We start from the raw sequence: 57671 nt of genomic DNA, 5'->3' as shown, positions 1-57671 counted from the left end.
CAGAATCTCACCCAATCGCGTCACCACCCGCGCAGCGGTGTCTGCGGGAATGGCAACAGGATCGTGGTAGAGCACAAGATCGAGGCCCAGGCTCGGCGGTGCCATCAGCGTCATCGGGTAGTGCGTGACACCACGGTTCGTGAAGCTACTGACGCGCAGCTCGTGCGAGCTGGGCTGGCCGGCTCCGGAATTCGGGAAATTCTCGAAAACGAGAAGTGTGTCGAACAGTTGCCCGATTCCCGCGACTCGCTCGATCTCCGCGAGGCTGGCGTGCTCGACGTCCTGCATATCGAATTGTGCGTTCTGCAAACCGGCAAACTGTTCGAGTAGAGGCACGTCGGCAGCGATGTCGAACCGCACTGGAATCGTGTTGCTGAACAATCCGACCATAGCTTCCACACCGGAAAGATCGGCGGGACGACCGGAGACTGTCGCTCCGAAAACAACGTCCCACTGCCCGGTCAGCTCGGCAAGGACTGCAGCCCAGGCCCCTTGGACCAGTGTGTTGACAGTCAAACCGCGGGCGCGTCCGAGTTCGATCAGCGCCGAGGCGTCCGTGTCCGACAGCGGTACCGGAACCTGCACCGGCACGCCTCGTTCCGACTGTCCGTCAGCAACGAGCGTCGGAGTGGTCAGCCCACGCAGACGCTTGCTCCACGCTGCCCGTTGCGCATCCTCGTCGCGGTCGGCGATCCACGCCAGGTAGTCACCGTACGGAGTCGGCGCCGGCAGACCGGCGTCACCGTCGTGGTAAACGTTCATCAATTCACGCAGGACGATGGGCGTGGACCAGCCGTCGGTGAGCAGGTGATGCGCATTGAGGATCAGCCGATGGACATCACCGGGGAGACGAATCAGTAGGGCGCGCAACAACGGCGGCATTCCGACGTCGAAGATGTGCTCGGCAGCCTCGTCCTCCAGGCGCTGCGCCGAACGCAGTGCTGCCGCCTTCGGTACCGCCGTCAGATCGACCGAGCGCCAAGCGACCTTGGCCGAACGCGGAATCGCCTGTACCGGTCGATCGAACTGTTCGTAGTGGAACGCTGCGCGCAGGTTCGGATGCCGGTCGATGACCGTCTCGAATGCGTCGGCCAGTCGTGCGTCGTCCAGCGGTCCGGTGAGATCAAAACGAGCAGTGAGAGTGTAGACGTCCGCAACGCCATCTCGAACGGCGTGGAACAGCAACCCTTCCTGCAACGGGGACAACGGAAGAAGACCGGCGAGCGGGCCGTGAACCGACTCCAGTTCATTGATGCCGTCCTGATCGACCCAATGAGCCGAGCAGTCGGAGGGGGTCAACCCGCCGGCACACAGCGCTGCATGCGCGGTGAGCGCCGCTAGAGCTTGGTCCCAATGTCCTTGCAGTTCATCGACGATCGCGGCGTCCAGCACCCGGCCCGCTGCCGTCCACTCGACAGCCAATTGGGGGTCACAATCTTCGCGAACAAACGCATTGAGCGCCAACACTTCCGACATCGCCTTGGATGCCGGTTCAATCACGGAGAACGCGTCATGCTCGGGTAGCCTCCACCCGGTTCCCGGCAACGACGGGAAGCGTCCCAGATAGTTGAGCAGAAGTTCAGGCTCAACGACGTCGGAGAATTCCGGCGCCGCAACAGGATCGAGGTAGCGAAGTACCCCGTAGCCGACGCCCCCGCCCGGCACAGCGCGCTTCGCCTCCTTGACGCTACGCAGCAGAGCTCCGGCCGCCGCGCCACCGCTCAGTGCGTCGGTCAGTGCGTCGCGGCTCGAAATCGCGCCGGTGGGCACCGATACCGGGAACTCGCTGGTGAACCAGCCGACCGTTCCGGCGAAGTCGGTGTCTTCGGTCAGCGGATCACGACCGTGTCCTTCGACGGTCACCGTCTGCGTGTGACCCAATTCGTGCCCACGACTGTTCTGCCACGAACGCAACGCCAACATCAACGCTGCCAGCAATACCTCGTCTACCCGCGCTCGGTACGCCGCAGGAAGCGTGGCCAGAACCGCTTCGGTCACTGCTGCCGACGCTACGGTTGTGGTGCGGGCCGCGGTACTCACGGTGTCCGTCGTTGGGTCGAGTCGACGAGCGCCGATCGGAGCAGCGCTCCCACTGCCGATTGCCGTGATGCCGGCGGCGGTCTTCCAGTAGTCGAGTTCGGATCGCAGTGTGCCCGAAGCCCCGAACTCCGCGAGCACGCCCGCGTGCCGACGCCACGAACTACCTGAGACACCCAGCGTGGCGGATCGACGTTCGCGCGCAGCATCGGTTGCCTCGTGCAGATCGGGAAGCAGAATCCGCCAGGAAACGCCGTCGACGATCAAGTGGTGCGCAATGACGATCAACTGATCCGGGTGACCGGTTGGGGTTCGCAGCAACACGACGCGCAGGAGATTGCCTGCACGCGGATCGAGTTGCGCCGCAGCTTCTTCGGCGGTGCGCTGGATCAGTTCAGTGTCAGCACTTCCCGCGATCTCACTCACGAGCCCCTCTGCGCGCACGGCACCCGAGTCACGAACGATCAATTCGGTGGCGGCGCCGCCAGTTCCCCGTCGCAGTAGAAGTCGCAGTGCATCGTGGCGATCGAGGATCGTCTGGACCCCTGATCGGATGTCGTCGAACGCGACCATCTCGTCGATACGCACAGCGGTCCACTGTGCGTAACCGGCAATGGACTCGTCGGTGGGGTTCTTGTCGGTCAATGCGCGCACGATCGGTGGTGCGATCACTGAGCCGGTCGCTACGTCGACTACAGCAGCGGCGCGGTTGTCATCGTCGGCGACCTCGCGGGCCGCCGCTGCGATGGTCCCCAAATCGCGCTGCGCCAAAAGCTCTTTCGGAGCAATGAGCACTCCGCGCACACGTAGCCGACTACTGACGCTGATGGCAGTGATGCTGTCACCACCGAGACCGAAGAAGTCCTCGTCGACACCAACTCGGTCCCGTCCCAGAACCTCCGCCACCACAGCACAGAGGATCTGCTCGCGGGGTGTGGATGCGGCACGACCTTCTGATTCCAGAACCGGAGCGGGTAGCGCCGCGCGATCAAGTTTTCCGTTGACAGTCACGGGAAGTTCAGTCAAGACAACAACAACCGAAGGCACCAGGTGATCCGGCACTCGCGTCGCAAGATCACGGCGCAGTTCGTCCTGCGGCGGCAAAGTGGCACCGGCCACAGCCACGACGTAACCCACCAAACTGGGGCGTCCACCGTCGGTGCGAATGACGGCTGCGGCCGCGCCGACGCCGGGCACGGCACCCAGAATCGCTTCGACCTCATTGAGTTCGATGCGATGACCACGGATCTTGACCTGCTTGTCACCGCGGCCGATGAATTCGTATCCGCGGCCCGGCACCCAACGGGCCAGGTCGCCGGCCCGGTACATGCGGTCGCCGGGAGCACCGAAGGGGTCGGCAACAAATCGTTCAGCCGTCGCGGCTTCCCGCCCGAGGTATCCCCTGGCCAACTGAGGACCGGCCAGATAGAGCTCTCCGCGCTCGCCGTCGGCAACCGGCTTCAACGCGCTGTCGAGGAGATACGCGCGAGTTCCCGCGAGCGGGTAGCCAATTCGGGGTTCGGCGCCGTGGACGGCAGTAGCAATCGCGTCGACGGTTGCTTCCGTGGGTCCGTACAGGTTCTGGGCCGGCACGTTCGCAGCGATGATCGCATCCCAGAGCGCAGGCGGCGCGGCCTCACCGCCGACAACCAACAATGCCAGTGGGTGTGCGCCCGTCAACAATCCACTGTCGACCAGTGCCGTAGCCATCGAGGGGGTGGTGTCGACGACATCGATCCGATCGCGCGCGAACGCGGAAACCAGTGCGTCGGCGTCCTTCTGAAGCTCTTCGTCGTACACATGCACTCGATGTCCACACAGCAGCCACAGCAGCTGGTCGAGGGATGCGTCGAAGGCAAACGAGGCCGTATGAGCGGTGTGCAGTTGCCGCCCGCCCACTCGGTTCGCAGCGTCACGGTAGATCGTCGCACTGTGGTGGTGTAGCAAATGCGCGAGTCCGCCGCTTCGCACCAGAACGCCTTTGGGTGTCCCCGTCGATCCGGATGTGTAGATGACATAGGCGAGGTGGTCCGCGTGACGCGGAGCAGCCAGTTCACTCGCAGAGATAGGTAGATCGGAGTAACCCGTGAGTTCCTCGCGCAGCGTTTCGGACTCCACGACTACTGGATCCGGCCGGGAATCCCCCGAAAGTTGCTCCGCCAGTGTACCTGTGGTGAGCACAACCTTGGGCTTCGCGTCGTCTACCAGAGCCCGCAGGCGCTCTACCGGATGCTCCGGATCCAATGCCACGTACGCGGCCCCGGCTTGGAGCGTCGCGAGCAGTGCAACAACCATGTCGGCTGTGCGCGGTAATGCGATCCCGACTATGTCGTCAGGTCCGACGCTCCGGGCTCGCAACGCGCGCGCCAGTCGGTAGACGCGAGCGCCCAGCTCGCCGCCGGTCAGAGAATCGTCGCCGCACACCAGGACAATGGCCTCTAACTGTTGGGCGACAACACGATCGAACACATCTGCAACCTGCTCGATCCGGCCGGCGCTCGGCGCGCTCTCACGGTCGACCAGAATCCGGTCGGCCTCGGCGACGGAGAGTACGTCCACCTGCCCGACAGCCGGATCGTCCTCCCCGACCATCGCGTCGATGATGCTGACAAATCCCGCGAGGCGTCGTTCCACGGATTCACGAGTGTTGGTGCGGGCGTCCACCTCGAACCCGAGGAGCACCTCACCGTCGGCAATGGGTGTAACAGTCAAGCCGAGGTCTTCCGGCGGACCGCCTGCAACGTTGCGCAGCACGCCCACAGCACCTGCGAAGTCCAATGCGAAGTCGAATGCCTTGAGATTGATACCGATTCCGTGAAGCAACGCACCGCTGCCGGCCACCGCGAGATCGCGGGCCAGGTTCTCGCCGCGGTAACGCTGATGAGCACGCATGCTCTTCATCGACGCCGCGACCTGCTTGCTGAGGTCGCCGAGTCGATCACCGCTGCGGACCGTCAGACGCAGTGGCAGCACATTGACAGCCATCGCGGGAGTCCGGAGCGCCGTGCGACCGACCCGAGCCATCAGCGGCATCGCGATGACAACGTCCGACTCACCCAGCAGGCGATGCAAGAATGCTCCGTAGCAGGCAATAAGACCTTCGGCCCAGGTCGTACCCGTTGTGGCCGCCACTGCCTTGAGCTTGGCCAGGGTGTCGGCCGACATCACACTGCGGACCGCAACGGTTCGCTCGGCGGGCCCGGCAACCTGCTTGCCTCGACCGTCCAACGGCGGCAACGGGGTAAGAGCGTCACGCCAGTAGTCGCGGTCTTCGGCAAACTGCTCACCGCCGCGGTACTCCTCGTCCTCGGCAATCAGCTGCTCGATCGAGCCGAATCGTGTTGGTGCTACCTCACTTCCGCGCGCGAGCGCGGTGTAATGGTCGGCCACGCGGCGCGAGATCATTGCCGCGCTGTATCCGTCGACGATCAGGTGGTGATAGAGCTGGATGCACCAGACTTCGCGATCGGTGAGCCTGATCAGCGAGTACGTGTACAGCGGGCGTTCCACCATCGCCCGGCAGTACTCCGACGCCCGGCCTCGTTCGGCGTCGACGAGGGCGTGCGCAACCGCAACCGGGTCACGCTCCGCCCGCAGGTCGACTATCGGGATGTCACCGACGGGAGCGTCGGAAATGATCTGTCGAGGTCCGTCAGGCGTCTCGATCATGTGCAGCCGCATGGTCTCGGCCTCGCCGATCGTCGCCCGGATGGCATCTGCCAGAAGTGCGGTATCGATCGCGTCGTCGCCGACAATCTCGAGCACCTCGCCGACGAGATAACTCCGCGATTCCGGATCAAGTCTCTGCGCGTTCCAGATTCCGAGCTGAGCTCCTGTCAGTGCAAGCAAATTCTCGCTTGCCTCGATGGAGTTCGAACCTGGAAAAACGCTCACACTGATCCTTTCGCCGCGGACGTGCCACGCAAGGGTGGCCTAACCTCATTTTGGGCAGCCTAAACTAAATATGCGGCAAAGTGGAAGACTCACTCAGGGCAATTTTCGCAACCGCCGCCAAGTCGACGCTTTCCGACAATTACCGCAGGTGAAATACCGAATCTTATTGAAAGAACAACTACTTCATTTCCGACAACACCGCTGCTGTATCAAAATGTGGGATCGAACCCGAAACGGAATGCGTCAGCCCATCACGGTGGCAGCGACGGTTCCGCCCAATTCGTAGCACTGCTCACGAACGTTTTTGTCCACGGGCACAATCACTTCGAGCGGCTCGGCCACCGGAACCAAACCGAGACCGGCTGCAAGTGCCCGCACCGACGACACAGCACCGGCAGTGTCATTGTTTCCGTGCACCCATAACCCATATGGACGCTCGGACACCGCACCCAAGCATTGGTAATAGGTAGTGTCGAAAAAGTACTTCAATGCCCCGGACATATAGCCGAAGTTCGCGGTGGTTCCGAATATATATCCGTCAGCACCGAGTACGTCGGGCACGGTCGCTGCCAATGCCGGGACAGCAATAATTTCGACGCCCTCGATCTCCGGATCATGCGCGCCTGCCAGCACGGCATCAAGCAATTCATGCGTAGCGGGCGAGGGCGAATGGTGAACCACCAACAAAGTCTTCACGTCCACGAGAATACGACGCGCTTACCGCAGACAAGGCCGCTTACCGCGAGCAGAGAACCTCAACCCATGCATTGACGGTCTGCTCTTCCGCCAACTCGGCAAAATCTGCATCCGCTCCGTCGGCGCGCCACTGTTCGACCAGCATCATGAGCCGCACCGAGTCCAGGCCCTCATCGGTCAGATCCGTGTCGTCGCCGAGTTGTTCTGCCCTCATCGACAGAACTTCGGCAACGTCACGCACAATCCGGGCCCGGTCCACAGTGCTGCTCATCGATCTCCTCGTATAGTACGAATACGGAATGACTTTAGGCCAGCCTAACCATATTGGTACGTTGGTACCCAACTTGAAACTGGACACACAAATCTCGCACAACTAAGGCTAGCCTCAACATAGCAATAGTTCCGGACAATCTGGAAGGGCGTCCATGTTTGCACTGGCCGAAGTCGCCGAATACCCGTTGCACACCAACCGATCCGACAACGGAGCGGATTCAGTTTTCCTGCTCTCCCGCAGGCAGACCTCGGTTCAGACCTCCGGAGTGGTGGAAGAATTCGACTCGGCGTTCGACGCTGTAGAGGGACTCAAGACAGGGCGGATCGACTCGGTTGTGGGCGCCCTCCCCTTCGCTCCCTCAACACCGTGCGCGCTCACCGCGCCGCTGAGTTTCACCCGAACGAGGGGTGATCTACATCACTCCGGTGCGGTGAATCTTCCCTCCGCGAAAGTTGCCGGATGCAAACCAAGCCCCGTCGAGCACACCCGGCGAGTTCGCGGTGCGATCACGCGACTGCAGGCAGGCGAACTGGACAAGGTTGTTCTCGCACGCACGCTCGCGATCGCAACCGAATCGCCGATCTCGCCCACAGCACTCACGAGAAAATTGATCTCGCTCGATCACTCGCACAACGGGTTCTGCGTCGACCTCTCCCCCGCCGGCGGAAAATACCGCGGGCGAGCTTTGGTCGGTTCGACGCCGGAAGTCCTGATCGAACGCCGCGGAGACATCGTCACCTGCCACCCGCTCGCAGGTTCGATTGCACGACACCCTGATTCGAAGCAAGACGAAGCACACGCCCAGGAACTCCTGGCGTCCACCAAGGATTTGTCCGAGCACAAATTTGTCGTCGATTCGATCAGCGCGGTTCTCGGACCGCTGTGCCGATCATTCTCAGCGCCAAGCACTCCCGAACTGCTCCGCACGCCTCAACTCTGGCACCTCGGAACCAAGATCGAAGGGGTACTGGCCGACCCGAACACAACGGCACTGGAGCTCGCGCTTGCACTGCACCCCACTCCGGCGATCTGCGGAACACCGACCGATGCCGCTCGCGATCACATCACCGGGACCGAGGACGATCGTGGCTTTTACGCAGGTGCCATCGGATGGTGCGATCGGACCGGCGACGGCGAATGGATGGTTGCCATCCGATGCGCCGAGATCGCGGCCGACGGCCTCTCGGCGAAGGCCTATGCCGGTGGCGGAATTGTCGCGTCGTCGGATCCCGATACGGAATTGCGTGAAACCAGTACCAAGTTCCGAACGATTCTCAGCGCATTCGATCTAGCCGAAGATCTTGCCGAATAGTGGCTCACTACCGGTCGATGCACTCATTTTGACACCAACAGGTCGGGCGTTCAGTACCGTTTTGGGCGATACATCCTAATTCGTCTCTGGCTTCTCGCCTGGAGGGTTCCCTGTGAATCGAATGCGCGCCTCAACCCGCCACGCTGCGATGGTCGTCGGCGCAGTGACGATCCTCGTCACCGGGATTCAGTTCGGAACCGCATCTGCGCAGCAGGTATCTCCAACCTTCGAGGTGTTGTGCACCCCGACTGACACCGGCCTCACCGAACTGTCCGGGTTGGCGGATACGTCCACCGGAATGTACGCCATCGGCGACAGCGGGGCGGACAACAGGATTGCCGAACTCGACGCAGGCTGCCACGTCACTCGCTGGATACCGGTGGGGACTGAGACCTACGATGTCGAGGATCTCGACTCCACTACCGACGGCACTCTGTGGCTTGCCGACATCGGGGACAACAACAAGATCCGTACGTCCGTGGCGCTGATCGGATTCGATCCGTCGGGCGCAGAAGCTGCCACACCACGTGTGCTGACCTATCCCGACGGCGCACATGACGCCGAGACCTTGCTCATCTCGCATGACGGACTCCCCGTCATCGTGACGAAGGACTACCTCGGGTCGAGCGATATCTACGCACCGGCGGGTAATCAGAATGTGCATGACCTGAGCACCACTGTCCCGACACAACTGAACAAGGTCGGACACCTGCAATTCTCGCCGACCACAACTCCCGGCGGTCCGGTCGACGGAGCGGGAACAATGGCCGTCACCGGCGGCGCAGTCAGCACCGACGGCACGGTGGTCGCTCTGCGCACGTACACCGATATCTACCTGTATTCCGCCCCCGACGGTGACGTAGTCAAAGCCCTGTCCACCAGAGCGATTCGGGTTCCGCTCCCGAACGAACCACAGGGCGAGGCAATTACATTCAACAACGACGGAGATCTGATCAGCGGATCCGAGGCCTACCAGGGGCCACTGCCACCACTGCTCATCCTTCGCGGAGCAACCGCCCTTGCCGTGGCGGGAGGCTCGGCGGGACCCCTGGGCTCAACGGGTTCGTAGACTCGGGGTCAATCCGCGGGACCGCTATCATCGCGGGGTGAATACACGAATTCGGATGAGCGGCGCTGCCATTGCACTGGTATGCACCGTTGCCCTCGGGGCAGCGGGCTGCACCCACGCGGTCACTGGCACGCCGCTCCCCGATGCGTTTGTTCCGAGCGCCGACAACCCTGATCCGTCGGAAGCGATCGACGGGGTTGTGTATGTCGAATACCCAACGGCACTTCACGTCCAGCCCAATGAGCGTGTGGCATACACACATTCACCACCGTTCGGCGGGCGGCACGACGGGGTGTGGGCTAAATGCACCGGAATTGTGTATCCACAGGCGATCCGAACCGAAAATGCCGTTCATTCACTCGAACACGGCGCGGTCTGGATCACGTACAACCCTGACCTTGTTTCAGCCGGCGACGTCGAGCTCCTCGCTGAAAGGGTCAGCGGAAACAGCCATATGCTGATGTCACCGTATCCAACGCTCGACGCTCCGATCTCGTTGCAGTCGTGGGGACATCAACTCGAGCTCGACCAAGCATCCGACATCCGAATCGATCAGTTCATCTCGGCGCTTCGACTCAATCCCGCGACGTATCCCGAAGTGGGAGCGACGTGTTCGATTCCGCCGTTGAGCTTCGACCCGGACAACCCGCCGCCGTTCGACCCCACCACTCCGGATCCGGCGTCCCCCACCACCGTTCCGGAGTAGACGGGTCTACTTGCCGCGCTCGCGTCGTTCCAATTCCACTGCCCGGCGCATGGTTTCGCGGGCACGGCTTCGGTCACCCGCGTAGTCGTAGGCGCGGGCAAGACGGAAGTTCTGCTTCCAGTTGTCGGGATCAGCTTCCCAATCAACTTTGACCGTCGCGAACAACTCGTCGGCTGCAGCGCGCTCGATCCGGCCCGACGGCAATTTCGGGAGCGTCGACGCATCGACGGCCAAGCCTTCGTCGTGGATCTGCTGAGCCAGGCGCTGATGGGTGAATCCCGCTCGCAATGTTGCGATCACCAGCCACAGTCCCAAGAACGGCAGGATGAGCACACCGATTCCCAGGCCGATGGCCACGCCGCCGCCGTCTTGGATGAGCTGAATTCCGCGTTGGCCGAGCAGCACGAAGTACACCGCCAAGGCAATGCAGATCGCCGTGATCAAGATGAGCGTGCGGGTGGTTTTGTTGTTCATGTTCTTGGTACTCACGGCTCTGTAGTGCTCACAAATCCAGGAACGAATCGATGCCGACGGTAAGGCCGGGGCGAGACGCGATCTGGCGAACGCCGAGCAGGACACCCGGAGCAAAGGAGTTTCGGTCGATGGAATCGTGACGGATGGTGAGCGTCTCGCCCTGCGTGCCCAGAATGACCTCCTGGTGCGCGACCATCCCGGCCATGCGCACCGAATGCACGCGCACACCGTCTACATCGGCGCCGCGGGCACCGTCGAGTTCAGTGGTCGTGGCGTCAGGACTGGGACCGACACCAGCTTCGGCGCGCGCCGCAGCGATCATCGCCGCAGTGCGGTACGCAGTGCCGGAAGGCGCGTCAGCCTTGTAAGGATGGTGCAGTTCGATAACTTCGACGGAATCGAAGAACCGAGCTGCGGCAGCCGCGAAGCGCATAGACAGCACAGCACCGATCGCGAAGTTGGGCGCGATCAGGACCCCTGTGGTGGGCTGGGCGTCGACCCACGACTGCACCGTCGCAAGCCGACTCTCGTCGAACCCTGTGGTGCCGACCACGGCGTGAATGCGATTGGCCACGAGAAACTCCAGGTTTCCCATCACGACATCGGGATGTGTGAAGTCGACCACGACCTGAGTGCGGGTGTCGACAAACGTCTCGATCGGATCGCCGGTATCTACCTGCGCAACCAGTTCCAGATCAGCGGCAGCCTCGACTGCTGCGCAGATTGCCTGGCCGACCTTGCCCTTGGCTCCCAGAACCCCAACCCTGATGGGTGCTGCACTCACGTCTTCCACGCTCCGTCCGATGCATTGTTGTGGGGTAAAGCCTACGCAACCGGGCAGATGGGCTCACCATCAGTGCAACAGGAGTTTCGTCACGACTGGCACACTGGAGTTGGTGAGCAACCGCCCAGAAATTCAGCCAACCGGCAACTTGCGTCCACTCGAGGTGGCGACCGGTGCCGTGATGGCCGGATTCACGGTCGCTCTTTCCGTCATCGCGACAGTTATTCCTCTGGCGAGTGCTCTCCACCTTGTTGCGGCTGTTCCGATGGGGATCGTTGCTCAGCGGTTCAGAATCCGCGCTGTGGTCGCCTCCGGGGTTGCAGCCACCGCAGTTGCGTTTGTTGCCGCCGGCTCCGGTTCTGCCTCAGCCGTTGCGCTGTGCGCCCTACTGGGCGGAATTATCGGCAACGTAAAAAGGCGGGGGCGCGGATTCTTTTCCGCGCTACTGGCGTCGTTCGTTGTCGGGCCGATTCTGGCCCTGTTCTCGATAGTTCTGCTGCTCATTCTCTCGCCGCTACGAAATCTGTTGTTGGATTCACTCGACAACACGGCTCGCGGCGTCGCGGAAATTCTCAGAAGATTTCCGTACTTCATCGGGATCGCGGATGCGATCGAAAGCAGTATCGGAGCCATCATCGATTACTGGTGGCTCTGGATCGCCGCGTCCGCGACGCTGGGCATCATCATCAGCACCGTCGTCTCCTACTTCGTTCTCGGCGCAGTTCTCGATCGGTTGGCCGCACTTCCCACGGTGGATCCGCTGGCCACGACGCCCGACGACCGGTCGATCAACCCGTTGCCGTTGACGCTCGAACACGTCGGCTTCACCTACCCGGGTTCTTCGTCGCCGGCGTTGACGGACATCAACTTCTCGATCGACCGCGGCGAATTTGTCACCGTCGTCGGGCACAACGGTTCCGGAAAATCGACCTTGACGCGCCTTCTCGCCGGCCGGGCACCGTCCACCGGACTCCTGGTTCGACCTGGCGCTGCGGGACTCGGCCATCACGACGGTACGGCGGTGGTTTTGCAGCGACCCGAAAGCCAGATCCTCGGAACGCGCGTCGCCGACGACGTGGTGTGGGGCCTGCAACCCGATCATGTTCCGGACATCGAGGCGCTCTTGACCGAAGTCGGGCTGGGTGGAATGGCGATGCGTGAAACGTCGTCACTCTCGGGTGGCGAGATGCAACGCCTCGCTGTCGCCGCTGCCCTCGCGCGTCGACCCGCGTTGCTCATCGCCGACGAAGCCACCGCGATGGTCGATCGCACCGGTCGAGAAGAACTGGTGGAACTGCTCGCAGCTCTCCCCCGTCGGCACAATATGGCCGTTGTTCTTGTCACCCATCATCAGGCCGACACCCGCCAAGCAGACCGGGTTATCCAGCTCGAGAACGGCCGGCAGATCGAACATGAGCCGGGCTGGATGGTCGGCACCGGAGCGCCGACGGTTCCCACCTACTGGCCGCGCAGCACCAAAGCCCTGCTCGAAATCAAGAACCTCTCGCACACCTACAACAATCGGACTCCGTGGTCGCGCACCGCGCTGTCCGACGTCAATCTCACCATCGGCTCAGGTGACGGCGTACTGGTCCTGGGCGGCAACGGCTCCGGAAAATCCACACTGGCCTGGATCATGGCCGGATTAACGGTACCCACGTCGGGCACGGCATTGTTCGACGGCAAACCGATTGCCCGGCAGGTGGGTTCGGTGGGCTTGACCTTCCAACACTCGCGGCTGCAACTGCAACGTCGAACCGTATCCGAAGACATCGAGGCCGCCGGTGGGCCCGAAATCGGGTCGACGCAGGTTTCCTGGGCACTCGACGCTGTCGGACTTGATCGCCGCATTGCCAGCCGCAGCATCGATCAACTCAGTGGCGGGCAGATGCGCAGAGTGGTGCTCGCCGGACTGCTCGTCCGACAGCCCCAGATGCTCATCCTCGACGAACCCCTCGCAGGCCTCGACCCACCCGGGCGAGCGGCCATCATGAATGTCCTGACCTGGATCAGGCGCAACGGCACCGCGCTGGTCGTGATTTCCCATGACGTCGACGGCATGGATGGCGTGTGCAGCAGGACAATTCATCTCGCTGACGGTGTCCTGACCGAAAATCCCGTCACACTGGAAGAGACCCGGCGATGACCACACTCCTGCGCGAAGTTCCCACCACCTCACCGATCCACCGACTATGGGCCGGCACGAAGATCATTGCCGTGGTTCTCATCAGCCTTGTCATGGTGATCGCGCCGTCGTGGCCGTCCATTGCCGTGATCACCGGACTGCTCGTCATTACTGCCGCGATCGGCCACATTCCACCGGCGGCAATCCCGCGCCCACCATGGTGGATATGGCTGCTACTGCTGGGCGGCGCCCTGGTCAATCTCCCGATCGGTCTCGACGCCGTGTACCTCTACCTTCGGGCAGTCACCTTCGGAATCATATTGCTGTGCGCGTCACTGATGTTGGCCTGGACCACCTCGATGAGCGACGTCGCACCCGCACTGGCGACACTCGGACGTCCGCTGCGGTTCCTACGAATCCCGGTGGACGAGTGGGCAACAGCGGCAGCGCTCTGCATTCGCTCACTCCCCCTCCTGATCGAGGAGATGCTCACGCTGGCCGCGGCTCGCCGACTCCGGCCGAAAGGCGTGGTGCACAGCGCGTCCGACAACACGATTATCGATCTGATCACTACCACGATGTCGGTGGCGATCCGGAGATCCGCCGAGATGGGTGAAGCCATCTCCGCACGCGGCGGAACGGGATTGATCGCCGCCTATCCGAAGCGTCCGCGTCGAGCTGATCTGCTGGCGATCATCGTTGTCGTTCTTTCCTGCGCCGGAGCGATCGTACTGACCGTGATCTAGGACTGTGGTTGTGCAGTGATCCCAGCGCCCATCCAACGGCGCAGGTATTGCCGTAGTTCGTCGTCGCTCCGAGGTGGATTACCGGGGGATATGAAAAACGACTGCATCGTGCGCAGGACGTATTCGACGAGTTCCCGAAGAGCAGCGTCGTCGTAGCCGTACTTCTTCCAATCGACGTCGAAGCGGTTGATCATCGCAATTCCGAAGGCCTGAGCCTCATCCGATGTGAGACCGTCGGGGTGAAGGTTCGAGTACGTTCCCGTCAGCAAGATGCCAAGATGTGGGATTCTGCGGACTTCGGTCAGTGTGTAGACAACGCCTTCGGTCATCGCGTCGACGGGATCTTCGATGCCGCTCACATGGGCAGTGAGCCGATCTAGAAATCCGGCGACCGATGCGATTGCCGCTGCGCGCATCAGGGCGTCGGAGTTGGGAAAGTACCGATACACCGTCTGACGGATCACGCCCAGCGACTCCGCGATATCGGCGATGCTGATTGCCGAGCCCGTTCGCCCGATCAAATCGACTGCCGCGGTGACGATTCGACGAGTTGCGTCGTCATCGTCGACTGGCGGATTTCCGCCCCACCCACGTCTTCGCGCCACTGCCTGTATTCCTCACTCGAATCGAGAAACCCAGGCTAACACTGCCAGTCGACACCAATTCTGTGCGCATCACGGAATTGTGACCATACACAAACGCCAATCTGTGTATGGTCACATTCAGAGCGTGGCTATCGGGGCATCCGGGCAGCCACCTACCCGACCGTCCGGAAAGACGAGGTTTCGAGAAGTGACTGATCTACACGTGCGAAAGATGAATTTTGCTTTCGAGGACTACGACGTCCCCTTCCTGTGGAACGAGGAGAATCCGGCCTTCTCGAGCATGGCCAATGCCGTCTCTTTCCTGGCCATCGGTTTCGAGAAGATGATCGTCAAGCTCATCATGCAAACCAAACCGCTGTTGACGGATCGCGCAGTTGCCGAGGAAGCCGACGCGTTCATGCGCCAAGAGGGACAGCATTCCTCGGCGCATCGTCAACACGTCAAAGGCTTGATCAGGCGATATCCCGGCCTGCAGGAAACTCTCGACGACGTGGTCGGCGAGTTCGACAAGCTCACTGCAGAAACGTCGGTGAACTACCGACTGGCATACACCGCCGACCTCGAAGCAACCTTCACCTCGGTGTTCAAGCTGATGCTCGACAACGAATCTGCACTTTTCCGCCCCGGCGACGACAGGGTTGCGTCGCTGTTCATCTGGCACTTCGTCGAGGAAGTCGAACACCGAAGTTCCGCCCTCATCATCTTCGACTCCGTCGTCGGCAGCGACCTCTACCGGATGCGCATGGCACCGTCAATTTTCCGGCACGTCATGAAAGTGATCAGGCTGGCCTCCCTGGGCTTCAACAAGCATGTGCCGCGCGAAGATCGGCAGGTCGACGCGATGGCCATGTTCGCGTCGTATCGCAACATGCAGTTTCTTCGAAAGCGTTTACCCGGGCTCGAGGCGCAGGACAACGGTCCGATGTCTCGCGCGTTCGACGTATTGCCGCTCGGCGAGCAACTCACCGCGCTGCGGGGAGTTATCCGCAGCCAACTGCCCAAGCACAACCCCGCCACCGAGAACTTGCCCGCCCTGGCCGACGTGTGGTTCGAACGTTTCGAAGCCGGATACGACGTAACCCGCTGGTATACAGCTGAATCGAACAGCACAGGGCGGTCGAACAATGGCTGATCTTTGTTCCCCCACCTTCGATCAACTCGCCACGGAACTCGGCTTCTCCTGCGCAGAAGCGGGCGGTCTGGTCGAAATCCGCAATCCCTTCGGGCTGGAGAACTGGACTCTGCCGGTTCTCGAGTGGACCATCATCATCGGCTCGGTGCTCGCTCTGGTTCTCGCGATTGTGCGCTTGCGGCGAAACGGCGATCCCACCAATCTCGTACTCTGGTTCGGCGCCACCGCCTATCTGTTCATCATCGAACCGCCGCTGTACTTTCCCGCGGCCTTCGGCATCGAAAAGCACGTGGATACGATGTTCGCACACAACGTGTTCACCGTCGATTTCCTGTGGGGCAGACTCCCCCTCTACATCATCGCGATCTATCCGCTGATGGCAACGCTGGCCTTCGAAATCGTCAAGATGCTGGGCGTTTTCCGTCGGTACGGTGTGCTCGCCGGCGCAGTCTGCGTGGGCTTCGTTCACCACGCGTTCTACGAGATCTTCGACCATCTCGGACCGCAGCTTCGGTGGTGGGAATGGTCGACAGCCAACCCGATCAACCAACCGATGTTCGACGCCGTCCCACTGCCGAGCGTTGTTGTGTTCGCAGCCTTGTGGCCGATGTCGCTGGCATTCTGCGTCCAGTTCTTCGTTGGCCGCCACGTCGACGACGGCCAACACTTCACCGGGCTCCAATTGGTTTGGCGCACAATCGTCATCGGCGTCCTGGCCTCAGTGGGCACGTTCATCCTGCCGTTGCCCGCGACAGTCTTCGGCGCGGGCAGCGACACGGTCCGAGGAGTGCTCTACGCAGCGGAGCTGGTGATCCTCTCGGTTGTCGCGATAACACTGCTGATCCGCCAGTGGACCCGGTTGCGTACGCAGCCGTCTGACGCGCCCCCGTACACCAACAGGTTTGTCCAGTACTACAGCGTGGTGTACCTGTGCATCATGGCCGTTCTCTGGGCCAGCGCCCTACCCGATTTCTTCGGTGCCGTCGACGGTTCGACCAGCAACGGAGACCCGATCGGGAATCTCTGGTACACGCTGGCGTGCTTCGTCGTCGCAATACTCTGTGTCGCTGCAACATTCACCGTGATGCGTCGCAGTGCAGCAGCAGCCGACTCTCCGTCCACCGAAGAGCAACCCGCTCCTCACACCGCATAACTTGGTTGAAAACAGCTCGAGGTGGACGCACCCTACGGCACGCGGTGCGTCCACTTCTCGGTGCTGAACTTGGTCTCCACCAGCTCACGCGCCTGCGCCAACTCTGCCTCGGTGTAGGCACTGGTGCGGGTGTCGTGCTGCGATCGGAAGTAATTCTCGAACGCTGTCAGGATCGCGGCGCGTGTCATTCCGGTCTGAGAGCGGAGCGGGTCCACTCGTTTGGCCGCGCTCTTGGTTCCCTTGTCGGACATCTTCTCTCGGCCGATTCGCAGAACCTGCGTCATCTTCTCCGCGTCGATGTCGTAGGCCATCGTCACGTGATGAACGACTGTGCCGTCGGCGAACCGCTTCTGGGCTGCGCCGGCGATCTTGCCCTTGTCCGAGGCGATGTCGTTGAGCGGTACGTAGCGCGCGGTGATTCCGACTTCGGCAAGCGCGCCCATCACCCACTGGTCCAGGAAGGCGTACGACCGTTCGAAACTCAGCCCCTCCACCAACGACGCGGGTACCACCAACGAGTACGTGATGCAGTTACCCGGTTCCATGAACATCGCACCGCCGCCTGAGATCCGGCGCACAACACCGATACCGTGGCGCGCAGCAGCCTCCGAGTCGACTTCATTGCGTACGGATTGGAACGAGCCGATCACGACCAGCGGCGAATCCCAGTCCCAGAAACGCAAAGTGGCCGGACGCTCACCGGACGCCACCTCGCGCGCGATGACCTCGTCCAGCGCAACGTGCATCGCGGGATCGAGGACCGCCGGCGAAATGACGTCGAATGTGTGGTCCGCCCAGCTGGTGGCATGACCGAGCGCGCGGCGAATCGCGATGCCGACCGACTCCGCAGTGAACCCGATCATCGACACAGACTCGTCGAGCGTCGCGATGATGGCGTCCGCCAGCTGTTCCACGTTGGCATCGGCCGGCATACCCGTCAGCGCTCCGTTGATGTCATCCAGCGCGCTGTCCGGCTCGAGGAAAAAATCGCCGGAAACCGCTACGTCGGACAGCTGCCCGTCCTCGACCTCGACATCGACTGCAACGAGCTTGCCACCAGGAACCTTGTACTCTCCGCGCATGTGTTCAGCCTATCCCCGCGGGATCGCACGTCGGCGCGCGCCGTCGGAGCAGAGGGCAGAGTCACACATCGGATGCTCGGTGAGACAAACCCCACCTGGTCGTGCCACCGTCGAGCGAAATGATGCCCAGGGTGCGATCATTAGCCCATTCGGCTCGAAACCTGACGAGCCACAACGGAGGTGCACATGAAGGTCCCGGCGTTCCACTCGACGGTTCCTTCCGATCTCGACGTCTACCACGACAACGAGAGCTGCATCCTTGCCGCGCGCATCGACCCTTCGGATCGAGTCGATGGCGTCGACGGTCGACCGTGGTGCACTGCCTGTGCGTCGTTGGACTAGCACCGCCTGACGCGCCTACATTCTGCGCTCCCGCAGTCGCAGGTTGACGATCTCGAGTGCCGCCTCTTCGGCGTGATCCAAGGCCTCGGCTTGCTTCACCGAAATGCTGTCGCACAGCCAATCCCAGTGCAGCGCTACCACGTTCCCTCGCACCGGAGCGGGAGCAAGTGGAATGCCGTCGACGTTCCACCGCACGTGTTCGATCGCCTTCGGACCGCGGGTCAGTCGGTTACCGTCGAACGCGAGCGGCGAGGACTCCACCTCGGCATACTCGTCACCTACTTCACGTACTTCGCCCCACCTGATTCGGCAGTTCTGGAGGATGGACAGTGGCACCGCACCGTGCTTCCGAAGAAGGCGCACCCACGGATACACGGCAAGAACGTGGAAACTGTGGTGCGCAAGAGCGCGATCTCGGCCATCGAGATCTGGGAGCAACCCTCCGTCGTTGCGCGTCCCGAATTCATGCCGTAGGTGCGCCACCAACTCTTCCGAGTTCACCGAATCCAGCAGCGACCCACCCAACCAGTAAGCCTCGATCACGCGTGGGTCGAGTGGGTCGTCCACGCCCGATGCCCGGGCCAGTGCCTCGAGATACGGCCATGCACCGTCGAACTGTTGCGCTCGGCCTCGGTCCTGCTCTGTCACCGTTCCGGCCGCCTGACGCAAGAGCGCCGACGGATCGTCGGCTCCGCAATACCCCAATTCGTTCGGCGGATATGCGTACCTCGCAAACAGAGCCGGGCCGCTAACGTGAACGCCGGTCATCAACAGATCCGCGGAAGCTGTTCACCAGCAGGGAGATCCACTACCCGATTGCCACCAAGCGCGGTTCGGGCAACCACCATTCCGGAGTGCGCGCTCACGCACTCCCCGATCACCGTTGCCCCCCTTCCCAACGGGTGTCCACGCATGGCATCGAGCACGAGGTCGACGTCGGTGGGTGCGACAAACGCAACCAATTTGCCTTCGTTGGCCACGTACAGCGGATCCAGACCCAACAATCCACAGGCATCCCGAACGGCGTCGGGAATCGGCAGGTTCCGTTCCACGATCGCAACGCCGACATTCGACGCCTGGGCAATCTCGTTGAGCGTCGCTGCAACTCCGCCGCGCGTCGGGTCGCGAAGGACGTGGATGTCCGCGCCGGTGGCGATCATGTCCGCAACCAGGCCGTTCAGTGCGGCGCAGTCGCTGCGCACCTCGGTTCCGAACTCCAGGCCCTCCCGGCAACTCATCACCGCCACGCCGTGAACTCCGATGTCACCACTGACGATCACTGCATCACCGACCTCGGCCCGGTTCGGCCGTATGTCGACACCAGCTGGCACGATGCCGATGCCCGCCGTGTTCACGAAGACTCCGTCGCCGTGACCGGCGTCGACCACCTTGGTGTCGCCGGTCACCAGACGCACTCCGGCTGAGCGAGCCGCGTCGCCAAGCGTGGCCGCCACCGTGGCTATGTCGGCGAGCGGCGTCCCCTCCTCGAGAATGAAAGCAGTCGACATGGCGAGTGGTTGCGCGCCGGCCATAGCAAGGTCGTTGACCGTGCCGTTCACGGCCAGATCGCCGATGTTTCCACCCGGAAACACCATCGGTTTGACCACGTACGAGTCCGTCGAGAATGCCACCCGAACGCCACCGATGTCGAGCACCGCGGAGTCTCCGAGTTCCGCGTCGGCCGCGTCGCCGAATGCGGGTAGGAACAAGTGCTCGATCAGCTCGGCGGACATCGCGCCACCACCGCCGTGTCCCATGACGATGTTCGGCGAATCACGGAGCGGCAGCGGGCAGACCCACGCCCCAGGGTCCACCACCGCACTGTTGTCAGCTCCCATGACCCGCCTCCTGCAGTTCCAAGCGTCGGTACAGGTAGTAGGCGGCGCACGCACCTTCGGACGAGACCATGGTGGCCCCCAACGGATTACGCGGCGTGCACTCCTTCCCGAAGGCAGCGCACTCGTTCGGCTTGATCAAGCCTTGGAGAACTTCTCCGGAACGGCACACCGATGACTCGTCGGTGTGAATGTCGGTTACCGAGAATCTTTGTTCCGCATCGAATTCCGCATACTTCGGCGCCAACTGCCAACCGCTGTCCGGGATGGGACCGATACCGCGCCACGTCCGGTCGGATACTACGAACACATCGTCGAGCATCGCCTTGGCTGCCACATTTCCCTGGGCCGTCACAGCCCGTGCATAGGCGTTCTCCACCTCGTGCCTGCCGGTTTCCAACTGCAGCACGGTCTTTCTGATGCCCTCGAGCAAATCGAGGGGTTCGAACCCCGTGACGACGATAGGCACCCGGTACTTCTCTGCCAGAGCGGGGTACTCCGATGTTCCCATCACACTGCACACGTGACCTGCGGCGAGAAACGCCTGTACCCGACACTCCGGGGAGTCCATGATCGCCGCCATCGCGGGCGGGACGAGCACGTGGGAGACAAGTAACGAGAAGTTCTTGATGCCGAGTCGGTGCGCCTGATATACGGTCATCGCGTTTGCGGGCGCAGTGGTTTCGAACCCGATCCCGAAGAACACGACCTCCCGGTCCGGATTCTCCTTCGCGATGGTCAGCGCGTCGAGCGGCGAATAGACCACGCGCACATCACCACCAGCGCTCTTGATCCGAAACAGGTCGGACGCACTACCTGGTACTCGCAACATGTCACCGAACGAGCAGAAGATCACGTCCGGGCGAGCGGCGATCTCGAGCGCTTTGTCGATGATCTCCAGCGGCGTCACACAGACGGGGCACCCCGGCCCGTGAATCATCTCGATCTGCTCGGGCAGCAATTGGTCAATTCCATGGCGGATGATCGAATGCGTCTGGCCACCACAGACTTCCATAATCGCCCATCGGCGGGTAGCGAGTGTGCGAATCTGATCGAGTAATTTACCGGCCAACTCGGGGTCGGAGAATTCGTCCAGATACTTCATGATTGATTCTCCTTCTCATCGACTCCCAGAGCCTTGGCTGCGCGAGCAAATCCGTCGCCGAACTCCTCGTCGAGCACGCCGAGATGCTCGAACTCCGCAAGTGTGCGTTGTGCTGATTCCTCGTCGAGCCTCTGAATCGCGAACCCGACGTGAACAACGACGTACTCTCCGACCGCGGCGCCCGGAATGTACTCGAGGCACACCTCTTTGCGGACTCCCCCGAAGTTGACGACGGACATCGTGGTTCCGTCACGATCCTCGAGCGATTCGATACGTCCCGGTACGGCTAAACACATGGCTACCCTCCTGACTTCATCGCGAACTCCCGACCAGCACTTGGCCGTACGCAAGACCACCGTCGTTCGGCGGTAACTCGTGGTGCGTCAGCGGGCGGAATCCAGCGTCTGACAGCAGTACCCGCGCCCGCGCCAGGAGTAACGGATTCTGGAAGACACCGCCACTCAAGGCAACGTCGTCGACGCCGGCTGCGGCGCGCGCTGCCTGCGCCCAGGTCACTACCAAACGCGCAACACTCTCGTGGAAGCGCGCACCGATCACACCTGCCGACACACCGTTCCGTAAGTCGTCAACCACGCAACGTATGACCGGACCGGGATCGGCGATCCACGACCCGCCGGCATCTTCGCGTTCACCGAACACGTAGTACTCACTGCCGCAGTCGATTCCCCGGGATATGCCTTCCAATTCGATTGCTGCCTGAGCCTCGTACTCCACACTTTGGCGGACACCGGCAAGTGCGGCAACGGCATCGAAAAGCCGCCCCATACTGGAAGTCTCCACACAGCCGAATCCCGTCTCCAACTGATGACCGAGGACGGAGCGTTCACGAACCGGACACGCTGCAACTGGTGGAAGCTCACTGTCCCAGCCGATTCCCGCCGATCGCAGGTGCGACATCGCCATGCGGTACGGACGTTCCACGCCGGCGTCACCGCCCGGCAGCGCTACGTACCCGAGATGCGCTAGACGACGGAAACCTTTGTACGTGGCGAGCAGCATCTCCCCGCCCCACACCGCTCCGTCCGCTCCGTAGCCCGTTCCGTCGAAGGCCATTCCGATAACCGGTTCGGAGCCGTCACAGCCGTTCTCACCCATCACCGCAGCGATATGCGCGTGATGGTGTGCCACAGTGCGCACCGGCCGTCCCGCCGCATGCCTTCTGGCCCACGCCGACGAGTGGTACCGGGGATGTTCGTCGCACACAACCTGACTCGGGGTGACGCCGGTAATCGATTCGAAGTGTGTCCGGGCCGCCGCGAACCCGTCCAACACGGCAACATCACCCATGTCTCCGATATGTTGACTCGGCCAGGCGGACGTTCCGTCGGCAATCACGAAGGTGTTCTTCAGATCTGCGCCCACCGCCAGAATCGGTGCGACGTCCAATGGCAGTTCGATCGGCAAAGGTGCATATCCGCGGGAACGGCGAAGCATCACTCGGCGGCCGTCGACTACACGCTGGACGGAATCGTCGCACGGCACCCGAATCGGGCGATCGTGGGTCAGGACACCGTCTGCCAGCGCGGACACTCTTTCCAGATCAGTGCCGCGGAACAGGATTGGTTCACCACCGAGGTTCGCCGATGTCATCACCAGCGCTGTCGGCCCAGCCGCATCACCGGGAAGACCGAGCAGGAGGTTCTGGATCGGGTTGTACGCCAGCATAATTCCGATATCCGGGATTCCCGGCGCGACCGAAGGCGCAAGGTCGTACTTCGACGCCTTGTCCACCAACACGATCGGACGCGAGCACTCGGTCAGCGCCCGCGACTGCGTCTCGTTGACCCGTCCCACCGCGTACGCACCGTTGATATCTCGCACCATCACGGCAAGCGGCTTACCGCGGCGGCGCTTACGAGCTCGTAGTTCCTGTACTGCCGACTCGTTTCGGGCATCGCACGCCAGGTGATACCCCCCGATGCCTTTGACTGCAACAATCTTGCCGTCGCGCAAAAACTCTCGCGCCCGGTGTACGGCATCTTCGCCGTTCACGGGCACGGCAGCAGCATCTGCGTCTGTATCGACGAAGGTCAGGGTCGGGCCACACTGCGGACACGCAATCGGCTGCGCATGAAAGCGACGATTACGTGGATCGGCGTACTCGGCCGCGCATTCCGAGCACATCGGAAACCCGCGCATCGTTGTCGCTGCCCGGTCGTACGGAAGTTCCTCGATGATCGTGAACCGTGGACCACAGTTGGTGCACGTGATGAACGGATGCCGATACCGCCTGTTCCCCGGGTCGGCCATCTCGCGCAGGCAATCGTCGCAGGTCGCAACATCAGGCGGTGCCAACGTCCGCCCTGCAGTCGTCGTGTCCGTGTCCACGATCCGAAACCCGGCCCGCCCACACGCCTGAGCAGGCACGCACTCCACCGAGTCGATCCTGGCCAACGGCGGCTGGCGCACCCGCAGTACCGTCGCGAACTCCGCGAGCGATAGATCCTCGCCCTCGAGGTCGATCACCACTCCTCGCGGCGAGTTGCCCACCGTGCCCGTCAGCCCCAATTCGGTTGCGAGTGAATACACGAACGGTCTGAATCCGACTCCCTGCACCACCCCCTGAACATGAAGTCGGATGGCGGTGATCATGGCTCGCCCCCACCCTCGCCCTCGACCTCGGGGCGTGATCGACCCATCAGCTCCAAACCCGCAAGCGCCTCGGCAGCGCCGGTTGCGTCCACCTTCTCGACGGCAAAGCCCATATGGATGACAACCCAGTCACCAGCGCCGACGGTATTCTCATCGAGCATCCCGATATTCACCTTGCGCGCCGCACCTTCCACATCGACGAGCGCCAGTTGTCCGCCGTATCCGTCGAGCAGCGCCACGACGCGTCCAGGGATACCCAGGCACATGGTCATGCCCCCTGATCAGCGGTTGCGGCGTCCGCCGCCATCGACCTGACAAGGCCGATAACAACTGACGCGGCACCGGTCACGGCAGCCTGAACCTGTGGTGTCAATCCGATCCCCTCGTCCACCGATTCGACGTGCGCACCAACGACAAACGTTCGCGGCGCTGTTCCACCGAGCGCCCGCAGACTGGAGAACACGGAGTTCGGATCCAACGAATGCGCGTCGAACCTTGCCGTGCTGTCATCCCTTTCGGCCTCCAGCTCGAATACCTCGACCGCGCCGGGTTTCCCGCTCGGCGGCAGCGCGTCGATCAGCACCAAGGCCTCCCACGCTTCCAGAAGGTCGTAGGCCAGGTGCACCCCTCGAATTCCGTAGTCCACCAACTGCACTCCCGCCGGCAGTTGCTCCTGTTGCAGCACCCGCACGACTTCGGGCCCGAACCCGTCGTCGCCGAGAAAGATATTCCCGACACCCGCAACCAGAACACGCATGCGTGACTACATCTTTCGCATCCGTAGATACCGTTGAATATCCGGCATCGACACCACCAACACGACGGCCGCAGCGATCGCTGTTGCGCCGAGAAGTACCGTCGACAGCATTCCCATGCCCCTCATTGTGTGTTCTCCTCTCGATTGCTCTGCGTCTGCGCTCCGGGCACCGGTTCCACCTCGTCCGGAGCAAAATACAGATAGCGGCCGTACCAGTTGTGCAGGTCGGCCGCGGGATCGTCGAGCAGCGTCACCCCTACGTGAATGTCGCCGTCCACGTCTTCGTGGATGGTGGCAACGCGAGCGAGCTTGCCGTCGAAAAACAGGTCCTGAGCGTCGGCCCGCCGCGACGGATGCACGCGTACGGTGCTTCCCCCGGCTATCCGCACACCGCCCACCAAGATGCCGTCGATTCGCGGCGACACCCTCGTATCGGCCTCGGGCGACCACCAGTCGACACCGTCTGGCACTTCGGGAAGCATGGGAGCCGAGTTTCCCTGCCCGTCTTCCTGCCCGGCATGAGGATCACGAAGCACTCCGTGAAGGTCGGCAAACCCTTCGGGTGTCAGGGCCTCACAGCGATCGATGATCTCGGCGGCTTTCGGATCTGTCGCCCGCGCCTGCGCTTTCTCCTCGTCCGTCATCGTCAGAATGCGCAGTGACAGGATCTCGTCGATTTCGGTGGAATCGAACAGCGATCCTTCACTTTGCCCCGCGATCACGGGAAAGTCGTACAGAATGATCGGCGATACCAGAACCGTGGTCGATCGGTCCGGCAACGCTGGATTCGGGGTACCGGCCAACACCGGATAGCACCGATCTTGAATCAACGGGTATTCGTGTGTCTGCTCGTCATTCACGCTGAAAAGTGAGATGAACGACGGCGTATCGCACTGCATGATCACATGCGCCCCGAGCATGGAATACGCCGGCGCCGAATGCTTGTCGACGGCCACGATCGCGGTGGTGTTTCGAACATCCATCGACAGCACAACCTGATCCGGCCTCCCCGACGCAGCCCAAAGATCAACGAGTCCGGACAGCGCAGCCCGGGTGCGCACAATCCGACCGATAGATGCGCCGGACGCATCCAGGATCGGTTCGATCTCCGAAAAGGCCGGAACCTCGAAAGCCAGGCTTCGCCCTTCGCCAAGGTCCGTGAGCCGGTGCGGACCCGACTCGATCTCACATTCACTTGCTTCGTCCCACGAAATCCATTCGTGGTCACCGGAAGTCACGTGATGCACCGACTCCCAGCCGTCCGGATCGATACGACGTTGGACTGTTCGGCGCTGAAGGTGGAGAAACCGCAACGTGACACGCAGATCGCCGGCATCCGCGGCCACGACGGCTTGGGCCGACATCCCTGATTGCTCACCGACACCCAACTCTGATGCCCCCGGTGGACCGAGCACACCGAACTGCCAGCGTGACTGGTTCTTTCCCGAGTTCGCCCGGTACGGGTAGAGCAGGTACCCCTCGTACAGGATCGCGTCGGCTACGGCTCGAACGTCATGGTCGACACCCGTGTGTGTCATTGCGGCACCTCGATCCCCGCCAAGAGCGCGCCGACCGTGGATTCCAAGTCGGTGTAACCGTGTGTGGCTTTGAACCGGGTGAGTTCGGCAATCGTGTCATGATCGAGGCGTACCCAACCCGAACCCGGGTAATGCGTCTCGATCATGTGCTTCCACGTGGCTACCGGCATCTCGTACGACGCCGATCTGTCCCACGGAATTTGCTCGACCGAGAATCCGCGACTGCCGTCGGTGAAGACGGTGCCGCTCAGTAGCACGACTACCGGCACCGTGCCGTCCTGCAGGGCATGCATGTACTTGGATGCGGTCACCGCGACGTCGTACGTACACGGCATAGGAAGATCGGCGACCGTGACTCCTGAGAACCCCTGGACCACCGTCGAGCATTCCATCCAGAGGAAGGTTCGTAGCGTACTCGACCAACGTTCACGCCGACCGAACAAATCGAGTAGCGCGTCTTCTTCAGATGCGGAGTACGGCCGTCGGTGTGGTTCGATCCGAACCTGTGCTCGCACGGCCAGCGCTCGGACAGGTGTTCCGGTGGACTCCGAAATCTTCAGTTTCACTACGAGATTGGGGGTCACCGCGTACGGGTCGACCATGATGTCCACGACGGAGAACTCCAAGGCGGTCATCGCGACCGTTCCTCGACTCTGTGGAAGAACTCCGCGATCTCGGTGTGCGCATCCTGGCCGCCGTCGAAACCGCGCCACACCTTCCGCAATCGCCCTACCAACTCGTAACAGGCGTCGATCGGCACAATGAAACATCGGGGAGCCACCTCGCCCGGAACAACGTGAACGATCAAGGCCTCGACGTCTGCTCGCATCGTGCTCGTTCGAGGATTCTCCCGCAGCACCGCCTCGAAAGCATCGATGGGTAGCTCGGATTCCGTGGCCCCCGCCGGACCGGGATAAAACGCGATGAATTTGTCCAACACGGAATTGCGGAAGAAGAACGCCAGATTCACCGGAATTTCCAGCGATTCCCATCGACCAGGGCCCAGCTCGAAATCGTCGAGTTCCTCGTATCGATCCGGAACTGCCTTGTACCGCAGATCAGCGTCCACGGGGGCAAAAAGCAGGTAACACGGTCGACAGACGCACATCAGGGCGCGCACCGAGACATCGACGACGTGCTGATGGTCCTCGCCGATGCCGACCGCGCACATCTCGCATCGCGGACCGGTTGGTACCGATCGCGCCGACGCTATTCTCGTGAGAACCTCTCCCACAGTGGATTTTGCCACTACATCACCGATACCTGAACGTCAGCTGCTGAACTTCCCGGTGCAGCGCTGCCAGGCACTGCCACCGACAGGATCCCGTCGCGAGGCAGAAGCGGCAGGGGCGCAAGATGTTCCGCCCCGGCATCAACACCGGCACGGGCATCGACGCGCGCGCCTGCAGTTCGGACGTCGTAGTGAGTGCCGCAGTTCGGACAGGTCAGCACCACGCCGCTACGTGCGGGTCGCCCCATCATTCGCTCCAGCATCGCCCCCGCCATCGAGCGATCACAGACCGGACAGTGATCGCGGTAGGCGTACAGGGTGTCGCCGAGCCTGCATACCAACAGATCTGCGCCTTCGACGCAAAAACCTGCCACCTCACCTTCGCCGACCTCGGCGAACTCCGGCACACCGATCCAGTGGCCGGCGGCGTCGTGGTGGATGTGCGAGAACAGCGACTGCGCCGAGATCACACCAGCTTTGGGCTCATGTTCGGTTGGGGTCTCGACCTCGATGCCGCTCGTCTCGGGCGCCGCAGCCGTCACGGCGTCCTGCACGGCTGATTCGAGCGTGACGGACGACGACGGACAACTGTTGCAGCTGCCGAGCAGCCGCAACCGCACCACACCATCGGTCACCTCGATCAATTCGACGTCGCCGCCGTGCGACCCGAGGTACGGGCGCACACTGTCCAGCGCCGTACGTATGCGGGTTTCCACGTCGTGCGGATGTAGGCCATGCACGAGCAGAAGGCTCGAGATCAGGTCGTCACGGGTCATCTCATCCACCATCGCGGAATCCGCAAGGTGCACAGTGCGTTCGAGAGCTGCGCCGTAGAGTTGCACTACTTCACGCACCAGTTGCTCTGCACGATCACGTGCTACCGGTCCGCCCCCTGCGCTGGCCTGCAACAGAGTTTCGATGCGTTCGCCCGCTCCACGCCAGTAGTCACCAGGCGGTGCACCGCTCGCGTTCTCACCGCGCTCCCGGTCACCGTGCTCCCTGTCACCGTGCACCACGGGCTACTCCCCCGTCACGGATTGTGTCGGCGAATGCAGTTTCTCGATGGTCTTACCGCCACCGAGATACATGTGTACGCCACACGGCAGGCACGGGTCGAAACTGCGGACTGTGCGCATGATGTCGATACCCTTGAAATTGTCCCGATCGTTCTCCTCGAAGATCGGCTGACCTTGCACCGCATCCTCGTACGGCCCGGGAGTGCCGTAGCTGTCACGCGGGCTCGCGTTCCACGGAGTTGGCGGGTACGGGTGGTAGTTCGCAATCTTGCCGTCCCGAATCACCATGTGGTGGGAAAGAACTCCGCGGACGGCTTCGGTGAAGCCGCAGCCGATACCCTCGTCCGGAACTTCGAACGATTCCCACGTCTTGGTCCGGCCGGCGCGAATCTCCACCAAAGCCTTCTCCGCAAAATGTAACGCCGATGCGGCCGCGTATGCCTGGAAATACGTACGTGCACGGTTCCTTTCGAGCGTGTTGCTCCCGTGTTCGGGGATGTGCCACTCGAGTGTGACCGGCCCCTTCAGCGCTGTCTTGGGCAGATTGATCTGCACGCTGTGTCCGGTGGACTTGACGTAGCCGATGTCGACCAACTCCGCCAGCGCCGTGCTCCACAAGCGGGCGAGTGCGCCGCCGCCGGTATCGAGAGCAAGATTGTCTTTGCCGTCGAACCATCGAGGCGACATCACCCAGCTGTACTTGTCCTCCAGATCACGCTTCTGCGGATGAGGGTTGGTGTGCTGATTCCAGGGGTGACGCCGATCCACCGCGTTACCGAGCGGGTCGGTCTCGACAAACATCTCCTGGTCTTTCCAATCCTCGTAATACGAAGAGCCCAGCATGATTCGGATACCGAGATTGATATCGACCAGGTCGGTCGTGATCAGTTTGCCATCGACCACGATCCCGGGGGTCACGAACATCTTGCGTCCCCACTCGGTCATGTCCTTGTACTCGAAATTACAGAATTCCGGATCCTGGAACGACCCCCAGCAGCCGAGGAGAGTCCGACGCAGACCTACCTTCTCGTAGCCGGGCAGGGCTTCGTAGAAGAAGTCGAACAGATCGTCGTGCATGGGCACGACCTTCTTCATGAACTCCACGTAGCGCATCAACCGCGTCATGTAGTCGGTCATCAGTTCGATGGTGGCCACTGTTCCGACGCCGCCCGGGTAGAGCGTCGACGGATGAACGTGACGGCCCTCCATCAGACAGAACATCTCACGGGTCGAGCGTGAAACCTGAAGGGCCTCACGATAGAACTCACCGGTGAACGGATTGAGAGTGCGCATGATGTCGGCGATGGTGCGGTAACCGTGCTGATCCTCGTGCCGGCAGCGGGTGTTCTCCGCCTGCGCCAGGACACCGGGATTGGTCTCGGACACCATCTTCTCGCAGTAGTCGACCGCAACAAGATTCTCTTGAAAGATGTTGTGGTCGAACATGTATTCTGCGGCTTCACCGAGATTGACTATCCACTCGCCCAGATGCGGTGGTTTTACGCCATACGCCATGTTCTGGGTGTAGCACGAGCACGTCGCGTGGTTGTCTCCACAAATACCGCAGATACGACTGGTGATGAAATGCGCGTCGCGCGGATCCTTCCCCTTCATGAACAGGGAATAGCCGCGGAAGATCGACGACGTGCTGTGGCATTCCACAACTTCCCGGTTCGCGAAGTCGATCTTGGTGTAGATGCCCAGACTTCCGACGATGCGGGTGATGGGATCCCACGCCATCTCCACCAGACCGTCACGATCCGCGGTAGAGGTGGGTTCGGGAACGATGGCCGTCATGTCAGTGCCTCCCAGTTTCGATGTATCTCGAGTTGTTCACCACGTGCGAGTGGCGCCGGTGAGCAACTTCGAACCCCGTTCGCGCCAATGCGGTTCCTTGTCCAAGGTGTGACCGGTGATCCGGCGCAGACTGTGAATCACGCTGCCGTACATACCCACAGCGGTGGACGAAAGCTTGCCGCCGGGTGGTTCGTCCATGAATGGCATGAATTTGTCCGGGAACCCCGGCATGGTGCACCCGATGCAGATGCCGCCAACGTTGGGGCATCCACCCACTCCGTTGATCCAACCACGTTTGGGCACATTGCATTTCACGACCGGACCCCAACAGCCCAGTTTCACGATGCACTTGGGCGAACCGTATTCGGTGGCAAACTCTCCTTGCTCGTAGTAGCCACCGCGATCACAGCCCTCGTGCACCGTCGCACCGAACAGCCATTGTGGTCGCAGCGACTCGTCCAGTGGAATCATCGGCGCTTGATCAGTTGCCATGTACAACAGATAGGTCAGGGTCTCCGACAGATTGTCCGGTTGGATCGGGCATCCCGGCACACAGACGATCGGGATACCGGCCTTGGATTTCCACGTCCATCCCAGATAGTCCGGTACGCCCATCGCGCCGGTCGGATTTCCCGCCATGGCGTGAATTCCGCCGTATGTCGCGCACGTGCCTACAGCAACAACCGCAGTCGCTTTGGGGGTCAGCCTGTCCAGCCACTCACTGGTCGTGACCGGTTGCCCCGTCTCGCGGTTGTTGCCGAAACCGCACCAGTAACCCTCGTCGTGCAGTTTCTCGTTCGGGATCGACCCTTCGACGACAAGGACAAACGGATCGAGTTCACCCCGATCCGCCTTCCAGAACCATTCCAGGAAATCGTCGGCGCCGCCCTCCGGCCCACACTCGAAGTCGATCAGTGGCCAATGCACCGCAACCTGGGGCAAGCCGGGCAGCGCACCGAGTGCAATTTCTTCGATGCTCGGCTGCGTGGCCGCGGTCAACGCCACCGAATCGCCGTCACAACTGAGCCCGGCGTTGATCCACAGAACATGGATGAGAGTATCTTCCGCCTTCGCTGCTGCGGTGTCCGCAGTCGCATTCTGAGTAGTCATATCAGCCGCTTTCACGTGTGCGACGGCACCACTTGCTACACCGGGTCTGGTTCCACCGGATTCCTGCCGCCGGTATCGAACACCACCCGAGCCGATATTCGGCCCGCAACGTGGCACCCACTCATTTCATTAAGTACCCGAGCAGATCAGTTGTCAACGACAACTCAGGAAAGCGCCATTCGAGAATCGATCCAGTCATACCACTGCGACAAACCCTCACCCGTCGTTGCCGACAAAACAACAACGCGCACAGCAGGATTCAGCGATTTTGCCTGACGGATGCATGCCTCGACGTCAAATTCCACATAGGGAAGCAAATCGATCTTGTTGACGATGACGAGGTCCGCGACGGCAAAGATATGCGGATACTTCATCGGCTTGTCGGCACCCTCCGGCGTAGAAATTAGGACAACCTTGCCTTCCTCGCCGAGGTCAAAAAGTGCGGGACACACTAGATTTCCCACATTTTCAATCAAGAGTAGAGAATCGTCGAGCGGCCGATTCACGTTAATAGCCCGATCGATCATTTCCGCATCCAGGTGGCAACCCGCACCCGTATTCACCTGAACGACAGGAGATCCCGTTGACCGAATCCTCTCGGCATCGAGCGCAGTCTCCTGGTCGCCCTCGATGACGGCAACGGGAAATCGGCCGCGCAAGTCGTTGATCGTGCGAACCAGCAACGTTGTCTTACCCGCGCCCGGCGAACTCATAACATTGAGTGCGGCAATCCGGCGCCGGCGCATCCACTCGCGATTGCGGGTGGCAACTTCGTCGTTCTTGGCGAGTACCTGTTGTTCCAGAACAACGGTCGTGCTGTGGGAATGTTCGTGACTGTGTGAATGATCGTGACTATGCGGGTGCTCGTGGTCGTGCGGGTGCTCATGATCCTGACTGTGCCCCGATTCACCGGAGATTCGCACCCCCGCGCCCTCACCGCAGCCGCACGTTGCGCACATGATCAGCTCACTTCCATCGACAATATCCGTAGTTCACGCCCGGCGAGGATATCGACGTCGGCGCTGCCACAGGGGCAGAGCAAGATCATGTCCGGCGGTGAGAAAACCTCGCCGCATTCCCGGCAACGCACGCTCGTCGCGATCTCGTCGATGCGCAGACTCGCGCCTTCGGCCTGAGTACCCGCGGTCACGACGTCGAAGCAGAAGAGCAGCGAATCAGGCACAACAGCACACAGTCGTCCCACTTCGAGCCGCACACCGCATACGCGTCGCGCGCCTGCCTTGTCGCACACGGCATCGACCACACTCTGGGCAATCGACAGTTCATGCACGGCAGACCCGCAATTCACATGTGAAGGGACCGTACATTCCACGATAGGGCAGAGCCATGGCTTAGAAAAACGGTGGCGTAGAAAAACCGTGGCATAGAAAAAGGCTGCGATCCGCATGTACATGCGGATCGCAGCCTGATGCTTGCCTGGGAGAGGCTACTGTCCCGGAGTCGGCGCCTTGGATGTGGTCGTCGTAGACGTCACCGTGGTGGTGGTAGTGGCGGCCGCACTTGAACTCGCTGTCTCCGATGTCGGAGCACTCGTGACTGCGGCAGCCGTCGTGGGCACTACCGATTCGCTCGGTGTTGCGACTGCACCTGAGGTCTCGGAAACAGATCCGGCGACAGGAGCATCCGGCGACGTTCCCGGCGCGGTGGCGGAGTCCGTCGAACCCGTGGTTCCGGCGGGAGCCTGATTATCGGTGCCTTCGGCAGCGACATCGCCTTCGGCTGCGTCGTCAGCCATGTACGCGTCGACGGCAGCGGCAAGCTCTACAGCCGTGGGCTTTGCCGTCGTATCGACGGGCTTACCGTCCTTGGCCTGCTGCGCCAGGTATGTAAGCCACGCTGCTGCGTACTGCGCAGAAGTCAACGGCTTGCCGTTCGCGGCATCGGCGTCGCGCCAGTAGTCGAAGTGATGTCCGACGTCGGGGCCGAGTGTCATCTGGTACGGATCACTCATGATCACCGGGATCGTGTTCTGGTTGGTGGCGATCAGTCCGACGATCTCCTTGAAGAGCTTCTGCGGCAGGTACGCCAGCGGAGAGACCTTCTCGGCGGTAATCGAGTCTTCGTCGGCCACAGTGGTCACCGTGGTGGCCGTACCTGGCTTGTAGTCCGGATCCGATACCTTCAGCATCACCTGGAGGAAGGTCTCGTCACCCTTCATCCAATCGGGATCGGATGAAATGTCGTTGAATGCTTCGAAGACGATCTGACCGAGCACAACGGCAACGTTGATACCGGTGGTCGGGGTGAGTCCCTGGGATTCGAGATCGTCGATGTTCAGCTGGCGTCCGACGTTCGCAGCCAGGAGAAGGAGCGAAATATTGCTCGGAGCCGAGCAGGTGAAGTCACCGTCGGAACAGAACGAGGCGACTTTGCCGTTCAGCTTGCCGAAGCTGCCCGCCGTGTCGGGGAGGACGCCCTGACCTGGGGTTGCCGACGTGCCATTCTGGTACTTCGTGTCGAAATTGTCTGGGTTCGTGAACGGATTCTGGGCGCCGATGAACGTGCCGTCTCCCTCTTCACGTCCCGCATCCGCGAGCATGACCACACCGACAACCTTGTCCGGGTCTACCCCGAACTCGTTGCTTTCCTGATTTCCGATGTCCATGGCAACACGGCGGACGACGTCAGCACCCTCGCTGTACCCGACGATCGAGAACTGCGTCTTGGGGCATTCCTTCGCGATCGCACTCATCACGGATTGGGTGTTTGCGGCGCCGGCGGCAACGGCATCCTCGTACGACGCCATGTTTGCCGGGTATGCGATATATACGGCCGCATACGAACCGGGCTTGGTCGTGTTGACCGAACCGGCCGGATTGATCACCTGATCGACGCGGTCACTCGTGTAATCGCCTGACAGCGCGGCAGGCAGCGGCTTACCGTCCGCACCGAGCAGCATCTTGACCGTGTTCGCGTCCGGAGTGTCGTGCCGACCGGCAACTGCGATGCTCACCATGTCGTGGCATTCGGTGACCGACGACGTCAGTTGCGTCTCGATCGTGCTGGACTGCGGTGAGTCCACGGCTACCGCCACAGCTACCAGCGCTGCAACGCCGAGCGCTGCAGGCGCCAGTGCGCCCGCAAGTATTCGATGTCGTGAAAAGAACCCACGAACCGGCATATTTTCTCCCCAATCCACTTTCGGAAAACGTACGACCGACCCCCGGGGCGTCACGCAACGTCATTCGAGTAGTCGTCCAGTTCAGGACAAGCGTTACATCGGATAACGATCTGCGAGGGCTATGCGTGCTCGATTCGGCCGGAGAGGCCATGCCCTCACCCGACAAAATCCCTGTTCAGTCGTGCTCTGAGTCGAAAATAATGACCTGTCGGATTGCTTTCCCGTCCGCCAGTTCGTCCATCCCCGAATTGATGTCGCTCAGCTCGATTCTTGACGAGATGAGCTTCTCGACCGGTAGCTTTCCGTCGCGCCACAATTGCGCGTAGATCGGGATGTCACGCGCCGGGACTGCCGAGCCGAGATAGCTGCCGATGACGGTCCGAGCTTCCGCGACCAGTCCGAGCGGCGAAATCGACGAACGCGCGTCCGGCGCGGGCAGTCCCACCGTGACAGTGGTGCCACCCGCAGCCGTGGCGGACACGGCAGTCTCGAACGCGCGAGCATTGCCCGCAGCTTCCACCACAATGTCTGCGCGCACACCACTCTCGGACAAACCGGACGGTGTGAAGACATCGGTCGCGCCCAGTTCGAGTGCCTGAGCCAGCTTCGACTCGAGCGCGTCGACGCCGATGACCGTCGCGACACCCAACGCTCGGGCCGTCAGAATTGCTGCCATACCGACGCCGCCCAAACCGACAACCATCACGGTGTCGGTGGGACGGGGCTTTGCCGCATTGAGTAGCGCTCCGCCACCGGTCAGCACTGCGCAGCCCAGCACAGCTGCAACATCCGCCGGTACGTCGTCGTCCACGGCCACTACCGACTTGGCATTCACGACAGCGTGCGTGGCAAATCCGGATACTCCCAAGTGATGCTTGACGCTCACACCGTCGCGCTGCAGTCGGTGCGCACCGCCGAGAAGACTGCCGTCGTTGTTTGCGGCGCTACCCACCGTGCACGGCATCCGGCCGTCGGTTGCGCAGCCGGCGCACTCGCCGCACCGAGGCAGGAAGGTCATGACAACACGATCCCCCACACGCAGGGCGTCCACGCCGTCACCGATCTGCTCGATCCGACCGGCCGCTTCGTGCCCCAGCAGCATCGGCACCGGGCGAACACGATTGCCGTCCACGACGGAGAGATCCGAGTGACACAGTCCGGCCGCCTCGATCCTCACGAGGATCTCACCGGGACCGGGAGCATCAAGTTCGAGTTCCGACACCGTGATCGGCATCGACGACGCGTACGGGCGGCTCCGTCCGATTTCTTCGAGCACTGCTCCACGAATCTTCAACTGCGCACCCTGATTTCGCTGGTTACCGACTAACGAACAATCCCACGCACTGACGCCGGCAGATCCCGGACACGTTTGTACGGACCGACCACGGCGGCGGCAAACGGCCGTGTCAGCAAAGTCTGTGCCACTTCGAGAACTTCTTCCGCAGTGACGGCGTCGATGGACGCCAATGTCTGGGCGACACTGCGATGGTTTCCGTAGTTGAGTTCACTGCGACCGATACGGTTCATCCGCGAACCCGAATCTTCCAGTGACAGAACAAGACTGCCCCGAAGTGCACCCTTGGAGCGCGCGATCTCCGCGTCCGTGATGCCGCCGGCGGCCACCTGAGCGAGAACCTCGCGGATCACCGTGGTGACCTCACCCAGGTTTTCCGGCTGGCACCCCGCGTAGACCGAGAACGCCCCCGTGTCCGCAAAGGTGTCCACCCCGGAATACACGGAATACGCCAAACCACGCTGTTCCCGAATCTCTTGGAACAGACGCGAACTCAAGCCGCCGCCCACCGCGGTATTGAGCACGGACAGCGCCCACCGATGACCTTCGTGACGGCCGAAAGCCCGTACACCGAGCGCAAGATGAACCTGCTCGCTGTCACGATGCGTCAAACTCAGTTCCGGCATCGTGCGCAGACGCAAAGTTCCTTCACGGCGCGGTGCCGGCTTCACACCACGCTCGAGGTGACCGGCAAATGCGCGCTTCGCCAATGTCACGACCTGCTTGTGGTCGACGTTTCCGGCGACGGCAAGAACCATCCGCTGCGGCGTGTACCGACGCACGTGGAAGGAATGCAACTGATTGCGGGACATCGACTCGATGGAATCCACGCTGCCGATGATGGGGCGACCCACCGGGTGGTCACCGAACAGAGCAGTCAGAAACGCGTCGCCGAGGAGATCCTCCGGATCGTCGTCGCGCATCGCGATCTCTTCGAGGACCACTTGCCGCTCGACATCGACGTCAGCGGACCGGCACCGGCCGCGCAAAACGACATCGGCGACAAGATCCACGGCCATCGGCAGATCTTCGTCGATCACATGCGCGTAAAAGCACGTGTGCTCCTTGGACGTGAACGCATTGAGTTCGCCGCCCACTCCGTCCATGACCTGCGCGATGTCGAGCGCTGTCCGCGACGGCGTCGACTTGAACAGCAGGTGCTCGAGGAAATGGGCCGCGCCGGCAACACTGGGCTGCTCGTCACGCGATCCGACGCCGACCCAGACGCCGACCGACGCACTGCGCACACCCGGGATGAACTCCGTGACAACGCGGAGTCCGCCAGGCAGAACTGTCCGCTGGACTCCGGATTCGGGAAGAGCGTCGATCGGAGTTGCGAGTGCAGTACTGCGGCTGCGCGTCTTCTTCGCAGCATTCTTGGCAGTTGTCGTGCCTGAGGTCTTGGCAGTGGTCTTGCCTGGGGTCTTGGCCATGAAAAAGTTCAGCAGTCCTCGGTGCGGAGAATGATCAGGTCCGGAAAGTATGTGTCTACAGACAGTACAGATGCGGCCCCGCACGGAAATCCGCGCGGGGCCGCATCGAACAAACCGAGAAGAAGTGCTACTCGGAAGCAGCCTCTTCAGCAGCCGGAGCGGCAGCGTCGTCGTTGCCCTCTTCCACGGGGATCAGCGAGATCTTGCCACGAGCATCGATATCTGCGATCTCGACGCGGATCTTGGATCCGACGTTGACCACGTCTTCGACCTTGGCAATACGCTTGCCACTGCCCAGCTTGGAGATGTGCACCAAACCGTCGCGACCCGGCAGGAGCGAGACGAAGGCACCGAAGGCGGTGGTCTTGACGACCGTGCCCAGGAACCGCTCGCCGACCTTGGGGAGCTGCGGGTTGGCAATGGCGTTGATCATGTCGATCGCGGCCTGTGCAGACGGTCCATCGGTGGCGCCGACGAACACGGTGCCGTCGTCTTCGATGGAGATGTTGGCACCGGTCTGCTCGGTGATGGAGTTGATCATCTTGCCCTTGGGGCCGATGACCTCGCCGATCTTGTCGACCGGGACCTTGATGGCCGTCACGCGAGGTGCAAACGGGCTCATCTCGTCCGGGGTGTCGATGGCCTCAGCCATGACCTCGAGGATCGTGGTACGAGCATCCTTGGCCTGCGCGAGTGCGCCGGCGAGGACCTTGGACGGGATGCCGTCGAGCTTCGTGTCCAGCTGCAGAGCCGTGACGAAGTCCTTGGTACCGGCAACCTTGAAGTCCATGTCACCGAAAGCATCTTCGGCGCCGAGGATGTCCGTCAGTGCCACGTAACGGGTTTCGCCGTCGACCTGGTCGGAGACGAGGCCCATGGCGATACCGGCAACCGGAGCCTTCAGCGGCACACCGGCGTTGAGCAGTGCAAGCGTGGAAGCACACACGGAGCCCATCGAGGTGGAACCGTTGGAGCTCAGCGCCTCGGAGACCTGGCGAATCGCGTACGGGAACTCTTCGACGCTGGGCAGAACCGGCATGAGTGCGCGCTCGGCAAGTGCGCCGTGACCGATTTCGCGACGCTTCGGCGAACCGACGCGACCCGTCTCACCGGTGGAGTACGGCGGGAAGTTGTAGTGGTGCATGTAGCGCTTGCTGGTCTCGGGGCCGAGCGAGTCGACCTGCTGAGCCATCTTGACCATGTCGAGTGTGGTGACACCCAGGATCTGGGTCTCGCCGCGCTCGAACAGTGCGGAACCGTGTGCGCGCGGGATGATCGCAACCTCGGCGGACAGCGAACGGATGTCCGTGACGCCGCGGCCGTCGATGCGGAACTGATCGCGCAGGATGCGCTGGCGAACCAGCTTCTTGGTGAGCGAGCGGAACGCTGCTCCCAGTTCCTTCTCGCGGCCTTCGAAGTTCGGTGCAACCTGCTCGAGAACCTCGACCTTGACCTCGTCGGTCTTGTCGTCGCGTTCCTGCTTGCCGGCGATTGTCAGTGCGGCATTGAGCTTTTCGGACGCAGCAGCCTCGACGGCAGCAAATACGTCGTCCTGGTACGCCGGGAAGACCGGGTAGTCACCCGTGGGCTTTGCAGCCTTGGATGCCAGTGCTGCCTGCGCAGCGCACAGACGGGCGATGAACGGCTTGGCAGCCTCGAGGCCTTCGGCGACGATGGTCTCGGTGGGAGCCTGAGCGCCGTCGGCGATCTTCGCGATGACGTTGTCGGTGGCCTCGGCCTCGACCATCATGATCGCGACGTCGGCGTTGTCACCGCTGCCGGAAACGACGCGGCCGGCGACGACCATGTCGAAGACGGCGTTCTCGAGCTGATCGACCGTCGGGAATGCAACCCACTGGCCGGCCTTGTTGTCCTCGGAGACGATGAGTGCAACACGCACGCCACCGACGGGACCGGAGAACGGCAAGCCCGCGATCTGCGTCGACGCGGATGCGGCGTTGATAGCCACGACGTCGTACAGATCCTGCGGGTTGAGGCTCATGACCGTGACGACGACCTGGATCTCGTTACGCAGACCGTCGACGAACGACGGGCGCAGCGGCCGGTCGATGAGGCGGCAGGTCAAGATCGCGTCGGTGGAGGGACGTCCCTCGCGACGGAAGAACGAGCCGGGGATGCGGCCCGCTGCGTACATGCGCTCTTCGACGTCCACCGTCAGGGGGAAGAAGTCGAAATGCTCCTTGGGGTGCTTGCTGGCGCTCGTGGCGGACAGCAGCATGGTCTCGTCGTCCAGGTAGGCAACGACGGCACCGGCGGCCTGCTGAGCAAGGCGTCCGGTCTCGAAACGGATGGTGCGGGTACCGAAGGACCCGTTGTCGATCACGGCGGTGGATTCGAACACGCCTTCGTCGACCTCTACTACGGAATTCTCTGTCATCTTTTTCTCTTCACTTCCCTCTCGTCTTCGCCGTACCCGCGCGGGCGTTCCCACCCTCCTGGTGGAAACTGCGCACCGAGGGACGTCCCCCTCTTGAATTGCAGAAGCTCTGCTTCGGGACGTCACTGACGTTCGGGGCGGCCGTCGATCGAAGTCCGCCGGAACCACAGGGCATTCGCCCGGTCCGGAGAACCACTACCGACAACCGACACCACGTTCTCTGATGCATACGGTGTGCTGACTTCGCATTGCACCAACTGTGCAAATGCGCCGACAGCGGAAACTGCCTTGCGGCAGCTAACGCCGAAAGCCAGCGAAGCCCAGTATATGCGTGGCTTCGCCGGCTAACGGAGTGTTCGGCAAACCGGAGCCTGCCGTGTTGCTTTCGATCAGCGTCGTGACAAAAATCTAGCGACGCAGGCCGAGGCGCTCGATGAGCGCACGGTAACGAGCGACGTCCGTCTTTGCCACGTACTTGAGCAGACGACGACGGCGACCGACCATCAAGAGCAGTCCACGACGTGAGTGGTGGTCATGCTTGTGGGTCTTGAGGTGCTCGGTGAGATCGGTGATGCGCTTGGTGAGCATTGCCACCTGAGCTTCGGGCGATCCCGTGTCGGTCTCGTGCAAGCCGTACTCGCCGAGAACGGCCTTCTTTTCTTCCGTGGTCAATGCCACTTGATTCACTCCTGTGATGACGTTTGCGTGAAAGGAACTAGATCGGACGCGGCCGCCGCAAACCGCAGCACACACCGAGAGAAGATTCTACCAGGACCGTTGCGATCGATTTACCGGTCGACGGCAAGTGTGTCAGCCGACACTCTGTTCCCGGGCGTCAGCCGACACTCTGTTCCGAGTCGTGATCCAGAATTTCACGCGCGCGCTCGACATCGCGATTCATTTCCGCGATCAGCGACTCGATGGAATCGAACTTCTCCATCCCACGGATCCGCGCCACCAGGTCGACGGCGACATGTTGTCCGTACAGATCTGCGTCGGCGTCGAGAACAAAAGCCTCGACGGTGCGAGCGCGACCGGAGAATGTCGGATTGGTGCCGACGGACACTGCCGACTTGTACCGCTTTCCCGGTACGAGCGTGCCCAACTCCTCGTCCGCCCCCAGAACGCTGAACCACGCCGCGTAGACGCCGTCGGCCGGAATAGCCGAGAACACCGGAGGCGCAACGTTTGCCGTCGGAAATCCGAGTTCACGGCCACGCTTGTCGCCGTGCACCACAACACCTTCGACGCGATGCGGTCGACCGAGCGCCTCGGTTGCCGCAGCCATGTCGCCGGCGTCGACGCACGAGCGAATGTAGGTCGACGAGAACGTCACCGCATGCTCGGCGAGCAATTGGACACCGTCGACGGCAAATCCGAATCGATCGCCCATCTCGCGAAGCAGATCGACGTTCCCCAGGGCTTTCTTGCCGAACGTGAAGTTGTCGCCCACGACAACCTCGGCAACGTGCAGGCGCTCCACCAGGATTTCGTGGACGTACCGCTCCGGAGTCAGCTTCATGAAATCCGCGGTGAACGGCATGACGCAGAAGACGTCGATGCCCAACTCTTCGGCCAATTCCGCACGACGCGCCAGCGTCGTCAACTGAGCCGGATGACTACCCGGTCGCACAACTTCCATGGGGTGCGGATCGAACGTCATGAGCACACTGGGAACCCCGCGCTTTCGCGCCGCGGCTACTGCCCGGGCAATTAATTGGGCATGCCCACGGTGCACACCGTCGAACACACCGATAGTGAGCACACAACGACCCCAATCGGCCGGAACTTCGTCGAGACCACGCCACCTCAGCACGAAAGGCAGCCTACGGGGCGCACCGTCAGTAGTTTCGATTGGACCCGCCGAGCGGTCTGGCACTGCACTACGTCGCAGGTACGGAACTTCCGCAATTCGTAGCCTAAGCTAAGTGTCGTGGCAGCTCACAAGACTGGACCCTCCGATACACACTCTGCACCGGATGGTGCCGCCGAATCCGGCGACGCGGATTCCCACCCGGACGGATCGATCGACACGCTTGCACTGTCCTCGGTCGCGCAGGACTACCTGAAGGTCATCTGGACCATTCAGGAGTGGTCACTCGAACGCATCTCCACGAAGTTGCTGTCCGAGAAGATGGGCGTCTCCGCCTCCACCGTGTCCGAAGCCATCCGCAAACTGTCCGATCAGGGCCTGGTCGATCACGCCCGATACGGATCGATCGCGTTGACGGACACGGGCCGGGCGGCAGCTGTCTCCATGGTGCGACGCCACCGATTGCTCGAAACGTATCTCGTTCACGAACTCGGCTACGGCTGGGACGAGGTTCACGACGAAGCCGAAATTCTCGAGCACGCCGTCTCCGACCTGATGATCTCGCGCATCGATGCCAAACTCGGCTTCCCCGAACGCGATCCGCACGGCGACCCCATCCCGGCCGCCGACGGGTCGATTCCCACTCCCCCGGCGCGCCAGCTCAGCGACTTCGCCAACGGTGAGCGCGGGCGGGTTGCGCGTATTTCCGACTCCGATCCGGAGATGCTTCGCTACTTCGATTCCGTCGGCGTCACACTCGACGTCGAGATCACCGTGGAGGAGCGTCGCGATTTTGCCGGCACCGTCTCCGTACGCTTGGGCGACAACCCCGACTGCATAGATCTGGGAAGCCCTGTCGCCCAAGCCATCTGGCTGGTCTGACTAGCCTGGTCCGGAGTGGCTAATCTTGGCGCAGTGTCGCCGGGCGGACGACCATGACCGAGCTCGCACGCTTTCCCTTTTCCTGCAGCAGGGCAATCGTATGCCCGCTGGGATCGATGGCCGCGTAGACACCTTTGAGCCCGATCGGTTCGAGCCACCGCCCCTGGCTGATGGCTTCGGCCTCGGCCACTGTGATCTGACGGTGTGGGAACGCAGTCTGGGCGGCCTGGTCGATATCGAGACTCACGCCGGGAGCCTCGGCGAGATCTTCGAGCGTGCGCGCGTGTTCGAGAGTGAACGGTCCGACACGCGTGCGACGCAGTGCCGTCAGATGACCGCCCACACCCAACGTTCGCCCGAGATCACGCGCCAGCGAACGAATGTAAGTGCCGGACGAGCACTCCACGTCGACGTCGAGGTCGACAAAGCCGCCCTCGATGTCGCGTCGGGCAAGAATCTCGAACGTCGACACCGTCACCGGACGCGCGGCAAGCTCGACGGTTTCACCCGCTCGCACCAGAGCGTGAGCTCGCTGACCGTCCACCTTGATGGCGCTGACACTGGCCGGGATCTGCTCGATGTCACCGGTCAGCGTCGCCACCACGGCGGCGATCTCCTCATCCGTCACGGCCGACGCATCCGCTGAGGTGAGTACTTCACCTTCCGCGTCGTCAGTGGTCGTCGACGCACCCAACCGGATGGTCGCCGAATACGCCTTGGTGGTCAGTGCCAGCAGACCGAGCAGTTTGGTGGCACGCTCCACGCCGAGAACCAGCACACCGGTTGCCATGGGATCAAGCGTTCCCGCATGGCCGACCTTGCGGGTATTCAACAGCTTGCGGCACCGGGCCACAACGTCATGGCTGGTGAGGCCTGCTTCTTTGTCGACGATCAAGATTCCGGCGCCGACAAGTCCGGAGGAAGGCTTTTCGCGAGCTGACACGGGTCTCGATTCTGCCAGCCGGACTCACTGCACCGAAATTGCCGTCAGGATCAGTCCGTCGGACACCATCCACCTACCGTCGAATTCGGTGAGCGGCGCACCGGACGTCGTCTCCCCCGGGACCAACAACTTGGATCGGAACGTGCCAGACGTATCCGATTCGGATTCGAACGTGATGTGTGCGTCCTCGAACCCCAACCACCGTTGTGTCAGTGGGAACCACGCCTTGTACGTGGCTTCCTTGGCGCAGAACAGGATTCGATCCCAGTGGACGGGACCGTCGCCGGCCTGCTCGCCCAGCCAGGTTCGCTCGTCCTCGATACTGACGGCCGGAAGCACCCCGTCCGGCAACGGTCCGTGCGGTTCGGCGTCGATACCGAGCGAACGAACCTGCATCGAGTACGCCAGCACCGCGCCGCGATATCCGTCGCAGTGCGCGAGGCTGCCGACAACGCCTTTCGGCCACAACGGCGCTCCCCGCTCCCCCCGCATGACGGGCGCCGCCGGGACGCCCAGTTTCCCCATGGCGGTGCGGGCAAGATTGCGCGTCGTCACGAATTCGCGACGACGCTTCTCCACCGCACGGCCGATCAGCGCCTCTTCGCTGGGATGCGGGACAAGTCCAGGCGGATCCTCGAACGCCTCGGCAATCGCGATGCCGCCGGGCAGAATCTGTTCGATCACGTATCGGTGCCTTTCTAGCGACCCGAGCGCATACGCTCGACTTCGGCTTCCTGCTCCGGCGTCACCTTGAAGTGGCCGCCCCATTTGTTCAACGTTCCCGGCGGGTACTCCGGCACCGGCAGAATCTGCCGCAACAGTTTCTCGGGCAGGCCGCGCCGACGCCACTCCCGTGGGTATCCGAGCGACACTTCCTCGAAGCGGACGCCGTCGTAGTAGGTGGTTCGCGGGATGTGCAGGTGCCCGTAGACCGAGCACACGGCGTTGTATTTCACATGCCAGTCCGCGGTCAGCGTCGTACCGCACCACAGCGCGAATTCCGGATAGATGAGCACGTCCGTCGGTTGACGAACCAGCGGAAAGTGATTGATCAGCACGGTCTTCGTGCCTTCGGGCAACGCGTCCAGACGCTCCTGCGTGTACGCGATGCGGGCACGGCACCACGCGTCGCGGGTTGCGTACGGCTGCGACGACAGCAGAAATTCGTCGGTGGCGACGACGTTCTTGTCCCGCGCGATCTCGAGGCCGTGTTCCTTGTCTCGCGCCCCGACGGGCAGGAACGAGTAGTCGTAGAGCAGGAACATCGGGACGAGCGTCACCGGACCGTCTTCGCCCTCCCACACCGGGAACGGATCCTCGGGCGTGATGACGTCGATCTCGCGGCACATGTTGACCAGGTACTCGTACCGCGGAGCGCCGTGAATCTGCACCGGGTCCTTGGCCGTAGTCCACAGTTCGTGGTTACCGGGAATCCAGATGACCTTCGCGAAGCGCGAGCGCAGGAGCGTGAGCGCCCAGCGAATATCGTCGGTCTTCTCCGACACGTCGCCGGCCAGGATCAACCAGTCGTCCGGGGAGTCCGGGAACAGGTCCTCCGTCATCGGCTTGTTGCCGTTGTGACCGACATGGATGTCGCTCACTGCCATCAGCTTTGCTGCCACGATCCCTCAGCTTCCTCACTCGAACGCTCGACTGCATGTGCAGTTGTCTCGGTTCCCGTCACAGCCCACTTGCCTGAGAGCGCACGCCAGGACACGGCAATCATCCGCAGTACGACAAACACGGTCAGGCCCGCCCAGATTCCGGCCAACCCCCAGTCGAAGGCCAGCGACATCCAGATTGCCGGCAGAAATCCGACCACCGCACACGCCATGGTGGCATTTCTCATGAAGGTCACATCACCGGCGCCGAGGAGAACTCCGTCGAGGGCAAACACGACTCCCGCGACCGGCATGATCGCGACGAAGAACCACCAGGCGATCGACATCTGCGCGAGCACCTCGTCGTCTGCCGTGAACAGTTGCGGGATCACTGAGTGCCCGGCGGCAAACAGAACGGCCAACAGCACTGCGAAGACCGTCGACCACACTGTGATCCGCCACGCCATTTTCTTGGCAGCAACCGCAAATCCGCCTCCCAGCGCGGCCCCGATCAGCGTCTGCGCGGCGATCGCCAATGAATCGAGAAGCAGCGCAACCAGGTTCCACAACTGCAGAACCACCTGATGCGCGCCCACCACGGCTGCTCCGAATCGCGACGCAACCGCCGCAGCCGACACGAAACAGGCTTGGAAAGCGAGGCTGCGGAGAATCAGATCTCGGCCCATGACCATCTGCGCGCGCATGATCGACACACGTGGTCTGACCGAGACTGGTTCGCGGAACAACGCCCACGCGAACAAGATGCCGGAAATACTCTGACCGACAAGATTCGCAACCGCCGAACCTTCGAGTTCGAGGCGCGGCGCACCCCATAATCCGTGAACCAGGATCGGGCACAGAACTGCCGAAATCCCCAGTCCCACAAGGACGAAGCGCAGCGGACGGATCGTGTTCTGCAGCCCGCGCATCCAACCGTTGCCGGCGAGGGCTACCAGAATGAGCGGCACACCCAGCACCGCGATGCGCAACCAACTCTCGGCCGCATCCGCGATATCGGAACCGCCCGCCACCGCCGACGTCAACGGCCCGGCAATCGCCTGCACCACCGCCACCAACAGCAGCCCGATCACCAACGCCAACCACGTTGCCTGAACACCTTCACCGACCGCCTCGCGATCGCGGCCGGCGCCGTGCAGTCGAGCCGCGCGAGCGGTGGTTCCATACGAGAGGAACGTCAACTGAGTGCTCACCAACGACAAGATGAGCCCGCCCACCGCCAGACCCGCCAACGGAAGGGCTCCGAGCCGTCCCACGACTGCGATGTCGAACAGGAGATAGAGCGGCTCGGCTGCCAGCACACCTAGCGCAGGCAACGCCAACCCGAAGATACGACGGCCGGTCACGTCGACCTCGGCGCCGGGATTTGTCGCTGTTGCAGGCGCAGGACTATCGGATGCGGTCACGATCGGACACTCACCCCAGTGCGGCAATCAACGCTGCAACCGTCTGCTCACTCGAATCGGTCGAGGTGTAGCCGGCCGAGAGCCGATGCCCACCGCCACCGAGACTCTCCGCGACAGCCGAGACGTCGACATCGGTCTTCGCGCGCAACGATATCGACCAGCTGCCGGTTTCCGATTCCTTGAGCACAGCGGCAACCTCGGCTTCCGACGTCGTCCGGACGATGTCGACAACGCTCTCGATTTCCTCGGACCGCAGATCTCCGATGTCGTCGCGGCGGATCACCGCGTATACGAGACCACGACCGCCCGCGGCGCTTCGTACCAGCGTCGCCGAGCCGAGAACCGACGACAGCATCGGCAGCCAGCCGAACGGATGCGTGTCGAGAAGTTGCCGAGCGATGGTGTCGCCGTCGATACCGGTGGCTAACAGCCGGGCCGCAAGAACATGCGTCGACGGCCCGCCCCAACGGAAGGACCCCGTATCGGTCACCAGACCGGCATACAGGCAATGGGCCACGTCACGATCGATCTCCACGCCCCAAAAATCGAACAACCGTGCCAGCAGAGCCGTCGTCGATGCTGCGGATTCGTCCACGACGTTGATCGCACCGAATTCCGAATTGGATCGATGATGATCCACGACGACAGTGCTGGCCGCACCAGCCAACCGATCCGCAAGAGCGCCCAAGCGCCCGGTGCTTCCCACGTCGACGGTGACCAGGACGTCCACTTCGGAACGCACGGAAGTCGGTGGAACCAACAGATGCAGACCGGGAAATCCGAGCATGGACTCGGGCAGGTGCGCAGGCCGGCTGAAGGCAACCTGAACCGAAACGCCCCTGCGCTCGAGCGCCAACCCCAATGCCAGACCGCTGCCGATAGTGTCTGCGTCAGGCTGGATGTGGCACAGGACAGTTGCCGTCCGAGCCGCATCCAGCACTTCGATTGCCCGCGCGAAGCCTGCCCGGCAAGGATCCTCGCAAGGGTCTCCGTCAGCGCGTGCGGTGATCGTCATCCTCGCTGCGGGTCAGTCGAGATCTCGAGCATCCGAGGCAACGACGTCGTCATCGTCGTCAGCAGCTACTCGTGGCTCCTTGTACGGATCTGCATCACCGGCAGGCTGAGCTCCCTCGCGAGCCTTGGCGAGCTCGCCGTCGGCGGCACGCGCACGAGCCAACAGCTCTTCCATGTGGCGCGCAGTATCGGGAACGGTGTCCGCGACAAACGTCAGCGTCGGGGTGAAACGGACACCGGTGCCGGCGCCCACCTTCGACCGGAGAACACCCTTGGCCTTCTCGAGACCGGCTGCAGCAGCTTCGACGTCGGGTGCGGAATCGACCTTTTCACCCATCACGGTGTAGTACACGGTCGCATCGTGCAGGTCGTTGGTGACCTTCGTGTCGGTGATGGTCACAAAAGCAAGCCGCGGATCCTTGATCTCGTGGTCGATTGCGGTCGCGACAATCGTGCCGATTCGTTTTGCGAGCTTACGGGCCCGGGCGGGATCCACCATGATCTCTGTCTCCTTCTCCCTGGACTTTCGATTCCACGGACATTCGATTTCACGCACATCCGATACGAGATAACTCGATCGTTCACAATGTTCGATTTACAAGAATTATTACCGACACCAGTCTTGTGCATCGCCGCCCACCGACCAAATCAGTCCTCGGGACCGAAGACGCGCCGACGTACGGCCAGTAACTGCATTTCCGGTCGCGCTGCAACCGCTCGCTCACAACGATCGAGTACGTCGTGCAGATGATCCATCGACGAACTGACCGCAGCAACACCGACCAAGGCGCGGCGAAGACGCCCCTGTTCCCCGGCTTCCGCCGCACTGATACCGAAACGCCGCAGTTCGGTCAGAATCGGCGACACCAGCGAACGCTTTTCCTTGAGGGAGTGGACATCTCCGAAAAGAATGTCGAACTCCAACGCACCTACGAACATTTTCCCCCAGACCGTTTCTCGTCCCAGACCGCTTCCTCGTCGGCATAGCCGAATGGACTCTCCCGGACATTGTGGTCAATGTCCAGGAGAGTCCATGTCAGTCAATAGTCACGAGCGCCCCCAGCGCCCGCGGCGACTACTAGTCGCGCGGCTTCTCACGAAGCTCGTAGCACTCCAGAACGTCACCGATCTTGATATCGGAGTAGGTGACGGTCAGACCACACTCGTAGCCTTCGCGAACCTCGGTGGCGTCTTCCTTCTCCCGCTTGAGCGAGGAGATGGTGACCGTCTCGGCGACAACCTTGCTGTCGCGGATGAGACGTGCCTTGGCGTTGCGACGGATGCTGCCCGACGTGACCAAGCAACCGGCGATGTTGCCGATCTTGGACGAACGGAACATCGCGCGGATCTCCGCCTTGCCCAGCTCGACCTCTTCGTACACCGGCTTGAGCAGACCCTTGAGAGCCTTCTCGACCTCGTCGATGGCCTGGTAGATCACCGAGTAGTACCGGATGTCGACACCCTCGCGGTTCGCCAGCTCGGTCGCCTTGCCTTCGGCACGGACGTTGAAGCCGATGATGATCGCGTTGGAAGCCGCTGCCAGGTTGACGTTGGTCTCCGTGACGCCACCGACACCGCGGTCGATGACGCGCAACTGCACCTCGTCGTCGATCGGGATAGCCAGCAGTGCCTCTTCGAGAGCCTCGACGGTTCCCGAGTTGTCGCCCTTGAGGATCAAGTTCAGCTGCGAATGTTCCTTCAGAGCTGCATCGAGATCGTCCAAGCTGATGCGCTTGCGGCTCTTCGCTGCCAACGCGTTGCGCTTACGTGCATTGCGACGGTCAGCGATCTGACGGGCAATACGGTCCTCGTCGACCACGAGCAGGTTGTCGCCTGCACCGGGGACGGACGTGAAGCCGATGACCTGAACCGGACGCGAAGGCAGTGCCTCGTGGACGTCCTCGCCGTGCTCGTCCACCATGCGGCGGACGCGGCCGTATGCATCACCGGCGACGATGGAATCGCCGACGCGCAGCGTTCCGCGCTGGATGAGCACTGTGGCAACGGGGCCACGGCCACGGTCGAGGTGAGCCTCGATCGCAACACCCTGTGCATCCATGTCCGGGTTTGCGCGCAGATCCAGGGAAGCATCCGCGGTCAGCAGCACAGCTTCGAGAAGCTGATCGATGTGCAGACCCTGCTTCGCCGAGATGTCGACGAACATGGTGTCTCCGCCGTATTCCTCGGCGACCAGTCCGTACTCGGTCAGCTGCTGACGGATCTTGTCCGGGTTAGCGCCTTCCTTGTCGATCTTGTTGACCGCGACCACGATCGGCACGTCGGCCGCCTGGGCGTGGTTGATCGCTTCCACCGTCTGCGGCATGACACCGTCGTCGGCTGCGACAACAAGGATCGCGAGGTCGGTGGCCTTGGCACCACGAGCACGCATAGCCGTGAAGGCCTCGTGACCGGGGGTGTCGATGAACGTCACGAGACGCTCGTTGCCCTCGAGCTCGGTGAGCACCTGGTAAGCACCGATGTGCTGCGTGATGCCGCCGGCTTCGCCCTCACGGACGTTGGCCTTACGGATCACATCGAGCAGACGGGTCTTACCGTGGTCGACGTGGCCCATGACGGTGACCACAGGCGGACGGGACTCGAGGTCCTCTTCTCCGCCGGCGTCCTCGCCGTAGGTGAGGTCGAAGTGTTCGAGCAGCTCACGGTCTTCGTCCTCAGGGCTGACGACCTGAACGACGTAGTTCATTTCGCCGCCGAGAAGCTCCAGCGTCTCGTCGTTGACCGACTGCGTTGCCGTGACCATCTCGCCGAGATTGAACAGTGCCTGCACAAGTGCTGCGGGGTTCGCATCGATCTTGTCTGCGAAGTCGGACAGCGACGCGCCGCGAGCGAGACGGATGGTCTCGCCGTTGCCGCGAGGCAGCCTGACGCCACCGACTGCGGGAGCCTGCATGCTCTCGTACTCGGCGCGCTTTGCCCGCTTCGACTTACGTCCACGACGAACTGCTCCGCCGGGACGACCGAATGCACCTGCTGCTGCGCCGCGCTGACCGGGACGGCCACCGCCACCGGGACGACCGCGGAAACCACCTGCGGGAGCTCCGCCACCGGGAGCACCTGCACCGGCACCTGCGCCGCCGCCGGGAGCTCCGCCACCGCGGTACCCACCGCCGCCGCCACCGGGACGACCGCCGGGAGCGCCACCGGGACGGCCCGGACGACCTGCGCCGCCACCGGGCGCGGGACGAGCGGAACGAGCAGGCATTGCACCCGGGTTCGGGCGAGGAGGCATGGAGCCGGGGCTCGGACGGGGTCCACCCTGACCTGCGGGCGGACGGGGTCCACCCTGGCCGGGAGCCGGACGAGGACCGCCCTGGCCGGGAGCCGGACGAGGACCGCCCTGGCCGGGAGCCGGACGGGGTCCACCCTGGCCGGGAGCCGGACGAGATCCACCCTGCGCCGCGGGACGCGGAGCGCCCGGACGAGGACCGCTCTGGCCCGGAGCCGGACGTGGTGCCGGACGCTCAGCCGGAGCCGAGGAGTACGGGTTGTTTCCGACGCGCGGAGCCTTGGGCATCGGACGAGGTCCACCGGGCTTTGCGCCGGTCGACGGTGCTGCCGGAGCAGCTGCAGCGGGTGCTGCCGGTGCCGCGGGAGCTGCCGGAGCCGGACGAGCCGGCTTCGGAGCGTTGCTGGGTGCAGCGGGCGCATTGAACGTCGGCGTGGGGACTGCCGGCGTCGTAGGAGCCGGTGCTGCGGGAGCGGACGGTGCTGCCGGGGCCGGAGCTGCAGCAGCCGGGGCTGCCGGTGCTGCGGGAGCCGGTGCGGCCGGCTTGGGGCCGGGACGCTGCCCGGGACGCGGTGCGCCGGGCTTTGCTGCCGACGGCGACGGTGCGCCTGGCTTTGCTGCGGGCTTTGCCGCTGCGTCGCCGGACGCGGGCTTGGTTTCTGCACCACCGGCAGACGGGAATGATTCCCGCAGACGACGTGCGACGGGCGCCTCCACTGTGGATGACGCAGACTTTACGAACTCGCCCTGCTCTTTGAGCGTTGCGAGTAGTTCCTTGCTGGTAACACCGAGCTCTTTAGCCAACTCGTGTACGCGGGCCTTGCCTGCCACTGCTCTCCTCACTGATGAGGTCGAGCAGGAGGCATCCCACAGATGTGGGTCCCACACGACCTCGGGTTATAGCCGATGGACGTTCATCGTTGGTGCTTCACGGTGTGCTCATGAGTGCTTGTGCCTGTTCTTCTCGAGAGGTACTGCTTTTGTGTGAACTGCGTCGACCAGCTGGTCGACAGCGGACGTGTCCAGATTTCCGGACACTCGCAGTGCTCTGCTGAATGCTCGGCGCCGCTCTGCCAGGCTCAGGCAACTCGGATCCAGGTGCAGCCATGCACCTCGACCGTGGAGCCTTCGCAATACGTCGGGGACAAGCAGGGAACCCTCCGGCCCCTGCCCACCAACCACGACCCTCAACAGATCGGCAGCCGACCCTTGTTCCCTGCATCCCACACACGTTCTGACCGGCGAACCGGGCGTCGCGCGCGCAAAATCCGAGGACTCACGTCGAACCATCGTCTACTCTACCGTCGAACTGTCTGGAACACTGCATTCCACCGTTATCCGTTTGACGCGCCGGAGCGATCCGACGCGTCGTCGACCGGTGCTGCATCGCTTCGAATATCGATACGCCAACCGGTCAACCGTGCAGCAAGGCGGGCATTTTGACCCTCCTTGCCGATGGCCAGCGACAGCTGGAAATCAGGCACGATAACCCGAGCTGCGCGGGCATCGAGGTCGACAACAGTGACGGAGACCACTTTCGACGGAGAGAGTGCGTTGCCCACAAATGTCGCGGGGTCCTCGTCGTAGTCGATGATGTCGATCTTCTCGCCGGCAAGTTCGCTCATGACGTTACGCACGCGCTGCCCCATGGGACCGATGCATGCACCCTTCGCATTGAGCCCGTGAACGCGCGACGCAACCGCGATCTTGGAACGGTGACCAGCTTCGCGGGCAACATTGATGATCTCGACGCTGCCGTCGGCAATTTCGGGAACCTCGAGTGCAAACAGCTTCCGAACCAGGTTCGGGTGGGTGCGCGACAGCGTGATCTGCGGGCCGCGCGCGCCGCGGGCAACCCCGACGACGTAGCACTTGATGCGCTCGCCGTGCTCGTAGCTTTCACCAGGAACCTGCTCGGCCGGCGGGAGCAGGCCTTCGGTGCCATGCGCGTCGCTGCCGATTCGCACGACAACCATGCCACGCGAGTTCGCGCGGGTGTCTCGCTGGATCACACCACCGACGATTTCACCTTCGTGCGTCGAGTACTCGCCGAAACTGCGCTCGTGCTCGGCATCACGCAGACGCTGAAGAATCACCTGACGCGCGGTGGTCGCCGCGATCCGGCCGAAGCCCTCGGGGGTGTCGTCCCACTCGGCGCCCACCATATTTCCGTCGGAGTCGGTGTCGTGAGCCATGACTCGCACCGATCCGGTCTTGAGATTGACGTCGATCCGAGCGTTCTGCTTGTGGCCCTCGGTGTGTCGGTACGCCGTCAGCAGCGCGGTCTGGATCGTGGCGATCACTGTTTCGATCGGGACGCCTTTTTCGGCCTCGATCGCTCGCAACGCTGCAATGTCGATATTCACTTGTCGAACCCTTCTTCGTTATCTACGTCTTCTACGTCTTCTTCGGAATCGAGCACCTGTGCGTCGGACTCGTCGAGGTCCGTATGCACTGCCCGACCCTCCGGAATTCCTCCGGCAAGTTCCAGCTCTGCGTCGCTCGGCTTCGAAAACTCGACCTGCACAACAGCTTTCTGCACGTCTGCCAGCGGTATCTCGCGGACTGTCAGACCGCCGCGACCGTTCATGACCACTGCAACCGAATCCTCGCCGAGGACACCGATTCGACCGACGACGGTCTCGTCGGCAAGATCGATGCGCGCTTTGCGCCCACGTGCGCGGCGCCAATGTCGCTCTGCTGTCAGCGGCCGATCGATCCCGGGCGACGTGACCTCGAGCGTGTACGGCGCTTCCCCGATTTCCTCGAGGCTGTCGAACAACTCGGAGACGAGCCGACTGATCTCGGCAGCGGCATCCAGTTCGATACCGGCGTCACTGTCCACCATGATGCGAACGGCGCTGTGCTTGCCCGCATTAGTGACTACGACGTCCTCGACGTCGTAGCCCTTGGACTGCACGAGTTCGGAGACCAGCTCGATAACCCTGTCCTTGGATGGCACCGGCATCTCGCGAACTCCTCGTTTCAGTTGTCGTCGACTCGCATCGACTCGGTGTTGTCAGTCTGCGTGGCTCAGGCCTGTGTGATGCAGGTCTCGAAGTAGCAGGTACCCAGTTTGTGGGCATGCCAAAGACACCATTCGCCACACTGTCCGGCCAAGCATCCAAGAGTACCGCCCCTTCGAGATGCCTGCGACCAGACCGACCGTTACACATCACACGTGAACACGTTTGCCTGATTCGAACGAATCGCGCGGTACCTGGCACCATGGACGAGTGCTGACGCCCTTATCCACCACCTCCCACTCCCGCCGGAGTGCGCTGAAGATCGCAGGTGCGGCGTCGATCGGCGCCATCGCCTTCGCGGCCACAGCGTGTACTGACAACGGCTCCGCCCAGGCCGCCGTAGAAGTCGACCAGCTGACCTCGCAGGCCGATCGCGCACGAGCAGACGCCGCCGCTGCAAGCAATTCGATCGCGCTGGCACCGGAACGTGTTGCCGCGCTCACGACGATCAGCGCGGAGCGCACCGCTCATGCCGATGCCCTCGACGCCGAGATCGCGCGAGCGGCAGGCGGGGGTGCCGGCACCACGTCAACGCCGTCAGCGTCGTCGACCGCACCGGCAGCGCCCGCGGGGATCGACGCCGTGCGCGCGTCGTTAGCGGAGTCCGCTCGCAGCGCTGCCGATCTCGCTCGGACGACATCGGGCTATCGCGCCGGACTACTCGGTTCGATCAGCGCGGCGTGCGCCACCCAGACGGCGGTACTGCTGCCATGAGCATTCTGCGCACATCGACAACCAGTGATTCAGCCGTGCTCGACGCCATCGAATCCGAGAACGCCGCAATCTTCGCTTACGGCGTCGTCGCAGCGTTCTCCAACCCGGCTCGGGCCAGCGAGGTTGCCACCCACATGGCAACCCACCGGGCGCGCCGTGACGCTCTGTCCGTCATCGCCGTCGACGCGGGCCTCACTCCCCCGATTGCCGCCGCCGGCTACGACATCCCTTTCCCGGTCACCGACGCCATCACGGCGGCGCAGTTGGCGGCACAGATCGAAGCCGATACCGCGGCTGCGTATCGCGCGTTGATCGAACAGGCCGATTCCGACGATCTCCGCACTTTCGGAGTCGAGGCGCTCACAGACGCCTCGATCCGCGGGGCCGGCTGGAACCTCGCACTCGGGACAACTCCCGCAACATCGGCGTTTCCCGGCGAATAGTGCTGTGCGCCTTCATTAACCGCCCGCGGTTGATAAGGGCGCACAGCAAAACTCACTTCCGAGTCGGCACAAACCACGCCGCCACTACCGCGACCAGTACAAAACATCCGCCGACTCGCAGGGCCGGCGTCAGTGCTTCGCTGTATCCCAGCGGCGTCAACGCTCCACCTGCGGCCAGGAACACCGCTGGCAGGACTGCGATTCCCAATGCGACGCCGATCTCGCGAAGTGTTGCGTTGGTCGAACTGGCCGTGCCGTGATCCGGCGCGTCCATGTCGACGAGTACCGCGGTGGCATTGGGCGCGAAGGTCAGCCCCATGCCGATTCCGGCCATGAGAAGTGCGGGGACGAGTGACGCGTACGTGGCGTCGGGACCGATGCGAGCAGCCAACCAGAACAACGCGCCGGCTTGCAGACCGAGACCGGTGAGAAGCAGCGGTCGCAGTCCCACTTTCGGGGCGAGGAAGCCCGCGAGCGGCGCGAAGACCATCGGCGCCGCTGTCCACGGAAGCGTCCGCAACCCGGCTTCGAACGGTGTGAACCCCATCGCGATCTGGAGGTACTGCGAGAGCAGGAACACCGCACCGAAGATGCCGATCGAGAAGGTCAGTCCGATCACGTTTGCCATCGAGAAGCTTCTGGATCGGAACAGACGCAACGGCATCACGGGGTGCGACGTGGTTCGTTCGCGAACGATGAACAGCCCCAAGGCAACTACGGCACCCACCAGCGATGCGACAACACCGAAGGAACCCCAACCGTCGTCGTTTCCGTGAACGATGCCCCAGACAGCGAGGAACACACCAAGTCCGGCCAGCGCGACCCCGGCGACGTCCAAAGGCTGCTTCCGCCCGGTCGATTCGCGCAGTGCATACATTGCGAGCGGAACTGCGACGATTGCTACCGGCACGTTGATCCAGAAGATCCCTTGCCACGAAAAACCGTCGACCACAGCGCCGCCCACCACCGGACCCATCGCGATACCGAGCCCCGATACTCCACCCCAGATGCCGATTGCCATGGCGCGCTTGGCTTCCGGAACCGCAGCCACGAGCAGTGTCAGCGAGAGCGGCATGATGGCGGCAGCGCCGACGCCTTGAACGGCGCGTGCCGCGATCAACAGCCCTGCCGATGTCGAGAGCGCGGAGGCAATTGACGCCGCGGTGAACAGTCCGATCCCGCCCACGAACATGCGTCGCCTACCCCAGCGATCGCCGAGCGTCGTCGCCGACAACATCAGCGTCGCAAACGCAAGCGTGTACGCATTCATGAACCACTGCAACTGGCTCACGGACGCATTCAGATCTTTCTCGATCACCGGCAATGCGCTGGTCATCACCAGATTGTCGAGGGTTGCCATGAACATCGGCAGGGACGCCGCGACGATCGCTATCGCAACCGGTACTGATCGCCTGCGGGTCCCTTCGGAACCGGGTGCGGCACCGGCATTCGCCAAAACAGTCATTGCACGCCTTCGATTAGGTATCAGTTGATTACTTAATTGACGCTAAGTTATCAACTGATAACCTGTCAATATGTCGAGCGAAGATTCCGCCTCACCCAAGCGAAGGATGAGCGCGCCCCAGCGCCGGGCACTTGTCCTTGCAGCAGCCACCAGGGCCTTCGCCCGCGGCGGATATTCCGGCACCAGCACCGATGCGGTCGCGAAGGAAGCCGGCGTCTCGCAGCCGTACATCGTGCGCATGTTCGGAACGAAAGCAGAACTGTTCCGGGCAGTGTTCGCGCGAGCACTCGACGAGATCGTCCGAACCTTCACCGAAAAGCTGGACACACTTGATATCGAGCCTGACGATCCGGAGTTCTGGGCCGAGCTCGGTTCCGCCTACGGCGAGCTGATCCTGGACCGCGATCTACTGCTCGTCATGCTGCACGGGTTCGCCACCGGCACAGACGACATCGCCACCGTGTCACGGTTCGCGATGTCGAAGATCTACAGCCTGGTGCGTGATCGAACCGGTTGTACCCCCGAGCAGGCCCGGATGTTCATCGCCAACGGCATGCTCATCAACAATCTGCTCGCGATGAAAGCGCCGGAACACATCGACGAGGATCCCGCGTTAGGGGAACTGTGCGTCAGCGTCTTCGGCGAATCGGCCGCAACAACACTCTCCGCCACCGGCACCGCGCTTGCATCCGACTCGGACACTTGACCGGCCACTGGGATTTACGTCACATGTGTGATGAAACGCACCATAGAGTCGGGTTCCGACACAACACGTAAAACCGGACGAAAAGGACCGACGTTGGATCTTGCACAACGCATCGACGCCCTCGAGCAGATCGAAGAGATCAAAAAGCTCAAGTACAACTACTGGCGCGCCTGTGATGCCAAGGACCCGGTCGCGTTCCGCAACAGTTTCATCAAGAGCGGCGCGTCCATCGACTACGGCCAGCTGGGAGCATTCGACGACGCGGGCCCGATGGCCGACATCTTCACCGCAGTCGCCCTGCGCAAAGTCGACGGCCACTACGCGGTCCTCGACATGCACCACGGACTTCACCCCGATATCGAAATAACTTCGGAGACTTCCGCACTCGGTCGATGGACGCTGCAGTTCCGCCAGATCGACACCGTCGCTCGGACTCAGAAATTGATGACGGGCGAATACGACGACGCGTATGTGATCGAGGACGGAGCGTGGAAGATGAGTCGCTGCCACTTCACGGAGACGTGGTCGATGACCACTCCCCTGTCAGCCGAGACCGTCCTCGCCGAGGGATCAGTGGGGAGTCAAGAATGACTGGATCAAAAGTTGCACTGGTAACCGGCGCGAGTCGCAGTGTCGGCAAAGGAATCGCGTTGGCGCTGGGCAGCGACGGCTGGACCGTGTATGTGACCGCGC

Annotated in this window: 55 protein-coding genes (2 of these 55 only partly in view); 14 read left to right on the top strand and 41 right to left on the bottom strand. The window is 62.4% G+C overall.

The annotated features are described in order from the left end of the window. The 3 genes from C7T36_RS19885 to C7T36_RS19875 all read right to left on the bottom strand — a co-directional run. A protein-coding gene (locus tag C7T36_RS19885) for a non-ribosomal peptide synthetase (RefSeq protein ID WP_045067326.1) crosses the window boundary here: on the bottom strand, positions 1–5931 show its start. Its footprint begins 6522 nt before the window's first position; 5931 of the gene's 12453 nt are visible here — the first part of the coding sequence; its start codon is at positions 5929–5931; its stop codon lies beyond the left edge, outside the window. A 243-nt stretch (positions 5932–6174) separates the two neighbouring features. Then, on the bottom strand, positions 6175–6627 hold the full coding sequence (locus C7T36_RS19880; protein ID WP_045067948.1) for a flavodoxin family protein: 453 nt from the start codon (positions 6625–6627) through the stop codon (positions 6175–6177). 40 nt (positions 6628–6667) lie between these two features. Next, the gene (locus C7T36_RS19875) at positions 6668–6898 is read right to left on the bottom strand and encodes a phosphopantetheine-binding protein (RefSeq protein WP_045067325.1); all 231 of its coding nucleotides are present in this window, start codon (positions 6896–6898) and stop codon (positions 6668–6670) included. 154 nt (positions 6899–7052) lie between these two features. On the opposite strand from C7T36_RS19875, the gene C7T36_RS19870 reads away from it, so the two are divergent. The 3 genes from C7T36_RS19870 (at position 7053) to C7T36_RS19860 (ending at position 9988) form a co-directional block, all read left to right on the top strand. Further along, positions 7053–8213: an isochorismate synthase MenF gene (locus C7T36_RS19870; protein ID WP_045067324.1), complete on the top strand. Its 1161-nt coding sequence runs from the start codon at positions 7053–7055 to the stop codon at positions 8211–8213. Between the two features lie 121 nt (positions 8214–8334). Then, positions 8335–9282, top strand: coding sequence for a hypothetical protein (locus C7T36_RS19865; protein ID WP_045067947.1), 948 nt, complete (start codon positions 8335–8337; stop codon positions 9280–9282). Between the two features lie 37 nt (positions 9283–9319). Further along, positions 9320–9988, top strand: coding sequence for a DUF3105 domain-containing protein (locus C7T36_RS19860; protein ID WP_084702756.1), 669 nt, complete (start codon positions 9320–9322; stop codon positions 9986–9988). Between the two features lie 6 nt (positions 9989–9994). Here C7T36_RS19860 and C7T36_RS19855 read toward each other — a convergent pair whose 3' ends face one another. Further along, complete coding sequence (locus C7T36_RS19855; protein WP_033234876.1) at positions 9995–10462, bottom strand: hypothetical protein; 468 nt, start codon at positions 10460–10462, stop codon at positions 9995–9997. 28 nt (positions 10463–10490) lie between these two features. After that, a complete protein-coding gene (dapB, locus tag C7T36_RS19850) occupies positions 10491–11255 on the bottom strand; it encodes a 4-hydroxy-tetrahydrodipicolinate reductase (protein ID WP_033234877.1) in 765 nt (254 codons plus the stop codon). 103 nt (positions 11256–11358) lie between these two features. Here dapB and C7T36_RS19845 point away from each other — a divergent pair, with 103 nt between their 5' ends. After that, the gene (locus C7T36_RS19845; RefSeq protein WP_084702754.1) at positions 11359–13392 is read left to right on the top strand and encodes an ABC transporter ATP-binding protein; all 2034 of its coding nucleotides are present in this window, start codon (positions 11359–11361) and stop codon (positions 13390–13392) included. Further along, on the top strand, positions 13389–14117 hold the full coding sequence (locus tag C7T36_RS19840; RefSeq protein ID WP_045067321.1) for an energy-coupling factor transporter transmembrane protein EcfT: 729 nt from the start codon (positions 13389–13391) through the stop codon (positions 14115–14117). Before C7T36_RS19845 ends, C7T36_RS19840 begins: the two co-directional genes overlap by 4 nt. Here the strand turns inward: C7T36_RS19840 and C7T36_RS19835 are convergent. Beyond that, positions 14114–14722, bottom strand: coding sequence for a TetR/AcrR family transcriptional regulator (locus C7T36_RS19835; RefSeq protein ID WP_033234880.1), 609 nt, complete (start codon positions 14720–14722; stop codon positions 14114–14116). The genes C7T36_RS19840 and C7T36_RS19835 overlap by 4 nt on opposite strands. 187 nt (positions 14723–14909) lie before the next feature. On the opposite strand from C7T36_RS19835, the gene C7T36_RS19830 reads away from it, so the two are divergent. Both C7T36_RS19830 and C7T36_RS19825 read left to right on the top strand, forming a co-directional pair. Beyond that, positions 14910–15854: a metal-dependent hydrolase gene (locus tag C7T36_RS19830; RefSeq protein ID WP_033234881.1), complete on the top strand. Its 945-nt coding sequence runs from the start codon at positions 14910–14912 to the stop codon at positions 15852–15854. Then, positions 15847–17007, top strand: coding sequence for a hypothetical protein (locus tag C7T36_RS19825; RefSeq protein WP_045067320.1), 1161 nt, complete (start codon positions 15847–15849; stop codon positions 17005–17007). Before C7T36_RS19830 ends, C7T36_RS19825 begins: the two co-directional genes overlap by 8 nt. A 32-nt stretch (positions 17008–17039) precedes the next feature. On the opposite strand, the gene C7T36_RS19820 is transcribed toward C7T36_RS19825, so the two are convergent. Further along, a complete protein-coding gene (locus C7T36_RS19820) occupies positions 17040–18089 on the bottom strand; it encodes a biotin/lipoate A/B protein ligase family protein (RefSeq protein WP_033234883.1) in 1050 nt (349 codons plus the stop codon). 186 nt (positions 18090–18275) lie between these two features. Here C7T36_RS19820 and C7T36_RS30185 point away from each other — a divergent pair, with 186 nt between their 5' ends. Next, positions 18276–18431 carry a hypothetical protein gene (locus C7T36_RS30185; protein ID WP_172935316.1) on the top strand — a complete coding sequence of 52 codons (156 nt, stop codon included), beginning with the start codon at positions 18276–18278 and terminating at the stop codon, positions 18429–18431. Positions 18432–18446: 15 nt separating this feature from the next. Here the strand turns inward: C7T36_RS30185 and C7T36_RS19815 are convergent, their stop codons facing one another. The 22 genes from C7T36_RS19815 to C7T36_RS19715 form a co-directional block, all read right to left on the bottom strand. Further along, the gene (locus C7T36_RS19815) at positions 18447–19199 is read right to left on the bottom strand and encodes a DUF6390 family protein (RefSeq protein WP_045067319.1); all 753 of its coding nucleotides are present in this window, start codon (positions 19197–19199) and stop codon (positions 18447–18449) included. Beyond that, positions 19199–20269 (bottom strand): hydrogenase expression/formation protein HypE, encoded by a 1071-nt coding sequence (gene hypE / locus C7T36_RS19810; RefSeq protein WP_045067318.1) that lies wholly within the window; start codon positions 20267–20269, stop codon positions 19199–19201. Before hypE ends, C7T36_RS19815 begins: the two co-directional genes overlap by 1 nt. After that, positions 20259–21371, bottom strand: coding sequence for a hydrogenase formation protein HypD (hypD, locus tag C7T36_RS19805; RefSeq protein WP_033234886.1), 1113 nt, complete (start codon positions 21369–21371; stop codon positions 20259–20261). The genes hypE and hypD overlap by 11 nt, the downstream gene beginning before the upstream one ends. Then, positions 21368–21667: a HypC/HybG/HupF family hydrogenase formation chaperone gene (locus C7T36_RS19800; protein ID WP_045067317.1), complete on the bottom strand. Its 300-nt coding sequence runs from the start codon at positions 21665–21667 to the stop codon at positions 21368–21370. The genes hypD and C7T36_RS19800 overlap by 4 nt, the downstream gene beginning before the upstream one ends. Before the next feature lie 16 nt (positions 21668–21683). Next, positions 21684–23984 carry a carbamoyltransferase HypF gene (hypF, locus tag C7T36_RS19795; RefSeq protein ID WP_045067316.1) on the bottom strand — a complete coding sequence of 767 codons (2301 nt, stop codon included), beginning with the start codon at positions 23982–23984 and terminating at the stop codon, positions 21684–21686. Next, positions 23981–24250 (bottom strand): HypC/HybG/HupF family hydrogenase formation chaperone, encoded by a 270-nt coding sequence (locus C7T36_RS19790; protein WP_033235014.1) that lies wholly within the window; start codon positions 24248–24250, stop codon positions 23981–23983. The genes hypF and C7T36_RS19790 overlap by 4 nt, the downstream gene beginning before the upstream one ends. Before the next feature lie 2 nt (positions 24251–24252). After that, positions 24253–24741, bottom strand: coding sequence for a hydrogenase maturation protease (locus tag C7T36_RS19785; RefSeq protein ID WP_045067313.1), 489 nt, complete (start codon positions 24739–24741; stop codon positions 24253–24255). A 6-nt stretch (positions 24742–24747) separates the two neighbouring features. Continuing rightward, positions 24748–24867 (bottom strand): DUF6893 family small protein, encoded by a 120-nt coding sequence (locus C7T36_RS30805; RefSeq protein ID WP_371851312.1) that lies wholly within the window; start codon positions 24865–24867, stop codon positions 24748–24750. After that, positions 24864–26279 carry a hypothetical protein gene (locus tag C7T36_RS19780; protein ID WP_045067311.1) on the bottom strand — a complete coding sequence of 472 codons (1416 nt, stop codon included), beginning with the start codon at positions 26277–26279 and terminating at the stop codon, positions 24864–24866. The genes C7T36_RS30805 and C7T36_RS19780 overlap by 4 nt, the downstream gene beginning before the upstream one ends. After that, the gene (locus tag C7T36_RS19775) at positions 26276–26914 is read right to left on the bottom strand and encodes a DUF6084 family protein (RefSeq protein WP_045067309.1); all 639 of its coding nucleotides are present in this window, start codon (positions 26912–26914) and stop codon (positions 26276–26278) included. Before C7T36_RS19775 ends, C7T36_RS19780 begins: the two co-directional genes overlap by 4 nt. Next, positions 26911–27513 (bottom strand): DUF5947 family protein, encoded by a 603-nt coding sequence (locus C7T36_RS19770; protein ID WP_084702856.1) that lies wholly within the window; start codon positions 27511–27513, stop codon positions 26911–26913. The genes C7T36_RS19775 and C7T36_RS19770 overlap by 4 nt, the downstream gene beginning before the upstream one ends. 14 nt (positions 27514–27527) lie before the next feature. Further along, a complete protein-coding gene (locus C7T36_RS19765; RefSeq protein WP_172935603.1) occupies positions 27528–28418 on the bottom strand; it encodes a NifU family protein in 891 nt (296 codons plus the stop codon). A gap of 111 nt (positions 28419–28529) precedes the next feature. Beyond that, entirely contained in the window at positions 28530–30323 is a 1794-nt protein-coding gene (locus tag C7T36_RS19760) for a nickel-dependent hydrogenase large subunit (RefSeq protein WP_045067307.1), read from the bottom strand. 36 nt (positions 30324–30359) lie between these two features. Continuing rightward, on the bottom strand, positions 30360–31433 hold the full coding sequence (locus tag C7T36_RS19755) for a hydrogenase expression protein HypE (protein ID WP_045067306.1): 1074 nt from the start codon (positions 31431–31433) through the stop codon (positions 30360–30362). 164 nt (positions 31434–31597) lie between these two features. Further along, entirely contained in the window at positions 31598–32392 is a 795-nt protein-coding gene (hypB, locus tag C7T36_RS19750; protein WP_045067305.1) for a hydrogenase nickel incorporation protein HypB, read from the bottom strand. A 2-nt stretch (positions 32393–32394) separates the two neighbouring features. Further along, a complete protein-coding gene (hypA, locus tag C7T36_RS19745; protein ID WP_045067304.1) occupies positions 32395–32724 on the bottom strand; it encodes a hydrogenase maturation nickel metallochaperone HypA in 330 nt (109 codons plus the stop codon). Positions 32725–32880: 156 nt separating this feature from the next. After that, complete coding sequence (locus tag C7T36_RS19740) at positions 32881–34575, bottom strand: cutinase family protein (RefSeq protein ID WP_045067303.1); 1695 nt, start codon at positions 34573–34575, stop codon at positions 32881–32883. Positions 34576–34750: 175 nt separating this feature from the next. Further along, complete coding sequence (locus C7T36_RS19735; RefSeq protein WP_045067302.1) at positions 34751–35869, bottom strand: alcohol dehydrogenase catalytic domain-containing protein; 1119 nt, start codon at positions 35867–35869, stop codon at positions 34751–34753. Positions 35870–35898: 29 nt separating this feature from the next. Then, the gene (locus C7T36_RS19730) at positions 35899–37302 is read right to left on the bottom strand and encodes a pitrilysin family protein (protein WP_230590176.1); all 1404 of its coding nucleotides are present in this window, start codon (positions 37300–37302) and stop codon (positions 35899–35901) included. Positions 37303–37429: 127 nt separating this feature from the next. Then, positions 37430–39700 (bottom strand): polyribonucleotide nucleotidyltransferase, encoded by a 2271-nt coding sequence (locus C7T36_RS19725; RefSeq protein WP_033234900.1) that lies wholly within the window; start codon positions 39698–39700, stop codon positions 37430–37432. A gap of 408 nt (positions 39701–40108) precedes the next feature. Next, positions 40109–40378: a 30S ribosomal protein S15 gene (gene rpsO, locus C7T36_RS19720; protein WP_033234901.1), complete on the bottom strand. Its 270-nt coding sequence runs from the start codon at positions 40376–40378 to the stop codon at positions 40109–40111. Between the two features lie 157 nt (positions 40379–40535). Continuing rightward, positions 40536–41516: a bifunctional riboflavin kinase/FAD synthetase gene (locus C7T36_RS19715; protein WP_045067300.1), complete on the bottom strand. Its 981-nt coding sequence runs from the start codon at positions 41514–41516 to the stop codon at positions 40536–40538. A gap of 117 nt (positions 41517–41633) precedes the next feature. Here C7T36_RS19715 and C7T36_RS19710 point away from each other — a divergent pair, with 117 nt between their 5' ends. After that, positions 41634–42395: a metal-dependent transcriptional regulator gene (locus tag C7T36_RS19710; RefSeq protein WP_033234902.1), complete on the top strand. Its 762-nt coding sequence runs from the start codon at positions 41634–41636 to the stop codon at positions 42393–42395. A gap of 19 nt (positions 42396–42414) precedes the next feature. On the opposite strand, the gene truB is transcribed toward C7T36_RS19710, so the two are convergent. The 11 genes from truB to rimP form a co-directional block, all read right to left on the bottom strand. Further along, positions 42415–43338 carry a tRNA pseudouridine(55) synthase TruB gene (truB, locus tag C7T36_RS19705; protein WP_045067298.1) on the bottom strand — a complete coding sequence of 308 codons (924 nt, stop codon included), beginning with the start codon at positions 43336–43338 and terminating at the stop codon, positions 42415–42417. Positions 43339–43362: 24 nt separating this feature from the next. Beyond that, positions 43363–44022: a 4'-phosphopantetheinyl transferase gene (locus tag C7T36_RS19700; protein ID WP_045067296.1), complete on the bottom strand. Its 660-nt coding sequence runs from the start codon at positions 44020–44022 to the stop codon at positions 43363–43365. Positions 44023–44036: 14 nt separating this feature from the next. Beyond that, the gene (locus tag C7T36_RS19695) at positions 44037–44960 is read right to left on the bottom strand and encodes a metallophosphoesterase (protein ID WP_033234905.1); all 924 of its coding nucleotides are present in this window, start codon (positions 44958–44960) and stop codon (positions 44037–44039) included. After that, positions 44945–46363 (bottom strand): MATE family efflux transporter, encoded by a 1419-nt coding sequence (locus tag C7T36_RS19690; protein WP_045067294.1) that lies wholly within the window; start codon positions 46361–46363, stop codon positions 44945–44947. The genes C7T36_RS19695 and C7T36_RS19690 overlap by 16 nt, the downstream gene beginning before the upstream one ends. 10 nt (positions 46364–46373) lie before the next feature. Continuing rightward, entirely contained in the window at positions 46374–47378 is a 1005-nt protein-coding gene (locus C7T36_RS19685; RefSeq protein ID WP_084702753.1) for a bifunctional oligoribonuclease/PAP phosphatase NrnA, read from the bottom strand. Between the two features lie 12 nt (positions 47379–47390). After that, on the bottom strand, positions 47391–47876 hold the full coding sequence (rbfA, locus tag C7T36_RS19680; RefSeq protein WP_033234908.1) for a 30S ribosome-binding factor RbfA: 486 nt from the start codon (positions 47874–47876) through the stop codon (positions 47391–47393). A gap of 149 nt (positions 47877–48025) precedes the next feature. After that, on the bottom strand, positions 48026–48316 hold the full coding sequence (locus C7T36_RS19675) for a DUF503 domain-containing protein (protein ID WP_033234909.1): 291 nt from the start codon (positions 48314–48316) through the stop codon (positions 48026–48028). A gap of 139 nt (positions 48317–48455) precedes the next feature. Further along, a complete protein-coding gene (gene infB / locus C7T36_RS19670; RefSeq protein ID WP_084702751.1) occupies positions 48456–51455 on the bottom strand; it encodes a translation initiation factor IF-2 in 3000 nt (999 codons plus the stop codon). A 108-nt stretch (positions 51456–51563) separates the two neighbouring features. Next, the gene (locus C7T36_RS19665) at positions 51564–51914 is read right to left on the bottom strand and encodes a YlxR family protein (protein WP_045067292.1); all 351 of its coding nucleotides are present in this window, start codon (positions 51912–51914) and stop codon (positions 51564–51566) included. Positions 51915–51958: 44 nt separating this feature from the next. Continuing rightward, the gene (gene nusA / locus C7T36_RS19660) at positions 51959–52990 is read right to left on the bottom strand and encodes a transcription termination factor NusA (protein WP_033234910.1); all 1032 of its coding nucleotides are present in this window, start codon (positions 52988–52990) and stop codon (positions 51959–51961) included. Next, positions 52987–53592 (bottom strand): ribosome maturation factor RimP, encoded by a 606-nt coding sequence (rimP, locus tag C7T36_RS19655; protein ID WP_033234911.1) that lies wholly within the window; start codon positions 53590–53592, stop codon positions 52987–52989. The genes nusA and rimP overlap by 4 nt, the downstream gene beginning before the upstream one ends. Before the next feature lie 268 nt (positions 53593–53860). Here rimP and C7T36_RS19650 point away from each other — a divergent pair, with 268 nt between their 5' ends. Continuing rightward, positions 53861–54364 (top strand): hypothetical protein, encoded by a 504-nt coding sequence (locus C7T36_RS19650; RefSeq protein WP_033234912.1) that lies wholly within the window; start codon positions 53861–53863, stop codon positions 54362–54364. Further along, entirely contained in the window at positions 54361–54807 is a 447-nt protein-coding gene (locus C7T36_RS19645; RefSeq protein WP_033235019.1) for a ferritin-like domain-containing protein, read from the top strand. The genes C7T36_RS19650 and C7T36_RS19645 overlap by 4 nt, the downstream gene beginning before the upstream one ends. A gap of 52 nt (positions 54808–54859) precedes the next feature. On the opposite strand, the gene C7T36_RS19640 is transcribed toward C7T36_RS19645, so the two are convergent. Further along, positions 54860–56272, bottom strand: coding sequence for a DHA2 family efflux MFS transporter permease subunit (locus C7T36_RS19640; protein ID WP_045067291.1), 1413 nt, complete (start codon positions 56270–56272; stop codon positions 54860–54862). A 70-nt stretch (positions 56273–56342) separates the two neighbouring features. Here C7T36_RS19640 and C7T36_RS19635 point away from each other — a divergent pair, with 70 nt between their 5' ends. From C7T36_RS19635 to C7T36_RS19625, 3 genes are all read left to right on the top strand, one after another. Further along, positions 56343–56978, top strand: a complete 636-nt coding sequence (locus C7T36_RS19635) for a TetR/AcrR family transcriptional regulator (RefSeq protein ID WP_045067290.1) — start codon at positions 56343–56345, stop codon at positions 56976–56978. 93 nt (positions 56979–57071) lie between these two features. Continuing rightward, the gene (locus tag C7T36_RS19630; protein ID WP_033235020.1) at positions 57072–57569 is read left to right on the top strand and encodes a nuclear transport factor 2 family protein; all 498 of its coding nucleotides are present in this window, start codon (positions 57072–57074) and stop codon (positions 57567–57569) included. After that, a protein-coding gene (locus tag C7T36_RS19625) for an SDR family NAD(P)-dependent oxidoreductase (protein WP_045067289.1) crosses the window boundary here: on the top strand, positions 57566–57671 show its 5' end (the start). It continues 725 nt past the right edge of the window; only the first 106 of its 831 coding nucleotides appear in the window; its start codon is at positions 57566–57568; the stop codon falls past the right edge of the window. Before C7T36_RS19630 ends, C7T36_RS19625 begins: the two co-directional genes overlap by 4 nt.

Source organism: Rhodococcus sp. AD45-ID (assembly GCF_003023755.1).
Lineage (GTDB): Bacteria > Actinomycetota > Actinomycetes > Mycobacteriales > Mycobacteriaceae > Rhodococcus_F > Rhodococcus_F globerula.
This window is presented reverse-complemented; position numbering and strand designations above follow the sequence as displayed.

Excerpts from the sequence above, each read along its gene's own strand:
- C7T36_RS19645 (WP_033235019.1), top strand. The coding sequence starts at position 54,361 with ATGAGCATTCTGCGCACATCGACAACCAGTGATTCAGCCGTGCTCGAC.
- C7T36_RS30185 (WP_172935316.1), top strand. The coding sequence starts at position 18,276 with ATGAAGGTCCCGGCGTTCCACTCGACGGTTCCTTCCGATCTCGACGTC.
- C7T36_RS19870 (WP_045067324.1), top strand. The coding sequence starts at position 7,053 with ATGTTTGCACTGGCCGAAGTCGCCGAATACCCGTTGCACACCAACCGA.
- C7T36_RS19730 (WP_230590176.1), bottom strand. The coding sequence starts at position 37,302 with ATGGCCAAGACCCCAGGCAAGACCACTGCCAAGACCTCAGGCACGACA.
- rimP (WP_033234911.1), bottom strand. The coding sequence starts at position 53,592 with ATGCCGGTGCCATCCAAGGACAGGGTTATCGAGCTGGTCTCCGAACTC.
- hypE (WP_045067318.1), bottom strand. The coding sequence starts at position 20,269 with ATGGGAGCTGACAACAGTGCGGTGGTGGACCCTGGGGCGTGGGTCTGC.
- hypF (WP_045067316.1), bottom strand. The coding sequence starts at position 23,984 with ATGATCACCGCCATCCGACTTCATGTTCAGGGGGTGGTGCAGGGAGTC.
- hypB (WP_045067305.1), bottom strand. The coding sequence starts at position 32,392 with ATGTGCGCAACGTGCGGCTGCGGTGAGGGCGCGGGGGTGCGAATCTCC.
- C7T36_RS19780 (WP_045067311.1), bottom strand. The coding sequence starts at position 26,279 with ATGACACACACGGGTGTCGACCATGACGTTCGAGCCGTAGCCGACGCG.
- C7T36_RS19840 (WP_045067321.1), top strand. The coding sequence starts at position 13,389 with ATGACCACACTCCTGCGCGAAGTTCCCACCACCTCACCGATCCACCGA.
- C7T36_RS19640 (WP_045067291.1), bottom strand. The coding sequence starts at position 56,272 with ATGACTGTTTTGGCGAATGCCGGTGCCGCACCCGGTTCCGAAGGGACC.
- C7T36_RS19675 (WP_033234909.1), bottom strand. The coding sequence starts at position 48,316 with ATGTTCGTAGGTGCGTTGGAGTTCGACATTCTTTTCGGAGATGTCCAC.
- C7T36_RS19665 (WP_045067292.1), bottom strand. The coding sequence starts at position 51,914 with ATGGTTCGACGTGAGTCCTCGGATTTTGCGCGCGCGACGCCCGGTTCG.
- hypD (WP_033234886.1), bottom strand. The coding sequence starts at position 21,371 with ATGAAGTATCTGGACGAATTCTCCGACCCCGAGTTGGCCGGTAAATTA.
- rbfA (WP_033234908.1), bottom strand. The coding sequence starts at position 47,876 with ATGGTGGATCCCGCCCGGGCCCGTAAGCTCGCAAAACGAATCGGCACG.
- C7T36_RS19865 (WP_045067947.1), top strand. The coding sequence starts at position 8,335 with ATGCGCGCCTCAACCCGCCACGCTGCGATGGTCGTCGGCGCAGTGACG.
- C7T36_RS19855 (WP_033234876.1), bottom strand. The coding sequence starts at position 10,462 with ATGAACAACAAAACCACCCGCACGCTCATCTTGATCACGGCGATCTGC.
- C7T36_RS19760 (WP_045067307.1), bottom strand. The coding sequence starts at position 30,323 with ATGACGGCCATCGTTCCCGAACCCACCTCTACCGCGGATCGTGACGGT.
- C7T36_RS19820 (WP_033234883.1), bottom strand. The coding sequence starts at position 18,089 with ATGCGCGGAGAGTACAAGGTTCCTGGTGGCAAGCTCGTTGCAGTCGAT.
- C7T36_RS19790 (WP_033235014.1), bottom strand. The coding sequence starts at position 24,250 with ATGTGCCTGGGTATCCCTGGACGCGTCGTGGCGCTGCTCGACGGATAC.
- C7T36_RS19775 (WP_045067309.1), bottom strand. The coding sequence starts at position 26,914 with ATGACCGCCTTGGAGTTCTCCGTCGTGGACATCATGGTCGACCCGTAC.
- C7T36_RS19725 (WP_033234900.1), bottom strand. The coding sequence starts at position 39,700 with ATGACAGAGAATTCCGTAGTAGAGGTCGACGAAGGCGTGTTCGAATCC.
- C7T36_RS19815 (WP_045067319.1), bottom strand. The coding sequence starts at position 19,199 with ATGACCGGCGTTCACGTTAGCGGCCCGGCTCTGTTTGCGAGGTACGCA.
- C7T36_RS19635 (WP_045067290.1), top strand. The coding sequence starts at position 56,343 with ATGTCGAGCGAAGATTCCGCCTCACCCAAGCGAAGGATGAGCGCGCCC.
- C7T36_RS19785 (WP_045067313.1), bottom strand. The coding sequence starts at position 24,741 with ATGCGTGTTCTGGTTGCGGGTGTCGGGAATATCTTTCTCGGCGACGAC.
- C7T36_RS19755 (WP_045067306.1), bottom strand. The coding sequence starts at position 31,433 with ATGACTACTCAGAATGCGACTGCGGACACCGCAGCAGCGAAGGCGGAA.
- C7T36_RS19685 (WP_084702753.1), bottom strand. The coding sequence starts at position 47,378 with ATGACGATCACCGCACGCGCTGACGGAGACCCTTGCGAGGATCCTTGC.
- C7T36_RS19740 (WP_045067303.1), bottom strand. The coding sequence starts at position 34,575 with ATGCCGGTTCGTGGGTTCTTTTCACGACATCGAATACTTGCGGGCGCA.
- C7T36_RS19800 (WP_045067317.1), bottom strand. The coding sequence starts at position 21,667 with ATGTGTTTAGCCGTACCGGGACGTATCGAATCGCTCGAGGATCGTGAC.
- C7T36_RS19825 (WP_045067320.1), top strand. The coding sequence starts at position 15,847 with ATGGCTGATCTTTGTTCCCCCACCTTCGATCAACTCGCCACGGAACTC.
- C7T36_RS30805 (WP_371851312.1), bottom strand. The coding sequence starts at position 24,867 with ATGAGGGGCATGGGAATGCTGTCGACGGTACTTCTCGGCGCAACAGCG.
- C7T36_RS19875 (WP_045067325.1), bottom strand. The coding sequence starts at position 6,898 with ATGAGCAGCACTGTGGACCGGGCCCGGATTGTGCGTGACGTTGCCGAA.